The following is a 53104-nucleotide window of genomic DNA, read 5'->3' as shown; positions in this document are numbered from 1 at the left end:
GGCGTTGCGCCGGGCCTCGTCGCGGGCAAAGGCCGCCATCTCGCTGCTGGTGCGGCGGACGTGATCGACCATGGTGGCACTCACCCAGGCCATCAGCCCCCAGCCCTCGGCCTGGGCACGCAAGGCCGCCTCGAGCGCGGCGGCGGCAGAGGGCGTCACGGGGGTCTTGGGCATGGTGGATCTCCTCACACGCAAACCGATGGCTACTGATCCGAAAATAGGAAAGTCCGGGGGCCGGGTCAAAGCCTTGCAGCGCGCCGCGCCCCCGCAACCGGCAGCCTCAGGCGACACGCGCCCCCTGCACCCAGGCGCCGCGCACCACCGGCACGCCGTCGATCCGCGCCACCCGGATCAGATCGGCCCGCGCGCCGGGCGCGATCCGGCCGCGATCCCTCAGCCCCACCGCATCGGCGGGCGCCCGGGTCACCGTCGCGATGCCCCGCGCCATGTCGTCCCAGAGATCGCCCAGCATCACCCCGGCCATCAGCAGGGCCGAGGGCACGTAATCCGACGACAGGATGTCGAGAAGCCCCAGACCGGCCAGCTCGGCCGCCGCCACATTGCCCGAATGCGACCCGCCCCGGATCAGGTTCGGCGCGCCCATCATCACCGCGATGCCGCTGGCCCGGCAGGCCCGCGCCGCCTCGAGCGTGGTCGGAAACTCGGCCAGCCGGATGCCATGCCCGGCCGAGACCGCGACATGGGCCTCGGTGGTGTCGTCATGGCTGGCAAGGATCGCCCCGCAGCGCCGGGCCTCGGCCACGGCGACCTCTTCGTGGCGCTCGCCATGACGGTCGCGCAACGCCTTCAGCGTCGCGACATGGGCCTCGAAATCGGCTTCGGAAAAGTTGTTCTTGCCCATAACATAGGCCTTCAGCTTGTCCAGATCGCGGAACTGCCGCTGGCCGGGGGTGTGGTCCATCAGGCTGACGATGCCGACCCGGTCCTCGGGACCGAATTCGGCCATCTCCTCGGCCAGGGTCTCGGAACAGACCTCGGCGCGCAGATGCAGGAAATGGCTGATCCTCAGCGCGCCCCGCGCCCTCAGATCCAGCATCTCGCTCGCCAGTCCGCGCGCATAGGCCCGGTAGCGCGCCTTGCCGGACGGGATCGACCCCACCCGCATCGCATCGAAGACCGTGGTGATGCCGACCCCGGCCAGTTCGGCATCATGGGCGACGATGGCGCTGGCATGGGGCCAGTCGACCGAGGGGCGCGGCTGGATATGCCGCTCCAGATTGTCGGTATGCAGCTCGATCAGCCCCGGCATCACCAGATCGCCGCCGCAATCGATGGCCCCCGCGGGCACGGCCCCGCCGGGGTCGATCCCGGCGATGCGCCCGTCCGCGACCCGGACCGATCCGGTCAGCGTCTCATCGGGCAGAACCAGCGTGGCATTGGCAAGAACGGTCTCGGAAACCGGGGACATGGGCGCCTCCTTCTTGATGCGCGGGGAGGATTGGGGCAGGACAAGGGGGGAAACGGCGCGGCATCCCAGTGCGGAGGGGGCAATGGAAGGCTACCGGCGCTACGCGATCTACTATGCGCCCGACGAGGGCGCGCTTGGCGATTTCGGCAAGGCCTGGCTCGGCTGGGACGCCGAGGCCGGGGCACCACGGGCGCATCCCCGGCTGCGCGGGCTGCCGCGGCCGGTCGAGGACCTGACCGAGGTGCCGCGCAAATACGGGTTTCACGCCACCGTCAAGGCGCCGTTCCGGCTGGCCGAGGGCAGCGATATCGGGCTCTTGCATGCCTCGGCCGTGGCGCTGTCGGGCCAGCTGCGGCCGGTGCTGATCGAGGGGCTGCGGCTGTCGCTTCTGAGCGGTTTCCTGGCCCTGACCCCGCGCGGCGACACGCGGGCGCTGGCGGCGCTGGCGGGCAGCGTGGTCGAGGCGCTCGACGGGTTTCGCGCCCCACCCACCGCCGCAGAGCTCGCCCGCCGCAATCCCGACCGGCTGAGCGCCCGGCAAAGGAAGCTCCTTGAAAAATGGGGCTATCCCTACGTGATGGAGGAATACCGCTTTCACCTGACCCTGACCGGCCCGCTGAAGCCGCCCGAGGCCGACGCGACGCGGATGGTGCTGGGCCCGGTGCTCGACCCGCTGATCGACCGGCCGATCCGGATCAGAAGCCTGTGTCTTTTCGGCGAGGCCGAGGACGGGAAGTTTCACAACCTGCACCGCTATCGCCTGTCGGGCTGAAGCGCGGCCAGAAAGGCCTCGACGGCATCGTCAAGCGCGCCGTCATTGTCGATGCGGACCGCCGCGATCCCGTCGGGCAGCGCATAGCCCGCGCGGCCCAGCCGCGCCGCGATCTCGTCCGCGCTTTCGCGCCCGCGCCCGGCAAGCCGCGCCGCCAGCGTCTCGGGCCGGGCCGTCACGTGCAGCACGGTCAGATCGGGAAACCGTGCCCGCGCCTCGGCCAGCATCGCGCGCGACCCGTTGAAGATGACGTCCCCCCCCTCCCAAAGCGCCTCGTCGACGCTGCGCGGGATGCCATAGCTCAGCCCGTGCGCGCGCCACCACAGCGCAAAGGCACCCCCGGCGCGCATCCGCTCGAACGCGGCCGCGCTGACGCAATCGCAGTCCTCGCCCCCGGCCCCGGGCGCCCGGGTCACCACCCGGCGCACCAGATGCAGATCGGGCCGGCGCAGCCAGGCCGCCGCCATCAGCGTGTCCTTGCCCGCCCCCGACGGCCCCACCACCGCGAACAGCCGCCCCGGCCCGATCCCGCTCATGGCGCCACCGCAAAGGCCGAGACATCGACCTCGCGGTCGCAGACCCGCGCGCGCGCTTCCGCGTCGTGAAAGATCCCTAGGATCGCCGCGCCCCGCGCCTTGGCCGCCTCGATCAGCTCCAGCACCACCTCGCGGTTGCCGGGATCGAGGCTCGCCGTCGGCTCGTCCAGCAGAAGCGCCGGATAATCATGGGCAAAGCCCCGCGCGATATTGACCCGCTGCTGTTCGCCGCCCGAGAACGTGGTCGGGCTCAGATCCCACAGCGGGCGCGGGATGTTCAGCCGCGCCAGCAGGGCCGCCGCCCGGTCGCGCGCGGCCTCGACCGGCACGCCCACCGCCAGCAAGGGCTCGGCCACGACATCGAGCGTCGGCACCCGCGGCACCACCCGCAGGAACTGGCTGACATAGCCCAGCACATGGCGCCGCAGCGCCAGGATCTCGCGCGGCTCGGCCGCCGCCACATCGAGCCCGCCGACGACGATCCGCCCCGAGGCGGCCAGGTAATTGCCATGGATCATCCGCATCAGGGTCGACTTGCCCGCGCCCGAGGCCCCGGTCAGCGCCACGCACTCGCCGGGCGCCACCGACAGCGCCGCTCCCGCCATCACCGGGATCGCCGCGCCCCCCTGATTATACAGCGTGAAACTCTTGGCCACGCCCGAAAGCTCGATCATCGCTTCGTCCTTCTTCTTGGCCCAAATACCCATTGCCCCGCCGCCCGCCACGGGCGCGCCCTCAGACCTGAAGCCCCTCAAACCTGAAGCACAGAACTCACCAGAAGCTGGGTATAGCCATGCTGCGGATCGTCCAGCACCTGATCGGTCAGCCCGGTCTCGACCACCCGCCCGCCCTTCATCACCATCAGCCGATGCGCCAGCAGCCGCACGACGGCCAGATCATGGGTCACGATCACCGCCGACAGCCCCATGTCGCGCACAAGCCCGCGCAGCAGATCCAGAAGCCGCGCCTGCACGCTGACATCGAGCCCGCCCGTCGGTTCGTCCATGAACACCAGCCGCGGCCCCGTCACCAGATTGCGCGCGATCTGCAGCCGCTGCTGCATGCCGCCGGAAAAGGCCGCGGGCCGGTCGTCGATCCGGTCGGCCGCGATCTCGACCCGGCCAAGCCAGTCCAGCGCCGAGGCCCGGATCGCCCCGTAATTCCGCGCGCCGACCGCCATCAGCCGCTCGCCGACATTGCCGCCCGCCGAGACCGTCATCCTCAGCCCGTCGCGCGGGTTCTGATGCACGAAGGCCCAGTCGGTGCGCGCAAGCCGCCGCCGCTCGGGCTCGGACAGCGCCAGCGTATCGCGCAGGCCCTCTTCGCCCAGATCGAACAGCACCTCGCCCGCATCGGGCCGCAGATGGCCCGCGAGACAGTTCAAAAGCGTCGACTTGCCCGATCCGCTTTCGCCGACGATCCCCATCACCTCGCCGGGATAAAGATCGAAGCTCACATCCTCGCAGCCCACACGCCCGCCATAGCGTTTGGTCAGCCCTTTGACCGACAGAAGCGGGTCCACCGGCGCCTCGGCCCACACCGCGCCCGCCCTCATGCCCGGCCCTCCCCTGCGGCCCCGCCCTCGGCCCCCACATGCCCGGCCGCCCGCCGCCCGGCGCAGTAATCGGTGTCGGAACAGACGAACATCCGCCCGCCCCGGTCATCGACGATCACCTCGTCCAGATAGCTTGTCTCTGACCCGCACAGCGCGCAGGCCCCTTCGGCCTTGCCGGGCACGAAGGGATGATCCTCGAAATCGAGGCTCACCACCTCGGTATAGGGCGGCAGCGCATAGATCCGCTGCTCGCGCCCCGCGCCGAACAGCTGGATCGCCGCCATCCTCAGCTTGGGGTTGTCGAATTTCGGGATCGGCGAGGGGTCCATCACATAGCGCCCCTCGACCTTCACCGGATAGGCATAGGCGGTCGCGATCTCGCCATGGCGGGCGATGTCCTCGTAAAGCTTCACATGCATCAGCCCGTACTCTTCCAGCGCATGCATCCTGCGGGTCTCGGTCTCGCGCGGTTCCAGAAACCGCAAGGGTTCCGGGATCGGCACCTGATAGACAAGGATCTGCCCTTCGGTCAGCGGCGCTTCGGGGATGCGGTGACGGGTCTGGATCACCGTCGCCTCGCCGGTATGCCCGGTCACGGCAATGCCCGCCGTCTTCTGGAAGAACTTGCGGATCGAGACGGCGTTGGTGGTGTCGTCCGCGCCCTGGTCGATCACCTTCAGCGTATCCTCGGGCGTCAGCACCGCGGCAGACACCTGCACGCCCCCGGTGCCCCAGCCATAGGGCATCGGCATCTCGCGGCTGGCGAAGGGCACCTGATAGCCCGGCACCGCCAGCGCCTTCAAAAGCGCCCGCCGGATCATCCGCTTGGTCTGTTCGTCGAGATAGGCGAAATTGTAATCCGCCCCGGGGGTCTCGGCCCGGCTTTCCGCTTCGGTCATTCCGCCGCCTCCCGCTCGGCCGCGCTGGCTGCGGCTTCGGCCCGGATCCGCCGCACCAGCTCCAGCTCGGACTGGAAATCCACGTAATGCGGCAGCTTGATATGTTCGAGAAAGCCCGAGGCCTGGATGTTGTCGCCATGCGAAATGACGAATTCGGCATCCTGCGCCGGGGCGCCCGTGAAATCCTCGCCCAGGTCCTCCCAGCGCAGCGCCCGGTCGACCAGCGCCATGGAAATCGCCTTGCGCTCGGACTGGCCGAAGACCAGGCCATAGCCCCGGGTGAATTGCGGCGGCTCGGTCTTCGAGCCCGCGAACTGGTTCACGGTCTCGCATTCGGTCAGCTCGATCTCGGCGATCTCGACGGCAAAGCCCAGCTCGGGGATCTCGACCTCGACGCCCACCCGGCCCAGGCGCAGCTCGCCCACGAAGGGGTGGTTGCGCCCGTAACCGCGCTGGGTCGAATAGGCCATGCCCAGCGCAAAGCCCTCGTCGCTGCGGGTCAGCGCCTGCAGCCGCAGCGCGCGGCCCGCCGGAAAGCCCAGCGGTTCGCGGGTCAGATCGGGCGGGGTCTCGTCCGAGGCCGGTTCCGCCTCGATCAACCCGTCGCGGTCCAGAAGCCCGGTGATCCGGGGCTTGGGCGCCGCATCCGGGGCGGCGGTGGCAGCCTCCGGCACCTCGCCCTCGGCGGCCAGCGCGAAATCCAGCAGCCGGTGGGTATAGTCAAAGGTCGGCCCCAGCACCTGCCCGCCGGGGACGTCCTTGAAGGTGGCAGAGATCCGGCGGTCACAGCGCATCGCGCCGGTCTCGACCGGTTCGGACGCCCCCAGGCGCGGCAGGGTGGTGCGATAGGCCCGGATCAGGAAGATCGCCTCGATCAGATCGCCCCGCGCCTGCTTGATCGCCAGCGCGGCCAGATCGGGATCGTACAGCGAGCCCTCGGCCATCACCCGGTTGACCGCCAGCGTCATCTGTTCGCGGATCTGGGCGACGGCGAGTTCCGGGATCGCGGGATCGCCCCGGCGTTCCTCGGCCAGCCAGGCATGGGCCGCGTCGATCGCCCGCTCGCCCCCCTTGACGGCAACATACATCAGACGGCCTCCACATGCGTGCTGCGGGGCAGCGCGGCCAGCCGCTCGCCCGCAGTCAGGAAGAAATCGAGCCCCAGCGGAAACCGCGCCCGATTGGCCCGGAAGGCCGCGATCTCGGGCAGCGACAGCCCATGGCTGGTCTCGATGCCGGGGCCGGTCAGCCGCGCACCCGTCGCGTCAAGTGCGTCCATCTCGACGATCAGCGTGGCCGAGCGGTCGGGATAATCGGGCGTCCCGAGGCTGTAGGCATCGAGCGGCAACAGATCGGCCCAGCGCCCGACGGCGAAGACGGCGCCCGCGCGGTCCGAAAGCGGCGCCCCGGTGTGAAACCGCAGCCAGTCGCGGATTTCGGGCCGGTCGAGCGGCCCGGCCAGATGCACCGGGGTCGCGGGATCGGCCAGCACCAGCAAAAGCGTGCCGGCGGCAACCGACAGCGGCGCGGGCGGCCGCGCCCCCGCGACAGCCTCGATGCGCCCGGGCCGCGCCATCGCGGTCAGCGCGGCGCGAAACGCCAGCGCCGCCTCGCGCGGGGTGTCGGCAAAGCCGCCCGACAGAGCCTGATCGTCCATCACCTCAATCCTCTCCGCGCACCATGGTGAAGAACTCGACCCGGGTCGCGGCGGCCCGCGCCGCCCGCGCCGTTTCGGCCGCCGCCATCTCTTCGGCCAGCGGGTCCAGCAGCCGCGCGCGCAGCTCGTCCGCGCGCCCGGTCTGCATCAACGCATCGGCCAGCGCGGCCCGGCGCGCCTTGACCTTGTCGCGCCCCTGCACCCAGGCATGACCGACCGTTCCCCCCTCTTGCAGTCGCAACGCACAGCGGGTAACCGTCACCTCCCCGAGGTTGAAGGGCGCGCCCGTGCCCCCCATCCGGCCGCGCACCATCACCCCTCCGGTTTCGGGGGGCCGAAGCCATGCGTATTCGGGATCTGGTCCCAGACTTATCCACAGGCGCTCCAGCGTATCCGCAGGCGCGCGCGCCAACAGCCCCATCCATTCGCGACGTGTTTCCGGTTCGGTCATCCGACTGCTTGCCGAGTTATCCACAGGCTTGTCCGACCTCTACAGATTCCCTATACAACTAGACAAATCCCTACGCGCGCTTCCCGAGTCGTGCAAGCGCCACCTGGATGAAGTTTCGATGACATGACCCCGACCGCGCTCTGGACCTCGATCGCCGCGACGCTTCGCGACGAAATCGCCGCGGGCCGCTACCGGCCCGGCGACAAGCTGCCGACCGAGGCCGACCTGGCGCGCCGGTTCGGGGTCAACCGCCATACCGTCCGACGGGCGCTGGCCGATCTGGCCGAGGCGCGGCTGGTGCATGCCCGGCGCGGCTCGGGCGTCTATGTGGCGGCGCGGCCGACCGATTATCCGCTGGGCCGCCGGGTGCGGTTTCACCAGAACCTCGCCGCGGCCGGGCGCAGCGCCGACCGCAAGGTGCTGCTGCGCGCGACCGGCAAGGCCGACCGGCGCGAGGCCGAGGCGCTGGCCCTGCCCGAGGGCGCGGCCGTCCATGTCTACGAAGGCATCTCGCTGGCCGATGGCCAGCCGATCGCGCTTTTCCGCAGCGTGTTCCCGGCCGACCGCCTGCCCGGGCTGCTCGACGCATTGGCCGAAGACCCCTCGGTGACCCGGGCGCTGGCGCGCGCGGGCGTCGCGGACTACACCCGCGCCTCGACCCGGCTGACCGCCAAGCGCGCCACGCCGACCCAGGCCCTGCATCTGGAATTGCGCCCGGGCGACCCGATCCTGCGCAGCGTCTCGATCAACGTCGATGCCGAGGGCCGGCCGGTCGAATATGGCCGCACCTGGTTCGCGGGCGACCGCGTCAGCCTGATCGTCGCGCCCGAGTAGGCGCCGCGAATGATCGAATTGAAGGCAGAACCGCGAGGGCTGTCATACCCGCGATACAGTGCAGAGGTATCCCGGTCGCCACGTAACCTCAGGACCGCCCGAGCAGCGACATGCCCCAGTATCTTCAGCCCCTGCGCTTTACCGGCGCGACCATCCTGCGCGACGGCGAGCTGCAACGGCGCTCGCTTGCCATTGCCGATGGCCGGATCACCAAGGGTCCGCTGCCCGAGGTCGATCTGTCGGGCTATCTGATCCTGCCGGGCATCGTCGACCTGCATGGCGACGCCTTCGAACGGCATATCGCGCCCCGCCCCGCCGCGCCCTTCGCGCTCGAGGTCGGGCTGGCCGCGACCGACCGCGAGGCGGCCGCGAATGGCATCACCACCGGCTGGCTCGCCCAGGGCTGGTCCTGGGAGGGCGGACGCCGTGCCCCCGATCAGGCCGAGGCCTTGATGGCCGCGCTCGACGCCTACCGGCCGCGGATGCTGACCGACCTGCGCATCCAGCTGCGCTGCGAAACCCATACCGTGGGCACCGCCCAACGCCTGCTCGAGGCGGTCGAGCGGCACGGGATCGACTATGTCGTCTTCAACAACCACCTCGAAGAGGCCGAAGAGCTGGCGCGCGCGCGGCCCGAGCGGCTGCACCACTGGGCGACCGAGAACGGCCGCTCCGTGCAGGATCACATGGCCGCGGTCGCCGCCGCGCAGGCGATGGCGCCCGACGTGCCGCGCCATCTGTGCCGGCTGGCCGAGGCGTTCGACCTGATGGGCGTGATGTATGGATCCCATGATGATCCCGACGGCGAGACGCGCGAGCGGTTCTCGATGATCGGGGCCCGCATCGCCGAGTTCCCGACCACCCGCCGCGCCGCCGCCGCCGCCAAGGCGATGAACGACCCGGTCCTGCTGGGCGCGCCCAATGTGGCGCGGGGCGGCTCGCAGGCGGGCAATGCCTCCGCCACCGATCTGATCGCGCAGGGGCTGTGCGACGCGCTGGTGTCCGATTTCTACTATCCCGCCCTGACCCATGCGGTCTGGCGGCTGGTCGATCTGGGCCTCAGAACCCTGCCGCAGGCCTGGGCGATGATCTCGCAGCACCCGGCCGAGATCCTGCGCCTGCCCGACCGGGGGCGGCTCGATTTCGGACGCCGGGCGGATCTGTGCGTGATCAACGAAGAGACTCGCGCGGTCGAGATGACCATTGCGGGCGGGCGGCTGACCTATCTGGCCGGCGAGGCGGCGCATCGCTTCGCCCATCGCATCCATGCGCTGGATATGGCGGCGGAATAGCCGCAACGCAGCGAAAATTATAGCCGCGTCGCAGAAAATTTACCTTCCGGCAACCAATTCCATAGGCTTTCGCCATAAAGACGAACTATACTAAAAACCGTTAAGCGGTGTGAACGGGGTTTTCGGTAGAGGTTGTTCCGCCGTCAGGCGACCGGGGATTTCAGCTTCGATTTCAGCAGGCTCAGGGGGATGCGGCTTCGGCCCGTCCCCCTTTTGCTGTCCGGCGGCCCGCGCGGCAGGCTCAGCCGCCATGGGCCGCGAGGAAGGCCTCGACAGAGAGGCTGCGGAAGTCGTCCAGCGCATGCCGCAGCGCCGCATGATCCCAGTCCCACCAGGCCAGCGCCTGCAGCCGCCGGGCGATGGCGGGGGCGAAGCGGTCGCGGATCGGCACTGCGGGGACCCCGGCCACGACGGTATAGGGCGCCACGTCGCGGGTCACCACGGCGCCCGCCCCCACCACCGCGCCGTCACCCACCGTCACCTCGGGGCGGACGATGGCGCCATGGCCGATCCAGGTGTCATGCCCGATCCGGGCGCGACGGCTGGCGCGATGGGCGAAGAAGTCCGGGTCGTCCCCGGCATCCTCCCAGTAATCGGCCGAGCGATAGAGGAAATGGTGCAGGCTCGCGCGCTGCATCGGGTGGTCGGTGGGCCCGATCCGGGCGAAGGCGGCGATATTGGCGAACTTGCCCAGATCGGCATTGGCGATGTCGGCATAGCGGTCGCAATAGGAATAGTCGCCCATGGCGAAGTTCAGCAGCCGCGCGCCCTGCCCGATCTCGACATAGCGGCCAAGGGTACAGCCCGTGACCGAGCAATCGGGATGCAGAACGGGCGTCTCGGCGGACAGGCGGGGCATCGGCGGGCTCCTCGGAAAGCGGGACGCATCGTCCCCGCGGGGAAGGTGCGGGATCAGGCGCCGCGGATCAGGCGGCGGCGGAGAATCCCCGAGATCCAGTCCATCGCCGAGACCATCAGCACGATCAGCACGATGTAATAGCTGACCTCTTCCCAGTCCTTCTGGGTGATGATCGCCTGGGTCAGCAAAAGCCCGATCCCGCCGCCGGTGATGGCACCGATCACGGTGGCGCTGCGGGTATTCGATTCCAGATAGTACAGCGCCTGCGACAGCAGCACCGGCGTGATCTGCGGGATCACCCCGAAGCGGTAGCGCGCCAGCAGCGGCGCCCCGGTCGACTGCACGCCCTCGATCTGCCGCCGGTCGACATTTTCCAGCGCCTCCGAGAACATCTTGCCGAAGGTGCCGCTGTCAGTGAACAGGATCGCCAGCGCCCCGGTCATCGGCCCCGGCCCGAAGGCGCGCGCCAGAACGATGGTCCAGATCAGCCCGTCGACCCCGCGCACGAAGTCGAAGACCCGCCTTATGCCAAACCGGATCGCCATGACCGGCGTGAAGTTCCGCGCCGCCAGAAAGGCCAGCGGCAGGGCCACCAGCGCGGCCCCCATGGTGCCGAGAAAGGCCATCAGCACGGTTTCGAACAGCGCCCAGGCCACATCCGCGTGACGCCACATCGGGTTGCGCCAGAAATCGTGCCAGGCGCCCGCGAGATTGCTGCGATCAGGATCGATCTGGGGGCCGAACAGAAGGCTTGCGGCCGAGTGCCCGTGATAGGGGCTGTCGAGGGTGAAGAAGAACAGCTCCCATCCGACGAAATAGCGGAACACCTCGCTGCGGTTGCGGGTCACGGTCAGCCGCCCGGCCTCGGTCGTCACCGCAAGCCGGTTCCGCGACAGGCTGATCCAGTCGGGCAGCGGCCCGGTCAGGTTGGTCTCGACCCCGGCAGAAACGCTGGGCCGCGCCTCGATCAGCCCGTAGCCCGGGACGCTATAGCTCACCATCTCCGGCCCGAAACTCACCAGATGGCCGTCGCCCAGGTCGATCTCGGTGCGCGCGCCCTTGCGCTCGACCCAGTCGGGCGGCGCGTCGGGGGCATAGGTGCCCTTCCGTTCGCCTTCGATGGCGACGGCAACCTCGCCCGAGCGGTTGTCGCGCGTGACATGGGTCTTGTAGCTATAGCTGTCGGCCAGCAGCGTCCGGCCATTGTCAAGCCGCGCCCTCTCGGCCAGCCCGGCCACGTCGAAGGCGATGGCGACATAGGCCAGATAGGCCAGCACCAGCCCCGGAAATACGATGGCGATCAGACGCTTGCGCCCGATCAGACCGACTGCGCCCCGTTTCAGAACTGCGGTATCGCTCATGCCGCGGCTCCCTTTGTCAGGCGGTCGCGGACATGGCTCGACAGCTGGTCGAAGACGACGATGGCCGCGAACAGCAGCAGGAAGATCGCCGCCGCCTGATCGAACCGCCCCTGCCCCCAGGACATCGCGTTCTTCAGCTCGTAGCCGAGCCCGCCCGCGCCGACGAAGCCAAGGATCGCCGAGGCGCGGATATTGATCTCGAATCGCAACAGCGCATAGCTGAGGTAATTCGGCGCCACCTGCGGCACGACCCCCAGCCACATCCGCTGCGCCCAGCCCGCGCCGACCGAAGCGAGCCCCTCGACCGGCTTCAGATCGGCATTCTCGTTGACCTCGGAGAACAGCTTGCCCAGCGCGCCTGCGGTATGAAAGGCGATGGCGATCATCGCGGGCACCGGCCCGCCGCCCAGCACATAGATCAGGACCAGCGCGATGACGATCTCGGGCACCGCCCGCATCACATCCATCGCCCGGCGAAAGAGCGGGATTGCCAGCGCCCAGGGCGCCAGCCCCCGGGTCGACAAGAGCGCCAGCGCAAAGCCTGCCGTCCCGCCCACAAGGGTCGAGACCGCGGCGATGTTGACCGTCTCGACCAGCGCCGGGAAGAACCGCAACAGATTGGCGGGCATGTCGGCGATCTTGGCGGCGGCCTCTTCGATCACATTGGCCGGGAAGGCAAAGATGTTGCCGATCCCGTCCAGAAACCCGCCGGCATTGCGCTCATTCGCAAGCCCGAAGCCCGACGCCATCAGCACCGCGAAAATCGTCAGCGTCAGGCCCGAATAAAGCTGCCGGCGGCGCACCAGATCGAGATAGCGGCTGCGGATCGGATCGATCCGGGGGGCGGGGAAGCTGTGGGCCATGACGGGGCTGCTTTCACGTGAAGGCGGCGGACCCGGACAGGGGCCCGCCGCCGCCGGTGATCCGGCTCAGTTCGATTGCGCCTTGCGGGCCTCGATGATCGACAGATAGGCGTCATGGGTGATCGGCATCACACCCTTCGCCTCGCCCGCCAGCACGCCATAGGAACAGTCGGGGTCCATCGAGGCCAGCGACGCCACCAGCGCGGTCATCTTCACCTTGGCATCTTCCGGCAGCGCGGTGCGCAGCACGATCGGGCCTTCCGGGATCTGCTTGGACCGCCAGATCTCGACCATGTCATTCATGTCGACGATGCCCGCATCGACGGCCTTGCGCAGCGCGCCGGAATTATAGCCGTCTTCCCAGTTGCCCTGCCCGTCGGCCCAGGTCACGCCCGCATCGACATCGCCGTTGTTGACCGCGACGATGGTCTGTTCGTGGCCGCCGGTGAAGACGACCTCGCCGAAGAAGTCGCCCGACTGCATCGAATGGCCGGTCTCGGCCGGGATCTCGATCGAGGGGATCAGATAGCCGCTGGTCGAGTTCGGATCGCCGAAGCCGAATTTCTTGCCCTGCATGTCGTCGAGCGACGCGATGCCGCTGTCCTTGCGGGCAAAACCGATGGCGTAATAGCCGTAGGACCCGTCGGTGTTGACCTTGACCAGCACCGGCTCGACCGCGGTCGGGTCTTCCAGATAGACCTTGGCATAGCCCGAGGCGCCCAGCCAGGCCATGTCGATGGTGCCGCCCAGAAGGCCCTGGATCACGCCGTCATAATCGGCGGGGGCGAACAGCTTGGTCGGCACGCCCAGCAGGTCCTCGGACTTGACGCGCAGGCATTCGTAGGAGTTCAGGCGGTCCTGGGCGTTCTCGCCGCCAAGGATGCCGATGCGGAATTCGTCGATCTTGTCCTGCGCGAAGGCGGGCGCGGCCAGCGCGGAGGTCGCGACGAGAGCAGCAAGCAGTCGGGTCATGGTCTTACTCTTTCTTGCGGTTGGAATGCCCCGTCGGACCGACCCGGGGGGCGGGAAAGCTGTCAGATCAGTTCGGTTTCGGCCATCGCGACGCGCGTGGCGCGGTCCAGCACCTCGATCGAGGTCGAGGTGGCCTGTTCCGAGAACGAGGCATCGGCGCCGTAGATGTCGCGGGCGACGCCGGTGGTCAGTTGCTCGGGGCGGCCGTCGAACACCATGCGGCCCTCGCGCATGCCGATCACCCGGTCGCAATAGCGCCGCGCGGTGTCCAGCGTGTGCAGGTTGGCGATCACCATGCGGCCGTCCTCCTCGTGGATGCGGCGCAGCGCGTCCATCACCACCTGGGCGTTCATCGGGTCGAGGCTGGCGATGGGCTCGTCGGCGAGGATGATCCTCGGGTCCTGCATCAGGGCGCGGGCGATGGCCACGCGCTGCTGCTGGCCGCCCGACAGCGCCTCGGCGCGCTTGGCGGCCTGTTCGGCGATGCCCAGCCGGTCGAGAATGTCGATGGCGCGGTGAATGTCGGCGCGCGGATAGAGGTTGAAGACCGTGGCCAGCGCCGAGCGGCGGTTCAGCGTGCCGTGCAGCACGTTCGAGACCACGTCGAGCCGCGGCACCAGATTGAACTGCTGGAAGATCATCGCGCAGTCCGATTGCCAGGCGCGCTTGGCCGCGCCCTTCAGCGCCAGCACGTTGCGGCCCTCGAAGCGGATCTCGCCCGCGGTGGCGTCGGTCAGGCGGTTGAGCATGCGCAGCAAGGTCGACTTGCCCGCGCCGGACCGGCCGATAATGCCGATGAAGGCCGGGCGCTCGACCGAAAAGCTGACGCGGTCGACGGCGGCGATCCGGCCGAAATGCCGTGTCAGATTGTCAACGCTAAGCAGCATCTGCCCCCCGGGTGCTGGTCCTTGCCGGGGTGGGTAGAGGCGCGGGGAAACGGAAATGTTGCGACGGGGTGAAGCTTTGGTGACACGGCCCGAACCGGGAACGACCGGGGCCGACCGGGTCCAGTCGCCGGGCCGAGGTTGCCGCCGCCCGCCATCTGGCGCATTGTGCGGCCCGCAACAGACCGGAAAAGACGGCAGGACGCATGGAACGATTCATTCCCGGCCCGGACACCCAGCGGCTTTACCGTGACGCGCTGGGCAGCTTTGCGACCGGCGTGACGGTGGTCACGGCGCTTGGGTCAGACGGGCCGGTCGGCATGACTGCGAACAGCTTTTCCTCGGTCTCGCTCGACCCGCCGCTGGTGCTGTGGTCGCCCGCGCGCGCCTCGACCCGCTATCCGGCGATGTCGGGCGCCGAGCGTTTCGCGATCCATGTGCTGGGCGCGGGCGAAGAGGATCTGGCCGCGCGCTTTGCCCGGTCGGGCGCCGATTTCGGGGGGCTCGGCCCCGAGACCGGGGACGACCCGCCGCTGCTGGAGCAGGGCTGGATCGCGCGCTTTGTCTGCCGCCGGGTCGCGCTGCACGAGGCCGGGGACCACGCCATCGTGGTCGGTCATGTCGAGGACTGCGCCCGGCGCGAAGGCCCGCCGCTGGTTTTCGCGGGCGGGGCCTATGGCGATTTCAGCCCGCTGGGCTGAGCCGCCCTCCGGGCGCCCGGCCGGAGGGCCTCCCCCGAAGGCAAGGCCCGGACCGGGCCCGGTTGCGCTGGCGATGGCGATGGCGATGGCGATGGCTTGGCAGGTGCCCCTGACGGCGGGGCGGACGATCAGTCCGCCGCCGCGTCGCAGACCCCGAGGCTGCGCTTGAGCCGCCGCACCGAGGACGGCGTCACGCCGAAATAGCGGCCGATCTCGGCCTCGTTCAGGCCGTAGCCGACCATCGCGCGCAGCGAGGCTGCCGGCATCGGGCCGAGCTTGCCGAAGACGGGATGCACACGCGGGCGCATCGCCAGCCGGCGGGCGGTGTTTCTGGGTTCCTGAATCATGTTCACGGCCGACTCCTCCCAATTCGTCTCTGCCGTACGGGCCGTCCTCATCGCCTGGCAGAGCAATGGGCGACCCTACGGAAAGCTATACCACGTCCTGAGGGAATTTTCTCCTCTTGACGACAACCTTTCCGTGACCAGCCGGCGGGATTTCGCCACACCGCAACGCAGCATTACGCTGCGTCACAGCATCTTAGGCGCCGCTCCCGGCCCGCAAGGCGCCCCCGGGCGGCCCCTTCGGACCGTCCGGGGACGCCCGTCCGGATCTAGCCGAAGATGTCGGCGGTGATGCCCGCATACCAGCCGAGGCTTTCCTCGAAGGTCGCCTTCCTCAGCGCCGCATCCTCGCCGGTCTGGCTGACGAAGCCGTCGACCTTGGCGATCTTGTCCTCGGCGGCCTGATAAGAGGCGCCGACCTTGACGCCGTCCCCGGTGTCGATCAGCGACCAGCAGGTGTTCGAGTATTTCGCCGGGAAGGCCCGTGCCCCGGTCAGCGCCGCGCGCACCTGCATCGCCGCCACCTTGGCCTGGCTGTTGGCCGAGAAGGCCGATTTCGGCATGTCGCCCGCGATGGTCGCATCGCCGAGAACATGGATGGTCTCGTCGATCCGGCTTTGCATCGTCCCCGGCACGATGGGGCAGAAGCCGCTGTCATTGGCAAGCCCCGCCAGACCCGCGATGTGGCCCGCCTTCTGTGCCGGGATCACGTTGCAGACATCGACCGCCTCGGGCGTGCCGTCGATCACGACCTCCATGCTGTCCGGCCGCACCTCGACATTGGCGGCGCCGAAATCGGGGCCGACCCGCTCGATCATGCCGGGATAGTGCCGTCCCCAGCCCTCCTCGAACAGCGCCTGCTTCGAGAATTTCTCCTTGGGGTCCACGATCAGGATCTTGGCGGTCGGGTTCCGCTCCTTCAGGACATGGGCCACCATCGAGACCCGCTCATAGGGGCCGGGGGGGCAGCGGTAGGGGTCGGGCGGGGCCACCATGCAGAAGACGCCGCCCTCGCGCATCGCCTCGATCTGGGTCTTCAGCAGCTGGGTCTGGCTGCCCGCCTTCCAGGCATGGGGCATGCGGTTCTGCACCGTCAGGTCCCAGCCCGGTACCGCGCCGTCGACGAAGTCGATGCCCGGCGACACGATCAGCCGGTCATAGCCCAGCGCATGGCCCGAGGCGAGCGCGACCGACCGAGCCTCGCGGTCGATATCGACGGCGAGATCGTGGATCACGTTGATGCCGTAGCGGCTGGCAAGCCGCCCGTAGTCATGGGCGATCGAGGCGAGCTCGCGGAACCCGCCCAGATAGAGGTTCGAGAAGAAACAGGTGTAATAGGTCTTGCCGGGCTCGATCAGCACCACGTCGATGGCGCCGCCGCTGTCCTTGGCGATGTAGCGGGCGGCGGTGGCGCCCCCCGCGCCGCCGCCCACGATCACCACCCGCGGCCGGGCCTGGCCGATGACGGCGGGCGCCGACAGGGCCACACCCAGCGCCAGCCCGGTTCCCAGAAAGCTTCGTCTGTTCAGGCTCATGTCTCTGTCTCCTCCCTGGACATGATTTCGCGCGTCTCCAGTCGTTTCTGTGAATGACGGCGGGCCGTCAGAGGCCGAGCGCGCCGAAATAGGCCGCCAACGCCGCGATTTCCTCGTCCGACAGCCGCCCGGCCATCATCTGCATCACCGGATGCGGGCGCAGATGCTGCTTGTAGGCATGCATCGCCAGCACGAACTTGCGCTGGGGCCAGAGCGTGATCGAGGGAATGCCCTGATCGGACCCGTCGCGCTGATGGCAGGTCGTGCATTCGCTCGACAGGTATTCGCCGTAAGCCGGGTCGCCCACCAGCGCCAGCGTCGCCTCGCTCAGCACCGGATCGCCCGCGCGCGCGGTCGGCGCCGCCTCGGGGATGTTCGAAGGCTTGTCGGAATACTGGCGCAGGAAGGCCAGCAGATCGGCCCGCTCGCCCGCATCCTCGAGCCCCGGAAAGCTCATCCTGGTGCCCGAGACCAGCACCACCGGGTTTTCCAGATAGGCATCGAGCGTCTCGAGCGTCCAGGTCAGCCCGTCCTGGCCCGCCCGCTGCATCGATAGCGAATAGGGAAAGCCCGCGACCGTCGCCGCGCGCCGTCCGAAAAGCCCTGTCAGCGGCGGCCCGATGCTGGCCTGAGCCCCGGGACCGATTTCATGGCAGCCGCTGCAATAGACCCAGATTTCGGCACCGCGCACGGGGTCGCCGATGGCCTCGACATGCGTCTCGGCCCGCCCCGCGCCCGCCCCTCCCAAGGCGAGCGCGAGGATCAGACTTAGTTCCTCCCTCATATGCAAATAATGCAATTCCGCTATGCGTCGGGCAAGATGATTCGCCCCCTCGACTCGCCCAAAGGCAGGGACGGAATGACGCGGGCAGTTCCTTGAAACGGAAAGGGGCGGCCCTGAAGGCCGCCCCATATCCCCTGCCCGCAGATCGCGTCGCTATTGACCTTCGTCCGGGGTCACGTCCAGCACGGCGGCGCGCATGGTGATTTCGACCTCCGGCTTGCAGTCGGTCATGCAGGGCGGCTGCGAGAAACGCGGCAGTTCGGTCGTCTCGCGGTCGTCGACGATGAAGCCGTCGGCATTGGGCATCTCGACCTCCAGGAAGTTTTCGTTCGACAGCACGAAATCGTCGTCGACCAGATAGTTCGAATAAAGGATGTAGGCGGTGACGGCATAGACCTCGTCGACCGTCAGCACCTGCGCCGCGCCGAAGGGCATCGAGCGGTGGACATAGTCCCAGACGGTCGAAAGGTACGGCCAGTAGGACCCCACGGTCTTGAGCGGGTCGTCGCGGTCGAGCGTGCCCTCGCCGCCCGCAAGCTTGGGATAATTGCCGACACCCTCGGCGAATTCGCCATGGCAGACCGCGCAATTGGCCGAAAAGATCTCTTCGCCATCCTCGACCGAGCCAGAGCCCTCGGGCAGGCCCACCCCGTCGGGGGCCACATCGAGGTTCCAGGCCGCGACCTCTTCGGGCAGCGCCGGACGGCCGAGCCCGAAATGACCCGCCTGGGCCGGACCGGTCAGGGCCAGCAGCAGGGCGGCCGCGGACAGGTTACGAGACCTCGACATTTTCCGCCTCCCCGTTGGCCTTGACCCACCAGGTCTGGATGCCGTTGTTGTGGTAGATCGAGTTCAGCCCGCGGATTTCGCGCAGCGCGTTCTTGGTGGGCTGGACATAGCCGGTCTCGTCCATCGCGCGGGATTGCAGCAGCATCTCGGACCCGTCCCAGTCGATATCCAGATAGAACCGGCTGAGCGCCATGTTCTGCCCGGGCTGCGCCAGCCGCGCGGTCTGCCAGGACTTGCCGCCATCGCGCGAAACATCGACCCGCGAGATCGCCCCCCGGCCCGACCAGGCGAGCCCGGTGATGACCAGCGGCCCCGGCCCGTGGGTAATGGGCGATTGCGGACTGGGCGAGGTGATGACCGATTTCGCATCCATCACCCAGGTCCATTTGCGCGAGGTGCCGTCAGCCAGCGTATCGGTGTATTTCGAGGTCTCCTCGCGGCTTTCGACGGCTTCGGTCGTGACCTCGACCCGGCGCAGCCACTTGATCCACATGTTGCCCTCCCAGCCCGGCACGCACAGCCGGACCGGATAGCCATGTTCCTTGCGCAGCGCCTCGCCATTGGCCTTGAAGGCCACGAGGCAATCGTCGAGCGCCTTGTCCAGCGGGATCGAGCGGCCGTTCGAGGAGGCATCGGCCCCCTCGACATAGACCCATTTGCCCTCGGGCTTGACGCCTGCCTCTTCCAGCAGCATCCGAAGCGGCACGCCGGAATATTCCATGTTGTGGATCATGCCATGGGTGAATTGCGCGCCGTTGAGCTGCGCCCCCGCCCATTCCATGCCCGAATTGGCCGCGCATTCGAGGAAATAGGTGTGGTTCACCCGCGGGAAGCGTTCGAGATCGGCATAGGTGAACACCAGCGGCGTCTCGACCAGCCCGTTGATCATCAGCCGATAATCTTCCTTCGGCAGGTCGATGGCGCCGGAATGGTGGCGTTCGAAGGCGCAGCCCTGGGGCGTGATGGTGCCGTCGAGCGCATGGATCGGCGAGAAATTGACCGACGAGATCGTGTCGGCGGTCAGCCAGCCCACATTGCGGCGGATCACGTCGGATTCGTACTCGATGGGCATCCCGTAGGGGGTCGCATCGACGCCGTCGCCCCACATCTGCGCCCAGGGCTGTTTTTCGGTGATCAGCGGATCGGGCTCTTGCGCCGCGGCGCCGCCCGCGACCAGCGCGCCGCCGCCCGCAAGCCCCGCCTTCAGAAATCCGCGCCGCGTGGGGGCGCCCGGCCGGTCGGTCATCGTCGTCTCCTCCTTCGTCCCGCTCATGCGCCGCTGACCACGACCGACGTGTTCGGATCGACCCGGACCGTGCCCTGACGCTTGACGTAGCTTTCGACCACCTCCCAGATCGGCGGTCCCTCGGTGCCCTCGCCCACGCTGGCCCAGCCCGAGACCACGTAGGACCGGGCCGGATCGACCGGCTCGCCGGTCTTCAGCAGCGTCATGTCGGTGATGCGGCTGCCCTGGGGCTTGGTGACGTCGATCCGGTAGCCCATGCCGCCGACCCGGACCATGTCGCCGCCCTGCTGGTAATAGGGATCGGGGTTGAAGAGGTTGTCGGCCACGTCCTCCAGGATCGTGTGCAGCATTTCGCCCGTCATCTCGGAGCGGTAGGCGTTCGGATAGGTCATGGCGGTCGCGCTATACAGATCCTCGCGGGTGATCGGATCGCCCGGCAACAGGCTCGGCCCCCAGCGGAAGCCGGGGCTGAGCGCGATATCGGCCTCGCGCTCGTCGATCAGTGCGTTGCAGATCAGATCGTCCCAGGTGCCGTTGAAATTGCCCCGCCGGTAGAGAAGCCCGTCGGTCGTGCCCAGCACCTCGGCCATCTCGTCGCGGTAGGGCGCGCGTTCGCGTTCGATCAGCGCGGCCATCTCGGGATCGGGGGCGATCGCGTCCGAGAAGACCGGGATCAGCTTGTGCCGAAAGCCCATCATCCGCCCCTCGCGCACGTCCAGATCGAGCCGGGTGACGAACTTGCCGTTCGAGCCCGAGGCGATCAGAAGGGTTTGCCCCACCATCACCGGCTCGGGCAGCGCGTCATGGGTGTGGCCGGTCAGAATCACGTCGATGCCGGGCACGTTGCCGGCCATCTTGCGGTCGACATCGAAGCCGTTATGGCTGAGCACCACCACCAGATCGGCGCCCTTGCCGCGGACTTCCTGCACGACCTCGGCCATGCGCTCTTCGCGGACGCCGAAGCTGAGGCCGGGGAACATCCATTTCGGGTTGGCGATGGGCAGATAGGGGAAGGCCTGGCCGATCACCGCGATCTGCGCGCCGCCCCGTTCGAACATCCTGTAGGGCTCGTAGGCGGGCTCGTCCCATTCGGCATCGAAGATGTTGGCACCGAGGAAGGCGAAGTCGAGCCCGTCCACGATCTCGGTCACCCGGTCGACGCCGAGGGTGAATTCCCAGTGGCTGGTCATCGCGTCGGGTTTCAGCAGGTTCATGGCGTTGACCATGTCCTGCGCATCCGAGCGCAGGCAGGTATAGGACCCGTGCCAGGTGTCGCCGCCATCGAGCAGCAGCGCCTCGGGCCGGTCCGCGCGAATGGCGTTGATCACCGTCGCCACCCGGTCGAGGCCGCCCATCCGGCCATAGCCCTTCGCCAGCGAGACGAAATCGACATAGCTCAGCGCATGGGCCTCGGGCGTGCCGGCGGGGATGCCGTAAAGCTTGAGGAAATCGGCGCCCGTCACATGGGGCGGCTTGCCGGCCGCGGCGCCGACGCCGATATTGATCTCGGGTTCGCGGAACCACACGGGCACCAGCTGGCCGTGGATGTCGGTGACATGGATGAGCGTCACGTTGCCGAAGGTGTCGAACTCCAGCAACCGGTCCTGAGTCAGCGCCTGCTGAGCCGCAAGCCGCGCCCAGTTTCCCGCGCCGGACGCGCCCCAGACCGCCGAGGCGGCCAGCGCGGCCTGCAGGAAATCCCTTCGCGAAATCATCGTCTCGACATCCTTTCCGGGTCGCGGCCCGCGCATCACATGCACGAAACCGAATGTTTCAGATCGGACAAGGCCCGCGCCGGATCAGCGGCGCGGGCCCCGGGATCAGTTGCGGACGGACGGTCCTTCGACCGACAGCCCGTTGCCGCGCGAGGCGACGTAAAGCTCCAGCGCCACGAATTCGGGCGAGCCGACCGCGAAGGGCACGCCGCGGGTGTCGCGGATGCAGCCCTTGAACCGGTCCTGCACGGCATTGAGCTTGGTGTTCTTCAGCCGGTAGCTGGGAAAGCCGTTGATCTGGCCCTGACTCAGATGGTCGGCGCGGATGTAATGGTCGAAATACTGCTCGTGGCAATTCGCGCAGGACAGGTCGAGCTGGCCGTAGCGGGTGTAGTAGATGTCCTTGCCCTTTTCCCAGGTCGACTGGGCCGGGCCGTCGATGGCCACATCAACCGGCATCCCGCGCGAGACCGAGGCGATCAGCGCGACCATCTGGGTCATGTCGTCGCCGATGTATTTCCATTCGTCGGCACCCATGCGCGAGGTGCGGCAGGCATTGATCATCTGCTCGACCGTGCGGACCTCGCCCGCGCTTTCGACCCATTTCGGGTAATGCGCGCGGACCCCCAGCATGCCCTCGTCGACCGCGCCGTGGCAGTCGGCGCAGGCCTTGCCCTCGGTGCCCTCGGGCGTGTCCCAGACCTCGCGCGCGGCCTCGACGAAGATCATGCCCGGATTGTCGAAATCGTCCATCTCGAGCGCCTGGGTATCGTCGGTGCGAAAGGTCCAGCCGGACCGGATCTCGTCGAGATGGCCTTCGAGATGGGGCGGCGCGGCGGTGCGGGTGACGATCTCGAGATCGCCGTTGATGATCAGCGGATCGTCCGGCCCGGCCCAGGCGGCCCCGCCGCCCAGCAGGGCGCCGCAGGCCAGCGCCGCGGCCATGCCCGTCAGTCTGTTGGTCTTCATCTGCTCCCCTCCCTCGAAACAGCGCGCCTGAGGCGCGGGCGGCTCAGCCGATGGCGATCGACTTCACGTCCTCGTAGACCGACCCGTCATCGTCATACCAGGTGAACACCATGTCGCCCGCCTCCGGGATCACCGCGTCGAACTCGAAATAGGGATTGGTCGAGATCGCCGGGGCCAGCGCCACATCGACCACGTTCTGGCCGTTGAAGGCCACGGTGAAGCGGTTGATGATCGAGCGCGGAATGGGGGTGCCGTCGCTGTCCTTGCGCTGGCCGGATTCCATCTGGTGGCTGATCAGGGTCTTGATCACCACGGTTTCGCCCGCCGCGGCCGTCTTCGGGGCCTTGACGCGGGGCTTGACGCCTTCTGCCATGTGCTTTCCTCCTCTCGTCTCAGCCGCCGCAGCCGCCGATGGTGACCTTCACGGTGTTCGCCGCGCGCTGGAAGCTGCCATCGCCCATCTTCGCGATGGCGATCACGTCCTGGGTGCCGCCCAGCCGGATGCGGGTCGACAGGCGCTGCGCGCCCGCGAGCGGGCCGAAGCTGACCCGCGCCACGTCGGGCGTCGGGTTGGCCGAGGCCAGAACCAGGATCTCGACCGCGCCGGGGGCGCTGACCTCGATCGGGACGGTGTTGCCGTTTTCGGCGATCTCGGGCGTGGTCAGGGTGATGCCCCCCTCGCCCATCGCGGCGCCGCCGGTGAATTCGGCGATCTTGTCATCGGCGGCCGCGCGCAGCGCGCGTGCCGGAAGCATCAGCGCGGCGGCGAGCCCCGCGCCCAGCGCCATTGCGCCTCGTCTGGTGAACTCCATCTCTTCCTCCTTGCTCAGGCGCGCCCGGTGGCCGGGGCGGTCATTGCGTCAGCGTCATCAGATAGGCGACGACATCCTCGATCTGCGCGGCCGTCATCAGCGGCTGGATCTCGCCCTCGATGGGTTTCGAGGTGAACTCGATGCCCGGGCGGTTGAAGCCCTCGACCCGGTAATAGGCGGGCATCACGGTCTCGGGGAACACGTTCTTGGAATTGACCAGGATGCCCCGGATCATCGCCTCGGAATAGCGCGTGGCGACCCCGTCGAGCGACGGGCCGACCGTGCCGGGAAACGGCGCGTCGGACATTTCGGTGACCTGATGGCAGGCGATGCAATTGGCCACCGTGCGGTCGGTCATCAGGCTGCGCCCGGCCGCCGGATCGCCCGGCGCATCGGTCAGCGGCGCCGCCACATGACCCTGCCCGTCGATCGCGACGTCGCGCGGCGCCACCTCGGATGCCAGCCCCGCGCCCGTCCAGACGGCAAGGCAGACGGCGGTCAGACCCACCTTTCTCATCGCTGAGACTCCTCCCTTTTCTCTCCCTTGACCCAACTGTAGCGGAGCGGTCCGGCGCGACGCAACAACAAATATAGTTTTTTGCATACGACTTTCCGGCACCCCCTGCCCCGGTCAGTTGGACGGGTCGGCCATGGTGCGGGCCACGTATTTCTGGAAATGCTCGTCGCCCTCATAGCCGCGGTCGAGCACCCATTGCAGCAGCGCCCGGGTCGTGCCCTTGCCGAAGGCGCCGGGCATGGTCGCAACCGCCGCCTGGGCCGCGGTGCCGCCTTCGGGGGCGGTTTCGGGCATGAACATCAGCGTGGGCGTGAACATCACCCCCCAGCGCGTCGCCATCTCTTTCTCGGGCAGCACGGTGCCGTCGAAATCGGTCACCTCGACATCGCCGAACAGGTTCATCTGCACGACGAAATAATTCTGGCGGATCAGCGCCTCGATCTCGGGATCGGGGAACACCTCCTCGTGCATCCTGGTGCAGTAGATGCAGCCGCGCTGTTCCCAGATCACCAGCATCCGCCGGTTCTCGGCCGCGGCCTCGGCCAGGTCCTCGCGCATGTCGCGGAAAGTGTCGCGCAGCCAGTCGGGCTTGTGCAACCCGTCATCGCCCATCGGCGAGGCCAGCACCGGGGCTGCAAGGGCCGCAAAGCCCGCGGCCAGAAGCGTCGTCAGTTTCATGGTTGTCCTCCCTGAAGCATGCTCAGCCGAGCGTGGTGAACCACGGCACGGTGTCGATCAGCACCTGCGCGAGGTAGCCGACCGAATTGGTGGCGATGAGCACGGCGAAGACGACCAGCATCACCCCCATCGCCTTTTCCACATGGCCCAGATGCCGCCGGTTGCGCTGCATCCAGGCCAGGAACGGCCGGGCGAAGGCCGCGGCCAGCACGAAAGGCAGCGTCATCGCCAGCCCGTAGACCAGCAAGAGAAGCGCCCCCCGGGCAATGTCGCCCATGCCGCTGGCCACCATCAGGATCGCGGCCAGCGCCGGGCCCACGCAGGGCGTCCAGCCAAAGCCGAAGGCCAGCCCCATCAGATAGGCGCCCAGCACCGTCGTCGGCTCGGCCCGGCTTTCGATCCGCGCCTCGCGATACAGCAGCGGAATGCGCAGGATGCCGAGGAAATGCAGCCCGAACAGGAACAGCATCGCCGCCGCGACATAGCTGAGTTCGTCCTTCCATTCGCGGAAGCCCTGCCCCAGCGCCGTCGCCCCCATGCCCAGAAGCACGAAGATCGAGGTCACGCCCAGCGCAAAGGCGATGGCCGACACCACCAGGCGCCGCACCGCGCCGGGCGGGATTCGGTCGGACCCGCGCAGCTCGGTCATCGAGATGCCCGCCATGTAACACAGATAGAACGGAACGATCGGCAGGATGCAGGGCGACAGGAAGGACAGAAGCCCCGCCAGCGCCGCACCCCCGTAGGAAATCTCCAGCATCACAGCCCTCCCTTGCCGATGACGCGAAAACATATTACGATTTGTCTATGTGATAGGATAGCCCAAAATGAAACCTGACCTTGCGGCATGGATCTGCGCGGCGGGGCTGGCGCTGATCGCCGGGTCGGCCGTGCGCGCCGATCTGGCGCTGGGGATGGTCGAACGCACGGGCTGTGCCTATTGCGTGCTGTGGAACCGGGAAATCGCGCCGATCTGGCCGAAGACCCGCGAAGGCCGCACCGCCCCCTTGCGCCGGATCGATCTGGACGCCAAGCTGCCAGAGGACGTGCGACTTGTCTCCAGACCCCAATACACGCCGACCTTCGTGCTGTTGCGCGACGGGGTCGAGATCGGTCGTCTCGAAGGCTATCCGGGCGAGGATTTCTTCTGGGGCCTGATCGGAGCCATGGTGCAGGGACAGCCCGAATGGGCGCAGACGGACGAGGGTGAGTGAGGATGAGCAAGCGGCAGGCCGGACCCCGAGGCGCGGCGGGCGCGGCCGCAACCGGGGAGAAGACGGGGCTTTGCTGATGCCCCGCGATGCGATGGCGACAGAGGCTGCCCCGCCCGAGGACGATGGTCGCGACGACACCTTGCCGTCGATGGATGAGGTGCAGGCCGAGGATATGGTCCAGCATGCCGAAACCGCGTCGAGCTTTCTGAAAGCGCTGTCGCATGAGGGTCGGCTGATGATCCTGTGCCATCTGTCGACCGGCGAGAAATCGGTGACCGAGCTGGAAACGCTTCTGTCCTCGCGCCAGGCGGCGGTCAGCCAGCAACTGGCGCGGCTGCGGCTTGAGGGGCTGGTGTCCTACCGGCGCGAGGGCAAGGCGATCTACTATTCGCTGGCCGACGAACGGGCGCGTCGGCTGCTTGAGCTGATGCATGACATGTTCTGCACTGCCAAGGCGCCGCCCCGGGCGGCGACGGGGCGCGACTGACGAAGGAGGCGGGCGCCCGCAGAGGCGGCCCGGCCGAGGGGGGAAGACGCGATGGAGACGATACCGCCGGGCGCCCTGGCCGCGCTGATCGGCCTTGTCACCGGCTCGGTGCTGGGGCTTGCCGCCCGGCTGGGCGATTTCTGCACGCTCGGCGCGCTCGAGACCGCGGTCTGGGGCGGCGACCAGCGGCGGCTGCGGATGTGGGGCGTGATCCTCGGCACCGCCATCGCCGCGACCTCGCTGCTGGCCGCCGCGGGCCAGATCGACACCGGCGCCACCATCTATCACGCGATCCGCTGGAACCCCACGGCCAGCGTGCTGGGCGGGGTGACCTTCGGCTATGGCATGGCACTGGCAGGCAATTGCGGATTTGGCGCGCTGGCGCGGTTCGGCGGCGGCGATCTCAGGTCGCTGGTGATCGTGGTGGTGATCTCGATCTTCGGCTTCGTCACCCTGTCGGGCCCGCTGGCGCCCCTGCGCGATCTGGCCTTCCCGCAAGAGCCCTCGGACGGGCTGCAAAGCCTGACGGTCTCGGCCGCGCAGGTGACCGGTCTGCCCGCGCTGGCCGTAGCTCTGGCAATTGCCGCCGCAGCCTTCGGCTGGGGCATCCTGCACAGGCCGATGCGGTCCGAGCCGCATCGGATCGGCTGGGCGGTCGCGGTCGGGCTGGCGGTGACGGCGGCGCTGTGGGGGACCTCGGCGATCAGCCACGCGACGCTCGGCGCGGTCGCGGTCGAGGGCCATACCTTCACCGCCCCGCTGGGCCGCACGCTTTTGTGGATGATGACCTCCTCGGCGGGCGGGCTGTCGTTTTCCGTCGGCTCGGTTCTGGGGGTTCTGGCGGGCGCCTGGCTCGGGTCGCGCCGCAAACGCTCGTTCCGCTGGGAGGCCTGCGAGGACCCGCGCGAGCTGGGCCGTCAGGTCGGCGGCGCGGCGCTGATGGGGGTCGGCGGCGTGGTCGCACTGGGCTGTTCGGTCGGCCAGGGGATCACCGCCTTCGCGACGCTGGCCTGGTCGGCGCCGGTCACGCTGGCGGCGATTTCGGCGGGCGCGGTTTTCGGGCTGCGCCGGCTGATCGCGGGGTTCCAGCCCGATTGACCGGACCGGCCCGCCCCCTGCCCCGCATTGCCGCCATCGACCTCGCCCGCAGCGCGGCGCTTCTGGGCATGGCGGTCTTTCATTTCAGCTACGATCTCGAGATGTTCGGCCACCTGCCGCCGGGCACGGTCGTCTCGGGCGGCTTCCGGGTGCTGTCGGTCACGGTCGCGGCGGCCTTTCTGGCGCTGGCCGGGGTCAGCCTTCAGCTGGCCCATGGCGCGCGCGTCCGCCCCCGCGCCTTCCTGTACCGCCTGCTGCGGATCGCGGCCGCGGCCGGGGCGGTCAGCCTCGGCACCTGGGCGGTGTTTCCCGACGCCTTCGTCTATTTCGGCATCCTGCATGCGATCGCCGCCGCGAGCCTTCTGGGGCTTTTGCTGCTGCGCCTGCCGCCCCTCGTCCCGGCGCTGCTGGCGCTGGCGGTCCTGCTGCCCCCCCGCCCGGCCCCGATCCCGGATCTCGCATGGCTCGACTGGACCGGGCTGACCGCGACCCCGCGCCCGAGCGTCGATTTTGAGCCGGTCTTTCCCTGGGTGGCCGCCTTCCTCGCCGGGATGGCACTGGGCGGGCTCGCCCACCGCCACGGGCTGTGGGACCGGCTCTCGGGGTCGCCCGGCCGCCTGACCCGCTGCCTGGCCTGGCCCGGGCGGCACAGCCTTGCGATCTATCTGATCCATCAGCCGGTGCTGATCGCGCTCGTCTGGGGCCTGACCCGGATCGGCCTGTCCTAGCGGCTGCGGCCGGTCCCGGCCGCGCACCGACGATCCCGCGCATCCCCGATTGCCAGCCCGGGACCCATCGTCTAAACCTGCATGGGCATTGCCCTCGTAGCTCAGTTGGCCAGAGCAGCGCTCTTGTAAAGCGAAGGTCCGCGGTTCGAATCCGTGCGGGGGCACCAAACATAATTGATTACATTGAGAAATTTGGCGATACGCCCCGCCAGCATACCACCCAGGATACCAGCCGGTCCTCATTTGACCTGCGCCTCGGGCCAGCGATGGAAGGTCGCGCGGCTCAACCCATGCAAGGCCGCTGCCCCGGGCTGCTCGATATCCCCTGGATGCGGGACGCGCACTCCGGCGACGCCGCGCCTTGCGCGCAGACCCAGGTGCAGCTCGCCGCGGCCCTCGGCCCCAAGCGTTCGCCCCCCCCCGAGCGAGATCCTCGTGACGAGCTGGCTTTGCGAGCGCCTCAAGCGCCGCCCGGAACCTGCGAGGCGGTGGCCGCGGTCGCCGGAGGCGGGATCTTGGCCGGACCTCAATACGGGGGCATCCAGAGGTCCATTCGTCCTCGGCATGACCAAGGCGCTGATCGACAGGAGCACAGTCGATGGCCTTCGGCCTCACATGACTCCACGTGCCATTTTGACGCAGCATTAACCCATGCTAGCTTAACCTTTCCCAAACGGGGGCCATCGACGACCGGGAGACCGTCATGCTGGACGATTTTCGCGCCTATACCCGCGCCGAGCGTCTGTCCGACGCCGTGGTGCATGTGACCGGACTGGCCGCTGTGGCCATCGGGGTGCCCATTCTCGTGATCCTGGCCATCCTGATCCGCGGCGACACGCCCGCGGTGCTGGGCATTGCCGTCTATGGGGCGGCGCTTTTCGCCATGATCGGGTTTTCGGCGCTGTACCACATGGTGCGCCATCCGGACTGGACGCCGGTCTTTCGCCGGTTGGACCATTCCGCCATCTACTGGAAGATCGCGGGCACCTACACGCCCTTCACGCTGTTGTCGGGCCATGGGGTGACTTTGCTGGCCGGGCTCTGGGCGGCGGCCGTGGCGGGCACCGGGCTGCGCGTCTTCGCGCCCTACCGGTTCCGCGCGGTGAACCTCGCGCTTTACCCGGCCATGGGCTGGGCCGGGGCGGTCGCGGGCTGGAGCATGTTCGCTACCCTGTCGCCCCCGGTGCTGGGCCTCGTGATCGCGGGAGGCGTGCTTTATACGGTCGGCATGGTCTTCTACCTGTGGGAACGGCTGCCCTATCACAACACCATCTGGCATGTCTTCGTCCTGGTCGCGAGCATGCTGTTCTTCGCCGCCATCACGACACACGTGGTCCAGACCGCCTGATCCTGCGCCGCCCTGCCCGGTTGCGGCGGCCTCTCCGTCTGCGCTATTGTCGCGCAAAGAAACGCGTCCGGAGTCGTAAGAGCAGACCGCCACCGGACCAGGAGAGCGATGATGACAGTGAAGCCCCTTGCGATTGCGGCCGTTCTGGCCAGCATTTCCGCCTTTGCCGCCGAAGCCGGACAGATCGAGCGCGCCTGCCTTTCCTCGGGGCGCCCGGGCGTCACCCGAGGCCTCTGCGGCTGCATCCAGCATGCCGCCGACATCACCCTGACCCGTGGCGACCAGAGCCGCGCCGCCGGGTTCTTCCGCGATCCGCATCGGGCCCAGGTGGTCCGCCAGTCCGACCGCCGGAGCGACGAAGAATTCTGGCGCCGTTACCAGCTCTTCGGCGACACCGCAGCCGCCTATTGCAGCTAGGCCGATGGCAGGACGCGGCGACGGGCTTTATCCTCCGCTGTCGGTGCCAAAGCCGCTGGGGCGCGAGCTGTGGGTCGTCGACGGCCCGGCGATCAGCTTCTACGGCATGCCCTTTCCCACCCGGATGTGCGTGGTGCGTCTGCCCTCGGGCGGGCTCTGGCTGCATTCGCCGATCAGGCCCGACGAGGACCTGATCGCCCAGGTCGAAGCGCTGGGGCCGGTCGCGCATCTGGTGGCCCCGAACGCGCTGCACTACGCCTTTCTGCCCGCCTGGGCCGCCCGCTTTCCCGAGGCCGCGGTCCATGCCGCGCCCGGCGCGGCCGAACGCGCCGCCCGGCATGGGCTTGTCTTTCCGGACCACGCGCCGCTTGGCCCCCGCGCGCCCGAGGCCTGGCGAGGCATGATCCGTCAGCGTCTGGTGCCGGGGCATCCCTTCCTGAAAGAGGCGATCTTCTTTCACCGTCCGTCGCGCACGCTGATCCTGACCGACCTGATCGAGGCGTTCGAGCCCGCCCGGCTGGGTCCGTTGATGAAGATTGCCACCTGGATCGGCGGCATCCGCAGCCCCGGCGGCACCCCGCGCGACGCCCGGCTGACCTGGGCCGACAGGGCCGCAGCCGCGGCCGTCCTGCGCGAGGCCATGAGCTGGGAGCCGGACCGGGTGATCATGGCCCATGGCGCACCGATCGAGACCGATGTCGCGGCGCGGCTGCGCCAGGCCTTCGCCTGGGCGCTTGGCCCTGAGGCGGACGCCCGGGCCTGACCGGCGCGCGAGGCCCTCTGTGCCGCAACGGCGCATCTGGACAGAGACCGGTTTTCCCGCTAAAGGCGCAGCCCATGACCTGTTGCGTTCATATCCCTGCGCGCCGACGCCGCCGCCGTTTCTGAGACGGCCGCCTGCGCGTGCGCCCACGCGACACCACCTCCCCCCCCCCGCGCCCCGGCGCATTTCCGAAGACATTGACACCCCGTCCCGCCCGAGGCACCCATAGGGCCTCTTTTTCCGAAGGATTTCCCAGATGATCCCGTCCGTCCTGCCAACCTATAACCGCGCGCCGCTCAGCTTCGAGAGCGGCGAGGGCTCCTGGCTTGTCGCGACCGACGGCACCCGATACCTCGACCTCGGCGCCGGGATCGCGGTCAACGCGCTTGGCCATGCCAACCCGGCGCTGGTGGCGGCGCTGACCGCCCAGGCGAACCGGATCTGGCATCTGTCGAACCTCTACCACATCCCCGAGCAGGAGGCGCTGGCCGACGCGCTGGTCGAGAAGACCTTCGCCGACACGGTGTTCTTCACCAATTCGGGGACCGAGGCCTGTGAACTCGCCGTCAAGATGGCGCGGAAATACTGGTACGACAAAGGCCAGCCCGACCGGGTGAACATCGTCACCTTCTCGGGCGCCTTCCACGGCCGGTCCTCGGCCGCCATCGCGGCGGTGGGGTCCGAGAAGATGACCAAGGGGTTCGGGCCGCTTCTGCCGGGCTTCATCCACCTGCCCTTCGGCGCCCATGGCTCGGTGCTGCAGAACGCCATCGACGACACCGTCGCGGCCATTCTGGTCGAGCCCGTCCAGGGCGAGGGCGGCATCCGGCCCCTGCCCGATGCCTGCCTCAAGGGCCTGCGCGATCTCTGCGACGAGACCGGCGCGCTGCTGATCTATGACGAGGTGCAATGCGGGATGGGCCGGACCGGCAAGCTGTTCGCCCATGAATGGTCGGGCGCGGCACCCGATATCATGATGATCGCCAAGGGGATCGGCGGCGGCTTTCCTCTGGGGGCGGTGCTGGCCACCGAGGCCGCCGCGGCGGGCATGACGGTCGGCACCCATGGCTCGACCTATGGCGGCAACCCGCTGGCCTGTGCTGTCGGCAAGGCCGTGCTCGACATCGTCGCCGAGCCCGCCTTCCTCGACGAGGTGAACCGCAAGGCCGGGCTGTTCCGGCAGCGGCTCGAGGGGCTGGTCGCGAGCCATCCCGACATCTTCGAGGAGGTGCGCGGCGCGGGGCTGATGCTGGGGCTGAAATGCCGGGCCGCGAATACCGATCTGGTGCAGGCGGGCTATGCCCAGCACCTGCTGACGGTGCCCGCGGCTGACAATGTGGTGCGGCTGCTGCCGGCGCTGACCATCACCGATGACGAAATCGCCGAGGCGGTGACCCGGCTCGATGCGGCCGCCACGGCCGTCGCAGCCAAGGAGGCCCGGGCATGACCCATTTTCTCGATATTGCCACGACCGAGCCCGCCGATCTGAGGGGGATCCTCGACAAGGCCCTGGCGATGAAGCGGGCCCGCGCCGGGCGCAGCAAGGGCGCGCCCGATGACGACCGGCCGCTTGACGGGCGGATGGTGGCGCTGATCTTCGAAAAGCCCTCGACCCGGACCCGGATCAGCTTTGATGTTGGCGTGCGGCAGATGGGCGGAGAGACCATGGTGCTGTCCGGCAAGGACATGCAGCTGGGTCATGGCGAGACCATCGCCGACACCGCGCGGGTGCTGTCGCGCTATGTCGACCTGATCATGATCCGGACCTTCGAGGAGGCGACGCTGCAGGAGATGGCGGATTATGCCAGCGTGCCGGTGATCAACGGGCTCACGAACCGCACCCATCCCTGCCAGATCATGGCGGACCTGCTGACCTTCGAGGAACATCGCGGGCCGATTGCCGGGCGCAAGGTGGTCTGGTCGGGCGACGGCAACAATGTCTGCGCCTCGTTCATCCAGGCCGCCGGGCAGCTTGGCTTCGATCTGACCTTCACTGGCCCCGCGACGCTCGACCCCGAGGCCGTCTTCGTCGAAGCGGCGCGGGCGAAGGGGGCGACCGTCACCATCGAGCGCGATCCGCTGAAGGCTGTCGAAGGCGCCGATCTGGTGGTGACCGACACCTGGGTGTCGATGCACGATCCGCAATCGGCGCGCGAGCGGCGGCATAACCAGCTGCGCCCCTATCAGGTGAACGAGCGGCTGATGGAAGCGGCGAAGCCCGATGCCCTGTTCATGCATTGCCTGCCCGCGCATCGCAACGAGGAAGCCACCAATGCGGTGATGGACGGGCCGCATTCGGTGATCTTCGATGAGGCCGAAAACCGGCTGCATGCCCAGAAGGCGGTGATGCGCTACTGTCTCGGCGTTTAGGACCCGGCAAGCGGGGCGCTCCCGCCCCCGGATCCGCACGGGGCTGCGCCCCGCTTGTCCGGCGTTGGGCCGGGCCGCGCGCGTTCCGCGCGCGGCGCCTCCGGCGGGGGTATTTGGCCCAAGAAGACGGGACGGGGCGCATTCCGAGGCGACGGCCGACCGGCCGGAGCCGAGACAAGAGCCTTGCGCCGCACGGCGCTCCGTCTTGCAAGCGCTGTTTCGTCAGTTCCGGCGTTTGGTGCGGAGCGTCGGGTCGGCGGCGGTCGGGTCCTCGGGCCAGGGATGGCGGGGATAACGGCCGCGCATCTCCTTGCGCACATCGGCATAGCTGGTCGCCCAGAAGCCCGGCAGGTCCATGGTGACCTGGACCGGGCGACTGCCCGGCGACAACAGCGTGATCCGGAGCGGCAGGCGCCTGGGGCCGACCGTCGGGTGCCGGGTCACGCCGAAAAGCTCCTGCAGGCGCAACTCGATCCCCGGGGCCTCGGCGTCGTAGTCGATGGGGATCTTCCGCCCCAGCGGCGTTTCGAAACTGGCAGGCGCGAGGCGATCGACCATCTGCCGCGCCTCCCAGTCAAGGCGGCCGGTCAGTGCGGGCAGCGGGTCGAAGCGTTTGAGGTCCTCCGCCGTCCTGAGCCCGCCCAGATGGGGCAGCAGCCAGTCCTCGAGGTCCGCCATCAGACCCGCATCGGAGAAATCGGGCAGATCCGCGCCCTCGGCGCGCAAAAGCTCGACCCGTGCGCGGAAACGGCGCGTCGCATCGGTCCAGGGCAGGCCGAGGCTGCGGACGCCCTCCAGCATCGCGCGGGCCACGGCCTCGGACGGAGCGTCGGGCCAATTGCGGTTGTCAAGCACCAGCGCGCCGAAGCGTTCCTGCCGCCGCGCGGTTACCCGGGCCTCGCGCCGGGACCAGGCGCAGACGTCCTGCCAGGCGATGGCCGGGCCATGCACGGCGCGCAAATCCGCCTCGGACAGCGGGGCGGCCAGGCGCACGCGTGCCTCGCGGGTGTCGCCGTCGAGATCGAGCGCCACGATCAGCCGCTGGCCCGCCAGCGGATCGGCCGGATCGATCACCGCCCCCTTGCCGCCGGACAGCACATAGCGCGGGTCATCGCCCTTCCGCCGCAGCCCGATCCGGTCGGGATAGGCCAGCGCCGCCATCTCGCCCGGGCCCATCGCGCGGGGGGCGTCGGGCGCCTGTGCGGCGAGACGTTTGGCCTCGGTCCGGATCCGGGCCAGCGCGCCCCGGTCGGGCGGCACCGGGGTCGGCGCCGTCGGGTCGGCGATGCAGCGCAGGCGCAGCGCCAGATCGCTGCCCGCCCCGCGCAGCGGATCGCGGTCGGACAGGAGCGCGGCCAGAGGCGCCGCCTGACGGCCGGCCGCAAGCAGCATGTGTCCGAGCCGGGGATGCAGCGGCAGCGCCGCCAGCGCCTTGCCATGCCCGGTGATCCGCCCGGCGGCGTCGAGCGCGCCGAGCCCGGCAAGCAGCGCCCGCGCCTCGGCGAAGGCACCCGGATTGGGCGGCGTCAGGAAGGCCAGATCCTCGGGGCCGGACGCCCCCCAGGCCGCCAGTTCCAGTGCCAACCCGGTCAGGTCTCCCGCCTCGATCTCGGCCGGAGGATAGGCGGCCAGCGCCCCTTCTTCGCCCTTCGTCCAGAGCCGGTAACAGACGCCTTCGGCCACCCGCCCGGCCCGGCCGCGGCGCTGGTCGGCCTCGGCCCGGGTGACCCGTTCTGTCACCAGCCGCGACATGCCCGAGTTCGGATCGAACCGGGCACGCCGGGCGCGGCCCGCATCGACCACCACACGGACATCCTCGATGGTCAGCGAGGTTTCGGCAATGGCCGTCGCCAACACCAGCTTGCGGCCCTCACGCGCGGGCCGGATCGCGGCCTGCTGTTCGGCGAAGGGCAGCGCGCCATAAAGCGGGCGGATCGCGCAGTCGGCGGGCAACCGCCCCTGCAACGCTGCGGCACAGCGCCGGATCTCGGCCTCGCCGGGCAGAAAGACCAGAACGCCGCCTTTAGTCTCGGCCGCGGCCTGGGCCACAAGATCCGCCGCCGCCTCGGCCAGCCGCGCGCCCTTCGGCAGGGGCGCCGGCAGCCAGCGGGTCTCGACCGGGAAGGCCCGGCCCCCGGAGGTCACGACCGGTGCGTCCTCCATCAGCGCGGCGACCGGGGCCGCATCGAGCGTCGCCGACATCACCAGCAGGACCAGATCGTCGCGCAGCGCCTGGCGTGCCTCCCAGGCCAGCGCCAGTCCCAGATCGGCACTCAGCGAGCGTTCGTGAAACTCGTCGAAGATCACCGCACCGATGCCCTCGAGCCCCGGATCGGACTGGATCATCCGGGTCAGGATGCCTTCGGTCACGACCTCGATCCGGGTGGCGCGGCCGGTCTTCGCCTCGCCCCGGATACGGTAGCCCACGGTCTGGCCGACCGGCTCGCCCAGGGTCTCGGCCATCCGTTCGGCGGCGGCGCGCGCGGCCAGGCGCCGCGGCTCGAGCATCACGATCCGTCCCGCCGTCAGCCCGGCCTGCAGGATCGCCAGCGGCACCCGCGTGGTCTTGCCCGCCCCGGGCGGCGCCTGCAATACGGCGCGGCCCGCACGGGCGAGGGCCGCGGTCAGCTCGGGCAGGACGGCGTCGATGGGCAAGGGCGTCATGCCCGCCTTATGGGCCAAACCGCCGCGCCGGGCCAGAGGGCGCGGCAGCCCGACCGGGGGGCTGGACAGCCGGGCCCCGGCAGGGCAAGACAGGGGCCGCCCCTGACGACCCGGAGCCGCCGATGACCCCAGACGAGCTTGCCCCCCGCATCAAGTCCGGCGAACGCCGGGCGCTGGCCCGGGCGATCACCCTGATCGAAAGCGGCCGCGAGGATCACCGCGCCCAGGCGCAGGAGCTTCTGAACCTTCTGGCCGACGCGCCCGGCCAGGCGCTGCGGATCGGGCTGTCGGGCACGCCGGGCGTCGGCAAGTCGACCTTCATCGAAAGCTTCGGGATGATGCTGACGGCCGAGGGCCACAAGGTCGCGGTGCTGGCGGTCGATCCTTCCTCGGCGCGCTCGGGCGGGTCCATCCTCGGCGACAAGACCCGGATGGAACGGCTGAGCCGCGAGCCCAATGCCTTCATCCGCCCCTCGCCCAGCCAGTCGGCGCTGGGCGGCGTCGCGCGCCGCACCCGCGAGGCGGTGGCGCTGTGCGAGGCGGCGGGTTTCGGCATCGTGCTGATCGAGACGGTGGGGGTCGGCCAGTCCGAAACCATGGTGGCCGAGATGACCGATCTTTTCGTGCTGCTGATGGCGCCCGCGGGCGGCGACGAACTGCAGGGGGTCAAGCGCGGCATCATGGAAATGGCCGACCTGATCCTTGTGAACAAGGCCGATGGCGATCTGAAACCCGCCGCCGAACGCACCCGGGCCGATTACGCGGGCGCGCTGCACCTCTTGCGCCGCCGCCCCCAGGACCCCGAGGGCTTCCCCAAGGCGGTCGCGGTCTCGGCGGTCGAGGACCGCGGCCTGCGCGAGGCCTGGGACGACATGCAGACGCTTGCCGAGTGGCGCCGCGCCCATGGCCATTTCGACGCCCGCCGTGCCGCCCAGGCGCGCTACTGGTTCACCGAAGAGGTCCGCCGCGGCCTGCTGGCCCGGCTTGACCGCGACCCGGCGATGCGGGCGCGCATGACGGATCTGGGCGAGAAGGTCGCGGCCGGCGAGCTGACCGTCGCCCATGCCTCGGCCGAGATGCTGGCAGCCCTCGGCGTCACCGCCTGAGCCTGCGGAGGGCGCCCCATGAAGCCCTTCCTGATCCTTCAGCTGCGCCCCGAAACCGAAGCCGCCGACGACGAATACGCGGCCTTCCTGCAGAAAGGCAGGCTCGCCCCCGAAAACGCCTGCCGCCTGCGGCTCGATTGCGAGCCGCTGCCCCCGGGTCTCACGCTCGATGCCTTTTCGGGCGTGATCGTGGGCGGCGGCCCGGGCTGCATCTCGGACGGCGAGGCCGCGAAATCCGAAACCGACCGCCGGATCGAGGCCGCGATCCTCGGCCTTCTGCCCGAGATCACCGCCCGCGACCTGCCGTTCCTCGGCTGCTGCTACGGCATCGGCCTTCTGGCCCATCATCTTGGCGCGCCGGTGGCCAAGGGCCGCTTTGGCGAACCGGTCGGCGCCACCACCTGCCGCCTGACCGAGGCCGGGCGCGCCGACCCGCTGACCCGCAACCTGCCCGACACCTTCGCGGCCTTCGTCGGCCACAAGGAGGCGGTCGAGGCGCTGCCTGCCGGCTGTGCCCATCTGCTGGCCTCGGACCCCTGCCCGTTCCAGATGATCCGCCACGGCGCCAATGTCTACGCCACCCAGTTCCACCCCGAGGCCGACAGCGCAGGCTTCGAGCTGCGGATCCGGATCTATCGCGACCGGGGCTATTTCCCGCCCGAGGCGGCCGACGACCTGATCGCGCTTTGCCGGGCCCAGGCGGTCGACTGGCCGGAAACCATCCTCGCCCGGTTCGTCGCGCGCTTTGCCCACCCGTGATCCGGCGGAGCCAAGGCCGGGGATGAATCGCTTGACCTCGCCCCCTCTTCCCCCTATTAGGCCCGGACGGATTTCTCGGCGCTGCCTTTGCGGCGTCGGTCGCTTTATCGAAACGAGGATATGAACCATGTCGCGCGTCTGCGAACTGACCGGCAAAGGGCCGATGACCGGCAACAATGTCAGCCACGCCCATAACAAGACCAGGCGCCGGTTCCTGCCGAACCTCAACGAGGTCACGCTGATCTCCGACGTTCTGGGCCGGGCGTTCAAGTTCCGCGTGTCGGCCGCCGGCCTGCGCACCGTCGATCACCGTGGCGGTCTGGACAACTTCCTGGCCAAAGCCCGCGACGCCGAGCTGTCGGACAAGGCCCTGAAGGTCAAGAAAGAGATCGAAAAGGCCCAGGCCACCGCCTGATCCGGCGCGACCGGCCTGCCTTGCGACATTGCTTGACGGCCCCGCACCCGCGGGGCCTTTCGCGTTTCCCCTTTCTTCTTGGCGCAAATACCCCCGCCGGAGGCGCCGCGCGCTTGCGCGCGGCCGGGCCCAAGGCCGGGCAAGCGGGGCGAAGCCCCGTGCGGGCCGGAGGCGGGAGCCCCCCGCCCCGGCTCCCTTTGGCGAATCCGGATCGCGCCGGGCCTCGAGTCGTTCTAGGATCGCGCCATGACCCGGCTCCGCCCCGCCTTCGGCCTTGGCCTTGCCCTCCTGCTGGCGCTCACCTCGCTGAGCCTCGCGGCGGCGCGCGCCACGCCGCGCCCGGTGGACCGGATCGTGCTCTGCACCGGTTTCGGCCTGCAGACCGTCGAGATCGACGCAACCGGCCACCCGGTCGGCGCGCCCCATATCTGCCCCGACGGTCTGGCGGCGCTGGCGGCTCTTGCCCTCTCGCCTCCCGTGCTGCCGCTGCGGACGCTCCGCGCCCGGCCGCTTGGCCGCCGCAGCCACGCGCCCGCGCCCTGCGGACGCCGCCCGCCAAAACCCCGGTCGCGCGCGCCTCCCGCTTTCATCGCCTGACCCCGACGACCCTTGTTTCAGACCTTGAAGGACCAGGAGGCCAGCGATGTCCCTGAAAACCACCCTTGCCGCGAGCCTGATCGCGCTCGCTCCCGCCCTGCCCGCCGCCGCGGGCGATATCGCCGTCGAAGGCGCCTATGCCCGCGCCTCGTCGATGATGGCGCAATCCGGCGCCGCCTTCATGACCCTCGTCAATAGCGGCGCCACCGACGACCGGCTGATCGCGGCCGCCTCGGACGCCGCCGACCGGGTCGAGTTGCACACCCATGTCTCGGACGCCAATGGCGTGATGCAGATGATCGAGGTCAAGGAGGGCTTCCCGGTGCCCGCCCATGGAAGCCACGAACTGCGCCGGGGCGGCGATCACGTGATGCTGCTGGGACTGACCCGCTCGCTGACCGAAGGCGACAGCGTCCACCTGACGCTGACCTTCGAACAGGCCGGCACGGTCGAGGTCGACGCCCCGGTCGAGGTCGTCCGCCAGCCGATGGGCGGCCAGATGGGCTCGCGGCCGGCCATGGGGAACTGACAGGCCGGGACAGAACCCGGCGCTGGGGGCCGAACGGCCCCCGGCATGTCATCCCCTTGTCAGCTCGTTCAGACACTCCTCGACCCAGACCGGCACGATCCCCGAGGCCGGACCGTGCCGCACCCGGTCGAAATCGCTGACCGTCTCGGAGGGCTCCAGGTTCAGCTCCAGCGTCTCGGCCCCGGCGCGCGATGCATCCTGCACGAAGGCCGCCGCCGGATAGACATTGCCCGAGGTGCCGATCGCCACGAACAGATCGGCCGACCGCAGCGCCTCCCAGATCTCGTCCATGTAATAGGGCATCTCGCCGAACCAGACGATGTCGGGCCGGGTCGCGGGCGCGCCGCAGGCGGGGCACGGATCCTCGGCCCGCATCACCGGCGGGGCCGCCCAATCCGCGCCGCAGGCCGCACAGCGCGCCCGCGCCAGTTGCCCGTGCATGTGCCAGACCGCGCGGCTTCCGGCGCGCTCGTGCAGATCGTCGACATTCTGGGTCACGATCCGGACCGCCCCCGGCGGCAGCGCGGCCTCGAGCCGGGCCAGCGCCAGATGCACCGGGTTCGGCGCCGCCTCGGCCGCATTCCGGCGGCGCGCATTGTAGAACTCCATCACCAGCGCGGGGTTGCGGGCAAAGCCCTCGGGCGTCGCCACGTCGTTCAGGTCGTAGCGGGTCCAGAGCCCGTCCACGTCGCGAAACGTGCCAAGCCCGCTTTCGGCCGAAATCCCGGCCCCGGTGAGAATCACGATCTTGGTCATCGGGCGTACCTCCGCTATCCCTCAGAGCAAAAGGAGGCCGCCATGACCACCCGAATCCTGTTCGTCTGTCTGGGCAATATCTGCCGCTCGCCGACCGCGCACGGGGTCTTTCAAACCCTGGCCGAGGCCGAAGGGCTGGCGGTCGAGGTCGAAAGCGCGGGCACCGGCGGCTGGCATGTGGGCGATCCGCCCGATCCGCGCGCGATCCGTGCCGCGGCCGGGCGCGGCTATGACCTTACCGCCTTGCGCGCCCGGCAGGTCAAGGCGGCCGATTTCGCGGCCTACGATCTGATCCTCGCCATGGACCGCTCGAACCTCACGGCCCTGGAACGGATGCGCCCCATCGACAGCGAAACCCCCGTCAGGCTGTTTCTCGACTTTGCCGACGCTGCCCGCGACGAGGTGCCCGACCCCTATTACGACGGCAGCTTCGATCTGGTGCTGGATCTGGTCGAGGATGCCTCGCGCGGGCTCATCCGCCATCTGGCGGGCTGAGCCCCGACCGCTCAGCCGACCGGATTGGGCAGCGGCCGGCCGTCCAGATGGGCGCGGATATTCTCGACCGCCATCATCCCCATCGCGGTCCTGACCTCCAGCGTCGCCGTGCCCAGATGCGGCAGCAGCGTCACGTTCTCGCGGCGCCTTAGCGCCTCGGGCACCTCGGGTTCGAATTCGTAGACATCGAGCCCCGCCCCCGCGATCTTGCCCGCCTCGAGCGCCGCGATCAGCGCCGCCTCGTCGACCACCTCGCCGCGTGAGATGTTCACGAGATGCGCGGTGGGCTTCATCGCCGCCAGCACGCCGGCCCCGATCAGATGCCGGGTCGCCGCCCCGCCCGGCACCGCCGAGACGAGGATATCGGCCTCGGCCGCCAGCGCCTCGGGACTGCCCAGTGCCCGGGCCGGGAAATCCAGATCCTTCGGGCTGCGGGTATGGTAGAGAACCTCCATGCCGAAGCCGAAATGACAGCGCCGGGCGATGGCCTGCCCGATATTGCCCATGCCGAGAATGCCGACAGTCCGGCCGGTGACATGCAGGCCCAGCATCTGGGTCGGATGCCAGCCCTGCCAGTCGCCCGCGCGCACCAGCCGTTCGCCTTCGCCCGCGCGGCGGCAGGTCATCAGGATCAGCATCATGCCGATATCGGCGGTCGCATCGGTCACGGCGCCGGGCGTGTTGGTGACGGCCACCCCGGCCGCCTTTGCCGCCGCCACGTCGATATGGTTGAAGCCGACGCCGAAATTGGCCAGCAGGCGCGCGCGGGGCGCAGGCACATCGGCAAAGACCCCGGCCGAGAACGCGTCGCCCAGCGTCGGCAGCACGATGTCGTAATCCGTCAATGCCGCGCGCAGCTCGTCGGGTGACAGCGGCAGCGTCGACGTGCGGAACTCGGGTTCGCCCAAGGCCCGGACCGCCTCGGCGACCGTCCCGGGCATCGGGCGGGTGACAAGGATCTTCACCATCAGAACATCCGCCCGCCAATCGGCACGTCCTTGTCGGGCACGATCAGCACGACCTCGCCGTTTTCGTCGGGCAGGCCCAACACCAAGACCTCGGACCGGACCTTGCCGATCTGCCGCGGCGGGAAGTTGACCACCCCCAGCACGCGGCGGCCCGGCAGATCCTCGGGCGTGTAATGGGCCGTGATCTGGGCCGAGCTTTTCTTCTCGCCGATCTCGGGGCCGAAATCGACCCAGAGCTTGATCGCGGGCTTGCGCGCCTCGGGATAGGGCTCGGCCCGGGTGATCTGGCCCACGCGGATATCGACCTTGAGGAAATCGTCGAAGGAAATCTCGCTCATGCGCCCAGTTCCTTGCCGCGCCGGGTCGCGGCCGCGACCGCCTTTTCCAGAAGCGGCGGAAAGCCGGTCTCGGGGTCCATCAGCACCGCCAGCGCCGCCGCCGTCGTGCCGCCCGGCGAGGTCACGTTGATGCGCAGCTGGGCGGGATCCTCGGCAGCCTCCTCGGCCAGCTGCCCCGCCCCCGCGACCGTGACCCTGGCCAGTTTCATCGCCATTTCCGGCGGCAGGCCAGCGGCTTCGCCCGCTTTGGCGAGCGTCTCTATCAGGTGGAACACATAGGCGGGCCCCGAGCCGGAAACGGCCGTCACCGCATCCATCTGGCTTTCGTCGTCCAGCCGCACCGTTTGTCCCACGGCCGACAGAAGCGTCTCGGCCAGCGCCAGCCCGGCCTCGTCGACCTTGGCGTTGCCGATCAGCGCGGTGATGCCGCGCCCGACGGCGGCGGGGGTGTTCGGGATGGTCCGCACCACCGGCGCCCCGGCCCCCAGCCGGTCCGCGAAATAGCCCAGCGTCTTGCCCGCCGCGATCGAGACGAAAAGCGTCTGCCCATCGGCAAAACCCGCAACCTGCGGCAGCGCCTCGTCCATCAGCTGCGGCTTGACCGCGATCAGCACCAGCGCGGGCGCCTCGGGCAGGTCCTCGTTGAGGTGAAGCCCCTCGGCCGCGCGGGCGCGCAGCCAGTCGGACGGGTGCGGGTCGATGGCCCAGACCGCGCCCGCGGGCAGGCCGCGTTTCAGCCAGCCCTCGAGCAGCGCAGAGCCCATCTTGCCGCAGCCCAGAAGCACCAGCCCCCGGGCGGAAAGGTCGTCGAATTGCATGGTCGCCCCCTTTACGCCTGTCGGGGCGCGAGGTTAGGCGCGCCCGAAGGCATCCGCAATGGCCACCTGCAAGGCATTGGCGGGCGTGCGGTCGGCCCAGACCACCAGCTGGAAGGCCGGGTAGAACCGTTCGCAGGACGAGACCGCCGCCTGGATCAGCTGATCGACCTGTTCGGGGCTGGCGGTCTGCCCGCCCGACAGCATCAGCCCGTGGCGCCAGACCATCAGCCGCTGGTCGCGCCAGAAGGTGAAGGCCCCGGCCCAGCACATGTCGTTGGTGGCGTTGAGCGCCTCGTAAAGCGCGGGCAGCCGTTCGGGCGGCGGCTCCATCTCGAAGGTGCAGATCAGTCGCAGGGTCTCGTCGAAGCCCGACCAGGCGAGCGTGATCGAATAGGTCCGCCACTGGCCCACCACCGCCATCGCGATCTGGTCGTCGGCGACCCGGTCGAATTCCCAGTCGTGATGCGATGCGAGGGTCTCGACGAGGTCGATGGGGTGGATCTCGTCGCTCAGCAGGAAGTCTTCGGAAGTTCGCATGCCCGGCCTCTTTGTTTTCTAGCCCAAGCCGACCCGAGGCCCACTAGGCTTTGGTTCCTGCTCTAGGTCCGGGGTGATATCCCCGTCTCCTCACAAAATATGGTGAGGGGAAAGCCGGAGGCTGTAAAGCGAATTTTTGTTAAGATTGAACGACGCACCGCAATATCTTGTGGACAACCGGGGCGGCGCGAAACGGGGCTTCGGATCGGGACGAGCCGGCGTTGAGGCCCGGGGCATCGGCCCGGCAGAACGCCTCCCCCTGCCCGGCGAGCCCTGGAACGGACCTGATCGTCGGGCGGTCGGTCCGCCCCTGAAAACCGCTGGCGCGAAGCGTTCAGGCCCGTCGCGGGACCGTCGCGAAGGCCATCGAGGGGAAAGGCGGCCGCGCTCTGCGGCGCTGACGGGTCGACGCCCCCGGCCGGATCAGGATGATTCCGAAAGCCAGCCTTCAAGCCTGCCCGCATCCGGCAGGCCTCCGGAATGAACCAGCTTGCCATTGACGGAAACGCCCGGCGTGGACATCACGCCCGCCATGGCGATGGATCTGGGATCGGTGACCTTTTCGACATCCACCTCGATCCCGAGTTTCGCTGCGGCCTCCCGGACCATCGCGGCTGTTGTTTCGCAGCGTTTGCATCCGGGGCCGTAGACCTTGACGGTTTTCATGATGGCGTCCTTTCAGAAGAGCACGTTGAACAGAAAACCGACCGCCAGAATGCCGCTGGCCACGACACCGATGAAGACGGCGATCAGGCGCAGCGTCAGCACCTGCCGAAGAATGATCATCTCGGGCAGGGAGAGCGCGATCACGCTCATCATGAAGGCCAGGACAGTGCCCAGAGCGGCGCCCTTGCCCAAGAGCGCCTCGACGATGGGAATCACACCGGCGGCGTTCGTGTACATGGGAATGCCCAGGATCACGGCGGCGGGCACCGACCACCAGGCGTCCGCACCCATGATCCGCACCATCAGGTCCTCGGGCACATAGCCGTGGATCACCGCGCCGAGGCCGATGCCGAGGACGATCCAGAGCCAGACCTTGCCGAAGATCTCGCGCACCGCCTCGATGCCGTGCCTGTAGCGGTCGGCCATGGACAGCCGCTCGCCCGCGACGCCTCCCGGGGCGGCGGCGCCCGAATGGATCTCGCGCACCCAGTCCTGCAACCAGCCTTCCAGCCGCAGCTTGCCGATGACGACGCCCGCCAGGATGGCGATGCCCAGCCCGAAGGCCAGATAGGCCAGCGCCACCTGCCAGCCGACCAGGCCGAAGAGCAGGACCAGCGCGACCTCGTTCACCATCGGCGCGGCGATCAGGAAGGAGAAGGTGACGCCCAGAGGCACGCCCGCCGAAACAAACCCGATGAAGAGCGGCACGGCCGAGCAGGAACAGAACGGCGTGAAGATCCCCAGCCCCGCCGACAGGACATTGCCGGCGCCCTCGCGTTTTCCCGACAGCAACGCGCGGGTCTTTTCGGGCGAGAAATAGCTGCGCACCACGCCCATGGCGAAGACGATCAGCGTCAGCAGCAGCATCACCTTCGGCACATCGTAGAAAAAGAAGGCCAGAGCCTCGCCGGCGTGACTATGCCGGTCCACCGGAACCTGTCCGGAGAGGCGTTCCGCAAGCGGGCCGAGCAGGTGATAGAGAAGCCCCCACACCAGGACCGCCCCGGCAACGCCGAGGTGCCACGGCCATTCATGTCGGGGCCGACGGATCGGTGGAGCGGCCCCAACGTTCATGCCGCGCTCCGTTCCCCGTCCGCGGAGGCGGCAAGCGCGGCCGCGACGATGGCGCGAATCCCCGCGGGCATGTCGGGGTTCAGGCGATAGCGGACCCATTGCGCGTCGCGGCGGTCGGTGACCAGCCCGGCCTGCTTGAGCACCTTCATGTGCCGCGACATCCTGCTTTGGGTGGCATCGAGCCTGGCCATCAATTCGCAGACGCAATGCTCCGACCCGTCCTCGAGCAGGCGCATCGCCTCCAGCCGGGTGGGCTCGGCAAGGGCTGCGAGACTGGACAGCACCATGGGTCACCTCCGTTCATGCGCATTTGCGCATGAACGGCAGCATACGTCCTTGACATGGCTCAATCCGTGCGGCATGGGCCGGGCCGACAGCGCAGGGGTCAGGCGGGTCGGCGGCGCCGGGTTTTCCGCCGCGTCCTTCCGTTCTCCGGACATGAGAAACCCGCGCCGGGGCGCGGGTCGGGCAGGTCGGAGCTGTCGAGGTCCGGAGGCGGATCAGGTCTTAAGGCCAGCCTGGAGGGCGTCGTTCTTGCGGAAGAGCGTATCGTGGCGTTCATGGGTCAAGGCGGTGGCGGCGGGGGTCATGCCGGCCTTCTCGACCCGGACCTCGGTGAGTTCGTCCGGAGTCAGCCCCCTGCGCCGCGGAGGACGGCGAGCACCGTGGCATCGACGGTCAGCATGATCAGACTGTTCAGATCGGCGATCTCGGGGAGGACGAAGGGGCCCGGAACTCGCTGTCCCCAAGGCGGGCGACGGAAGTGGATCCGGCGCATGGCGCACCTGGTGACGGCGCGCAAGCGAAGGACGCAGCGACGGGAGTATACGATGCGGTGGCCAGGTGCGATCCCGCTGCGGTTCCTGACGCGGCCCGGCGTGGCGGTCGGCCCGGAGCTCGGCACGGACCGGACCGCGACCCGGCGCAGCCTCTCGGCCTGTTTCTCAAGCGGCCCATGGTCCGGTTGCACGACGGTGCACGGCTGTCGGGGAAGACTCCGGACTCGCGCGCGCCGTGCGCCTCCGACCTACAGGACGGGTTATGCGGACGGGGCACCCCGGCGCCCGATGCCGCGCTCTGCCGGACATTGCCCGGCGGTGTCGCGCCGGGAGATCCCGGTTGGCGATCGTTGCGTCCGGCATCGGGATTCAACTGCGTGACGGTTCGCCTGACGGCACGACGCTCGAAGCCCCACTGGCCGTCAAAGACGCCATTGCGGCCCGGTCCCGGAACCACCGGCCCGACCCCACCGCGCGCGGGCGACAGATGTCTCACAGGCACCAAAGCCCCGGGCTGAGGCCATACCCGTTCCCCCAGGCCCCGAATTTTCGCAGAAAATTCGCCCCTTCGCCCGACCGAACGCCTCCAGGGTCCCTCAGGGCGGCCCTGCCCGCGCCCCGCTCCGGGCCGATCCTCTGCGCTATTTCGCTTCCAGGGCCGCGATCCGGGCCTTCAGCGCCTCGTTTTCCTCGCGCGCTTTCTGCGCCATCGCGCGCACCGCGTCGAATTCCTCGCGGGTCACGAAGTTGCGGTCGGCGAGCCAGCGATCGAGCATGCTCTTCATCGCCGTCTCGGCCTCGTCCTTGGCACCCTGGGCCACGCCCATGGCATTCGTCATCAGCTTCGACATGTCGTCGAGAAATTTGTTGCGGGTCTGCATGGCGGCCTCTGGCATTTACATTCGCGCCCTATATGGCCCGCAGGCGGCGCAAGCTCAAGGTTGACTTCGCCGCGCAGCCCAGAGAACAGAAGGCCCAAGATGCACGCGGTTCTCCCCTTTCCCGACCTCACCCCCGAGATCTTCTCGATCTCGGTCTTCGGTTTCGACTTCGCGCTCCGCTGGTATGCGCTGGCCTATATCGCCGGGATCGTGATCGGCTGGCGGCTGGTCGTCGCACTGATGCGGCGCGAGCGGCTCTGGCCCGCCTCCCGCCCGCCGATGCGTCCAGAGCAGGTCGAGGAACTGCTGACCTGGATCGTGCTGGGCGTGATCCTCGGCGGACGGCTCGGCTTCGTGCTGTTCTACAAGCCGCTCTATTATCTGAGCGCTCCCTGGGAGATCCCGATCCTCTGGCACGGGGGCATGGCCTTCCATGGCGGCTTGCTGGGGGTCATGGCGGCGGTGCTTCTGTTCACCCGAAAGCACGGCATCCCGCTGCTGCCCGCCGCCGACGCGCTGGCGCTGGCGACGCCACCGGGGCTTTTCTTCGGGCGGATCGCGAATTTCATCAATGCCGAGCTCTGGGGTCGCCCGTCCGATCTGCCCTGGGCTGTCGTCTTCCCCGGAGAGGCCGCGCAATACTGCCCCGGCTGGGACAGCTTTCCCTGCGCCCGCCACCCCTCGCAGCTCTACGAAGCCGGGCTTGAAGGGCTTTTGCTTGGCGCGGTCCTGCTTTGGCTTGCGCTGGCCCGCGGCGCGCTGGAGACGCCCGGACGCGTCGCCGGGACCTTCTTTGCGGGCTACGGGCTCGCGCGGTTTGCCGTCGAATTCGTCCGTCAGCCCGATGCGCAATTCGCAGGCCCGGGCAATCCGCTGGGCCTTGCGCTGCACTGGCAGGGCTACGGGCTGACCATGGGCCAGCTTCTGTCGCTGCCGATGATGGCGCTGGGGCTCGGGCTCATCCTTGTCTCGGCGCGGCGCCGGGCATGACCCCGCTTGCACGGCTTCTCGCCCGGCGGATCGCGGCGACCGGCCCGATCGGCATCGCGGACTTCATGGCCGACTGCCTGATGCATCCCGAGCACGGCTATTACAGCACCCGCGATCCGTTCGGAGAGGCGGGAGATTTCACCACCGCCCCCGAGATCAGCCAGATGTTCGGAGAGCTTCTGGGGCTTTGGCTCGCTCAGGTCTGGCTCGACCAAGGCGCGCCCGCACCCTTTGTTCTGGCCGAGCTCGGCCCCGGGCGCGGCACGCTGATGGCCGATCTCTGGCGCGCCACGAAACGCGTGCCGGGCTTTCACGCGGCCGCGCGGGTGCATCTGGTCGAGACCTCACCCCACCTTCGCGCCCGCCAGCGCCAGGCGTTGCCGGGGCTCGACATCGCCTGGATCGACAGCGCCGCCCCCCTGCCCGACGCGCCTCTCTTCGTGATCGCCAACGAATTTTTCGACGCCCTGCCGATCCGCCAGTTCCAGCGCGATCCGGCGGGCTGGCGCGAACGGCTGGTCGGGCTCGAGGATGACAGGCTGACCCTCGGGCTTTCGGCGCCGCTGCCGCTTGCCGCACTGGACCACCGGCTGGCCGATACCGAACCGGGCGACATCGTCGAGACCTGCGCCCCTGCCTGCGCCATCGTCGAGACCCTGGCGGCGCGGATCGCCGCCCGGGGCGGGGCCGCGCTGATCGTCGATTACGGCGGCTGGCACAGCCTCGGCGACACGCTGCAAGCCCTGCGCGCGCACCGCCCCGAGCCGCCGCTCGCCCATCCCGGCGAGGCCGATCTGACCGCCCATGTCGATTTCGAGGCGCTGGCCCGCGCCGCCCGAACCGTCGAGGGCGTCCGGGTCAGCGGTCCGACCCCGCAGGGCGTGCTGCTCGAACGGCTCGGGATTGCGGCCCGCGCCCAGGCTCTGGCGCAAAACCTCGCCGGTGCGGCGCTCCGAAGCCATATTGCCGCACATCGCCGCTTGACCCACCCCGAGGAAATGGGAACGCTCTTCCAGACACTCGCGCTGACCCCCGCACGGGCCCCCGATCCCCCAGGACTTCGTTCATGACTTTGGAAATTCTCACTTCGAACGCACTCGCGCCGCTGCGTCACGGGTTCTTCACCCGGCAGGGCGGCGCGTCGTCCGGGATCTTCTGGGGGCTCAACTGCGGCGGGGGCTCGTCGGACCTGTCCGAGGCGGTGGCGATCAACCGCAACCGGGTCGCGGGCGCGATGGGCGTGGAACCCGACCGCCTGGTCACCGTGCATCAGGTCCATTCCGCCGCTGTCGCGGTGATCGAAACCCTGCCCGAATCTCCGCTGCGCGCCGATGCCATGGTCACCCGGACCCCGGGGCTGGCGCTGGGCGTGCTGACCGCCGATTGCCAGCCGGTGCTGTTTGCCGACCGCACTGCGGGTGTGGTGGGGGCGGCCCATGCGGGCTGGAAGGGCGCGCTTGGGGGCATTCTCGAGGCCACGCTCGAGGCGATGGAGAGGCTCGGCGCCCGGCGCGACGACACGGTCGCCGTGATCGGCCCGACCATCAGCCAGCGCGCCTATGAGGTCGGGCCGGAATTCCTCGACACGTTCCTGAGCGAGGACCCCGACTCGACGCGGTTCTTCGCCGCCGGCAAGGGCGACCGCGTCCAGTTCGACCTGCCGGGCTTCAGCCTGGCCCGGTTGCGCGGCGCGGGCATCGGGCAGGCGCTCTGGACCCGCCATTGCACCTATTCAGACCCCGACCGGTTCTTTTCCTACCGCCGCAGCGTCCATACCGGCGAGGCCGATTACGGGCGGCTGATCTCGGCGATCAGGCTCTGAGCCCGCGATGAGCGCCAAGGACCCGTTCCGCCCGGCCGACGATGACGCCCGCGCGCTGGCCCGCAAGCTGATCGCCGAGGCGCGGTACGGCGCGCTGGCGGTCCTGCGCGAGGGCGCCCCCTTCGTCACCCGGATCGCGCTGGCGCCGGGGCCGGACGGTTTGCCGGTGACGCTGATCTCGGATCTCGCACCGCATACGGCGGCGCTGCGCGCCCTGCCCGACTGTTCGCTTCTGGTGGGCGAGCCCGGCCCCAAGGGCGACCCGCTGACCCATCCCCGGCTGACCCTGCAGGCCCGCGCGGTCTTCGCGACCCGGCCCGCCGACCGCATCGCGCTGCGCGACCATTACCTCGACCATCAGCCCAAGGCCCAGCTTTACGCGGATTTCGCCGATTTCCATTTCGTCCGGCTGGTGCCCCATTCGGGCCATCTGAATGGCGGATTCGGCCAGGCCTTCCGCCTGACGGCCGAAGATCTGGGCGCCTGACGCTCATTTTCGCGGCTCCGCGACGCCTGACCGCAGCCGCGCGTCGGGCGCAGGGACGCTGCGCCGCGGGCGCATCTTCCTCTCCTGTCACAAAGGACTAACATCCCGGTTCTAGGCATCGGATCGGATTCCGGAATCATACGAGTTCAAGGACGCGACTTTCCCAGCATGACCTATCGCCTGAAACGCTCGGACAAGAGCACCGAAGCGGCCCTGCGCCGGATCGCGATCGAGGAAATCGACGCCGCCCTCACCGAACTCGACGACCCGGGGATCGAGCTGCACGAAAAGGTCCACGGCCTGCGCAAGCGCGCCAAGAAGCTGCGCGGGCTGATCCGTCTCGTGCGCCCCGCCTTCCCGGCCTATGCCCGCGAGAACGGCGCGATCCGAGACGCGGCGCGGCGCCTGTCGGGGTTGCGCGACCGCGAGGGCATGGTCGAGACCTTCGACAAGCTGGCCGCCGGGGGCCGGCTGAGCGGATTCGAGCCGGTGCGCGCGCATCTGGTCGCGACCCGCGACCGCGCCGCCGCCAAGGCCCATGTCGAGGAGGATCTGGCGGCGTTCCGGCTGGACATGCTGGCGCTGCGCGAACGGGCGCGCAGCTGGGCGCTTTACGGCGACGGCTTCCGGCCGATGCGGCGCGGGTTGCAGCGCACCTTCGACCGCGCGCGCAAGGGCCGCGCCGCCGCCGCCGAGGCGCCCGAGGTCGCGGTGATCCACGACTGGCGCAAGCGGGTGAAATATCACTGGTATCACACCCGGCTTCTGCGGCCGATCGAACGCGCGCCGCTGGGGCGCCGGGCGAAGAAGGTCGCGGAACTGTCCGAACTTCTGGGCGATCATCACGATCTGGCCGTGCTGGACACCCATCTTGCGGCGACCCCCGACCTGCCGGGCGGGACCGAGACCCGCGACGCCCTGCGCGCGCGGATCGCGGCACGGCAGGCGGACCTGGCCGATGCGGCGCAGACCCTCGGCGCGCGGCTTTTCGCCAGCCCGGCCAAGGATCTGGGACGAAGCTGGAAACGCTGGTGGAAGTCCTGGCACCGGGACTAGGCGTCCCGGCAGCCGGGCGGCCCGGGCGGCTCAGCCCCGGGCCAGCGCGTCCTCGATCAGCCGCACGGTTTCATCGACGCCGTAAAGCGCGATGAACCCGCCAAAGCGCGGCCCCTGGCTCGCGCCCAGCAGCACCTCGTAAAGCGCCTTGAACCAGTCGCGCAGCGGCTCGAACCCGTGATCCTTGCCGACCGCGAAGACGAGGCTTTGCAGCTCTTCGGCGTCGAGCCCCCCCTCCCAGACCTTGAGCCGGGCGACCAGATCCTCCATCGCCGCGCGTTCGGTCGCGTCGGGCGCGCGGAACTGGCGCTGCGGGGCCACGAAATCGTGGAAATAGCGCACCGCGAAGGCCGCCGCCTGATCGAGATCGGGATGGGTTTCGGGCGAGGCCTCGGGCGCATAGCGCTTGATGAAGCCCCACAGCCCGTCCTTGTCGGTCGCCCCTGCCACCGAGGCGAGGTTCAGGAGCATCGCGAAGGGCACCACCATCCGGCTTTCGGGCGGGGTGCCGCCATGGATGTGCCAGACCGGGTTGTCGATCTGGGCCTTCAGCTCCTGCCCCGGGAAGGCGCGCAGCTGCTGATGATATTCGTCCACCGCCTTCGGGATCACGTCCCACCAGAGCCGCTTGGCGGTCTTGGGCTTCTGGTACATGAAATAGGACAGGCTCTCGGTCGCGGCATAGGTCAGCCATTCGTCGATGGTCAGCCCGTTGCCCTTCGATTTCGAGATCTTCTCACCGCTTTCGTCGAGGAACAGTTCGTAGGTGAAATGCTCGGGCTTCCTGCCGCCGAGGATTTCGCAGATCCGGTCATAGATCGGCGTGTTGGTCGAATGGTCCTTGCCATACATCTCGAAATCGACGCCCAGCGCGGCCCAGCGCGCGCCGAAATCGGGCTTCCACTGCAGCTTGACCTTGCCGCCCGTCACCGGCAGCGTCCATTCGCGGCCGTCCTCGTCGTCGAAGGTGATGGTGTGGTTGACCGCATCGACCTGCTTCATCGGCACGTACAGCACGCGCCCGGTCTCGGGGTGGATCGGCAGGAAGATCGAATAGGTCTGCTGACGTTCCTCGCGCAGCGATTTCAGCATCACCGCCATCAGGTCGTCATAGCGTTCGGTCGCCAGCTTCAGCGTGTCGTCGAACCGGCCCGAGCGGTAGAATTCGGTCGCCGAGTAGAATTCGTATTCGAAGCCGAAGGTGTCGAGGAACCGCCGCAGCATCGCGTTGTTGTGATGGCCGAAGCTTTCGTATTCTTCGAACGGATCGGGCACCGAGGTCAGCGGCCGCTGCAGATGTTCGCGCAGCATCTCTTGGTTCGGCACGTTGCCCGGCACCTTGCGCATGCCGTCCATGTCGTCCGAGAAACAGATCAGCCGGGTCGGGATGTCCGAGATCGCCTCGAAGGCGCGGCGGATCATCGTCGTGCGCAGAACCTCGCCGAAGGTGCCGATATGGGGCAGGCCCGAGGGACCGTAGCCGGTCTCGAACAGGATATAGCCCTTGTCCGCGGCCCCCTTTTCGGCGCGCTTGAGCAGCTTCCGGGCCTCTTCGAAGGGCCAGGCCTTGGAACTCATCGCGGCGTCGCGGAGGTTGGACATCGTTTCGCACTCTCTTCGCTGGACGGGCCCCGGGCCCGGCGCTTCGCTGGCCGGACCCCATGCCCGACAAGGCCCCGACTCCTATTGCCCCCCTTGCGCCTCGTCAATATTCTGCGCCGCAACACGACCCGACGGAGACCCCCATGAGCGAACCCGAAACGCCCCTTTCCGCCCAGGACGCGCTGGTCGCGATCATGGTGGCGGTTTCCGCCTCGGACGAGACCATCCGCACCGCCGAGCTGGTGACCATCGAGCGGATGGTGAATCACCTGCCGATCTTTGCCGATTACGACCAGGATCGCATCCGCATCGTCGCCCAGACGGTGTTCGACCTGTTCAGCGAATATGACGGGCTCGACGCGCTGTTCGGGCTGGTCAACGAGGCGCTGCCCGAGAAGCTGCACGAAACCGCCTATGTGCTGGCCTGCGACGTGGCCGCGGCCGACGGGCGGCTGGGCGAGACCGAATTGCGGCTTCTGGAAGAGATCCGCTACGAGCTGAACATCGACCGGCTGGCGGGCGCGGCCATCGAGCGGGCGGCGCGGGCGCGCCATATGGTGCTTTAGCCGGTGATCCCCGTCAGCGTTCCCGTCGATCTGCCCGCGCGGTTCTGGCCCTTCGCCGACCGCTTCGTCGCCGCCGCGGAAATCGTGGTGGACCGGCCCAAGGGCTCGGCCCATCCGCGCTTTCCCGAACTCGTCTATCCGCTGGACTATGGCTATCTCGACGGGACCCGCGCCATCGACGGCGATGGGGTGGACCTGTGGCGCGGCAGCCTGCCCGAGCCCCGGGTGACCGGCGTTCTGGCCTCGATGGATCTCAGCAAGCGCGATGCCGAACTGAAGCTGCTCTTGGGCTGCACCGAGGCCGAAATGGCCGAGATCGA

General features: G+C 68.9%; 62 protein-coding genes, 1 tRNA gene and 1 pseudogene (2 of these 64 only partly in view). 27 read left to right on the top strand and 37 right to left on the bottom strand.

All coding sequences use genetic code 11. The features are described from left to right. Together BYZ73_RS06840 and BYZ73_RS06835 are read right to left on the bottom strand one after the other, a co-directional pair. On the bottom strand, nt 1–174 hold the 5' end (the start) of the coding sequence (locus BYZ73_RS06840; RefSeq protein WP_108024797.1) for a phasin family protein. It extends 174 nt beyond the left edge of the window; only the first 174 of its 348 coding nucleotides appear in the window; it begins with the start codon at nt 172–174; the stop codon falls past the left edge of the window. 106 nt (nt 175–280) lie between these two features. Further along, nucleotides 281–1429 (bottom strand): alpha-D-ribose 1-methylphosphonate 5-triphosphate diphosphatase, encoded by a 1149-nt coding sequence (locus tag BYZ73_RS06835; protein ID WP_112315380.1) that lies wholly within the window; start codon nt 1427–1429, stop codon nt 281–283. Between the two features lie 82 nt (nt 1430–1511). Here BYZ73_RS06835 and BYZ73_RS06830 point away from each other — a divergent pair, with 82 nt between their 5' ends. Beyond that, entirely contained in the window at nt 1512–2201 is a 690-nt protein-coding gene (locus tag BYZ73_RS06830; protein WP_112315379.1) for a DUF1045 domain-containing protein, read from the top strand. Here the strand turns inward: BYZ73_RS06830 and phnN are convergent. The 7 genes from phnN to phnG form a co-directional block, all read right to left on the bottom strand. Further along, complete coding sequence (gene phnN, locus BYZ73_RS06825; RefSeq protein WP_112315378.1) at nt 2183–2737, bottom strand: phosphonate metabolism protein/1,5-bisphosphokinase (PRPP-forming) PhnN; 555 nt, start codon at nt 2735–2737, stop codon at nt 2183–2185. The genes BYZ73_RS06830 and phnN overlap by 19 nt on opposite strands. Then, nucleotides 2734–3411: a phosphonate C-P lyase system protein PhnL gene (gene phnL / locus BYZ73_RS06820; RefSeq protein WP_112315377.1), complete on the bottom strand. Its 678-nt coding sequence runs from the start codon at nt 3409–3411 to the stop codon at nt 2734–2736. Before phnL ends, phnN begins: the two co-directional genes overlap by 4 nt. 77 nt (nt 3412–3488) lie before the next feature. Next, a complete protein-coding gene (gene phnK / locus BYZ73_RS06815) occupies nt 3489–4259 on the bottom strand; it encodes a phosphonate C-P lyase system protein PhnK (protein ID WP_112315459.1) in 771 nt (256 codons plus the stop codon). A gap of 29 nt (nt 4260–4288) precedes the next feature. After that, entirely contained in the window at nt 4289–5191 is a 903-nt protein-coding gene (locus tag BYZ73_RS06810; protein ID WP_112315376.1) for an alpha-D-ribose 1-methylphosphonate 5-phosphate C-P-lyase PhnJ, read from the bottom strand. Beyond that, nucleotides 5188–6279 carry a carbon-phosphorus lyase complex subunit gene (locus BYZ73_RS06805; RefSeq protein ID WP_112315375.1) on the bottom strand — a complete coding sequence of 364 codons (1092 nt, stop codon included), beginning with the start codon at nt 6277–6279 and terminating at the stop codon, nt 5188–5190. The genes BYZ73_RS06810 and BYZ73_RS06805 overlap by 4 nt, the downstream gene beginning before the upstream one ends. Continuing rightward, nucleotides 6279–6848 carry a phosphonate C-P lyase system protein PhnH gene (gene phnH / locus BYZ73_RS06800; RefSeq protein WP_112315374.1) on the bottom strand — a complete coding sequence of 190 codons (570 nt, stop codon included), beginning with the start codon at nt 6846–6848 and terminating at the stop codon, nt 6279–6281. Before phnH ends, BYZ73_RS06805 begins: the two co-directional genes overlap by 1 nt. A gap of 4 nt (nt 6849–6852) precedes the next feature. Further along, nucleotides 6853–7299 carry a phosphonate C-P lyase system protein PhnG gene (phnG, locus tag BYZ73_RS06795; RefSeq protein WP_112315373.1) on the bottom strand — a complete coding sequence of 149 codons (447 nt, stop codon included), beginning with the start codon at nt 7297–7299 and terminating at the stop codon, nt 6853–6855. A gap of 123 nt (nt 7300–7422) precedes the next feature. Here phnG and phnF point away from each other — a divergent pair, with 123 nt between their 5' ends. Both phnF and BYZ73_RS06785 read left to right on the top strand, forming a co-directional pair. After that, nucleotides 7423–8133 (top strand): phosphonate metabolism transcriptional regulator PhnF, encoded by a 711-nt coding sequence (phnF, locus tag BYZ73_RS06790; protein WP_108024779.1) that lies wholly within the window; start codon nt 7423–7425, stop codon nt 8131–8133. A gap of 110 nt (nt 8134–8243) precedes the next feature. Further along, nucleotides 8244–9425 carry an alpha-D-ribose 1-methylphosphonate 5-triphosphate diphosphatase gene (locus BYZ73_RS06785; RefSeq protein ID WP_108024777.1) on the top strand — a complete coding sequence of 394 codons (1182 nt, stop codon included), beginning with the start codon at nt 8244–8246 and terminating at the stop codon, nt 9423–9425. A 241-nt stretch (nt 9426–9666) separates the two neighbouring features. Here the strand turns inward: BYZ73_RS06785 and BYZ73_RS06780 are convergent, their stop codons facing one another. The 5 genes from BYZ73_RS06780 to phnC all read right to left on the bottom strand — a co-directional run bounded on the left by BYZ73_RS06780 (nt 9667) and on the right by phnC (nt 14364). Next, entirely contained in the window at nt 9667–10284 is a 618-nt protein-coding gene (locus tag BYZ73_RS06780; protein WP_112315372.1) for a DapH/DapD/GlmU-related protein, read from the bottom strand. A gap of 53 nt (nt 10285–10337) precedes the next feature. Next, nucleotides 10338–11645: a phosphonate ABC transporter, permease protein PhnE gene (gene phnE, locus BYZ73_RS06775; protein ID WP_112315371.1), complete on the bottom strand. Its 1308-nt coding sequence runs from the start codon at nt 11643–11645 to the stop codon at nt 10338–10340. Further along, the gene (phnE, locus tag BYZ73_RS06770; RefSeq protein ID WP_112315370.1) at nt 11642–12508 is read right to left on the bottom strand and encodes a phosphonate ABC transporter, permease protein PhnE; all 867 of its coding nucleotides are present in this window, start codon (nt 12506–12508) and stop codon (nt 11642–11644) included. Before phnE (BYZ73_RS06770) ends, phnE (BYZ73_RS06775) begins: the two co-directional genes overlap by 4 nt. A gap of 66 nt (nt 12509–12574) precedes the next feature. Beyond that, nucleotides 12575–13480: a phosphonate ABC transporter substrate-binding protein gene (phnD, locus tag BYZ73_RS06765; protein ID WP_112315369.1), complete on the bottom strand. Its 906-nt coding sequence runs from the start codon at nt 13478–13480 to the stop codon at nt 12575–12577. Nucleotides 13481–13542: 62 nt separating this feature from the next. Beyond that, nucleotides 13543–14364: a phosphonate ABC transporter ATP-binding protein gene (gene phnC / locus BYZ73_RS06760; protein ID WP_112315458.1), complete on the bottom strand. Its 822-nt coding sequence runs from the start codon at nt 14362–14364 to the stop codon at nt 13543–13545. Between the two features lie 206 nt (nt 14365–14570). On the opposite strand from phnC, the gene BYZ73_RS06755 reads away from it, so the two are divergent. Next, the gene (locus BYZ73_RS06755; RefSeq protein WP_112315368.1) at nt 14571–15065 is read left to right on the top strand and encodes a flavin reductase family protein; all 495 of its coding nucleotides are present in this window, start codon (nt 14571–14573) and stop codon (nt 15063–15065) included. A gap of 128 nt (nt 15066–15193) precedes the next feature. Here BYZ73_RS06755 and BYZ73_RS06750 read toward each other — a convergent pair whose 3' ends face one another. The 12 genes and pseudogenes from BYZ73_RS06750 to BYZ73_RS06695 form a co-directional block, all read right to left on the bottom strand. Next, on the bottom strand, nt 15194–15418 hold the full coding sequence (locus tag BYZ73_RS06750) for a hypothetical protein (protein ID WP_075785487.1): 225 nt from the start codon (nt 15416–15418) through the stop codon (nt 15194–15196). 260 nt (nt 15419–15678) lie between these two features. Next, on the bottom strand, nt 15679–16944 hold the full coding sequence (locus BYZ73_RS06745) for an NAD(P)/FAD-dependent oxidoreductase (protein WP_112315367.1): 1266 nt from the start codon (nt 16942–16944) through the stop codon (nt 15679–15681). A gap of 67 nt (nt 16945–17011) precedes the next feature. Further along, nucleotides 17012–17728, bottom strand: a complete 717-nt coding sequence (locus BYZ73_RS06740) for a c-type cytochrome (protein WP_108024762.1) — start codon at nt 17726–17728, stop codon at nt 17012–17014. 162 nt (nt 17729–17890) lie between these two features. Next, nucleotides 17891–18517: pseudogene (locus BYZ73_RS06735) on the bottom strand (c-type cytochrome); the annotation flags it as partial. Continuing rightward, nucleotides 18501–19763: a sulfite dehydrogenase gene (soxC, locus tag BYZ73_RS06730; RefSeq protein WP_108024759.1), complete on the bottom strand. Its 1263-nt coding sequence runs from the start codon at nt 19761–19763 to the stop codon at nt 18501–18503. The pseudogene BYZ73_RS06735 and the gene soxC, both read right to left, overlap by 17 nt. A 23-nt stretch (nt 19764–19786) precedes the next feature. Continuing rightward, nucleotides 19787–21478, bottom strand: coding sequence for a thiosulfohydrolase SoxB (soxB, locus tag BYZ73_RS06725; protein ID WP_112315365.1), 1692 nt, complete (start codon nt 21476–21478; stop codon nt 19787–19789). Nucleotides 21479–21583: 105 nt separating this feature from the next. Beyond that, nucleotides 21584–22447, bottom strand: coding sequence for a sulfur oxidation c-type cytochrome SoxA (gene soxA / locus BYZ73_RS06720; protein ID WP_112315364.1), 864 nt, complete (start codon nt 22445–22447; stop codon nt 21584–21586). A 43-nt stretch (nt 22448–22490) separates the two neighbouring features. Next, nucleotides 22491–22820, bottom strand: a complete 330-nt coding sequence (gene soxZ / locus BYZ73_RS06715) for a thiosulfate oxidation carrier complex protein SoxZ (protein WP_112315363.1) — start codon at nt 22818–22820, stop codon at nt 22491–22493. A gap of 19 nt (nt 22821–22839) precedes the next feature. Then, nucleotides 22840–23259, bottom strand: a complete 420-nt coding sequence (gene soxY / locus BYZ73_RS06710; protein ID WP_108024745.1) for a thiosulfate oxidation carrier protein SoxY — start codon at nt 23257–23259, stop codon at nt 22840–22842. 40 nt (nt 23260–23299) lie between these two features. Next, nucleotides 23300–23776 (bottom strand): sulfur oxidation c-type cytochrome SoxX, encoded by a 477-nt coding sequence (gene soxX / locus BYZ73_RS06705; protein WP_112315362.1) that lies wholly within the window; start codon nt 23774–23776, stop codon nt 23300–23302. 114 nt (nt 23777–23890) lie between these two features. Next, nucleotides 23891–24454, bottom strand: a complete 564-nt coding sequence (locus BYZ73_RS06700; RefSeq protein WP_112315361.1) for a thioredoxin family protein — start codon at nt 24452–24454, stop codon at nt 23891–23893. A gap of 22 nt (nt 24455–24476) precedes the next feature. Beyond that, entirely contained in the window at nt 24477–25214 is a 738-nt protein-coding gene (locus BYZ73_RS06695) for a cytochrome c biogenesis CcdA family protein (RefSeq protein ID WP_075785476.1), read from the bottom strand. Between the two features lie 67 nt (nt 25215–25281). On the opposite strand from BYZ73_RS06695, the gene BYZ73_RS06690 reads away from it, so the two are divergent. The 10 genes from BYZ73_RS06690 to argF all read left to right on the top strand — a co-directional run bounded on the left by BYZ73_RS06690 (nt 25282) and on the right by argF (nt 32879). Beyond that, the gene (locus BYZ73_RS06690) at nt 25282–25668 is read left to right on the top strand and encodes a thioredoxin domain-containing protein (RefSeq protein ID WP_181497982.1); all 387 of its coding nucleotides are present in this window, start codon (nt 25282–25284) and stop codon (nt 25666–25668) included. A gap of 148 nt (nt 25669–25816) precedes the next feature. Beyond that, entirely contained in the window at nt 25817–26155 is a 339-nt protein-coding gene (locus BYZ73_RS06685; protein ID WP_108025080.1) for an ArsR/SmtB family transcription factor, read from the top strand. Between the two features lie 51 nt (nt 26156–26206). After that, nucleotides 26207–27253 (top strand): YeeE/YedE family protein, encoded by a 1047-nt coding sequence (locus BYZ73_RS06680; RefSeq protein ID WP_112315360.1) that lies wholly within the window; start codon nt 26207–26209, stop codon nt 27251–27253. Next, a complete protein-coding gene (locus BYZ73_RS06675; protein WP_245943068.1) occupies nt 27250–27981 on the top strand; it encodes a heparan-alpha-glucosaminide N-acetyltransferase in 732 nt (243 codons plus the stop codon). Before BYZ73_RS06680 ends, BYZ73_RS06675 begins: the two co-directional genes overlap by 4 nt. A 90-nt stretch (nt 27982–28071) precedes the next feature. Further along, a tRNA-Thr gene (locus tag BYZ73_RS06670) sits at nt 28072–28148 on the top strand. Between the two features lie 536 nt (nt 28149–28684). Beyond that, the gene (gene trhA / locus BYZ73_RS06660) at nt 28685–29329 is read left to right on the top strand and encodes a PAQR family membrane homeostasis protein TrhA (RefSeq protein ID WP_108024736.1); all 645 of its coding nucleotides are present in this window, start codon (nt 28685–28687) and stop codon (nt 29327–29329) included. Nucleotides 29330–29440: 111 nt separating this feature from the next. Beyond that, on the top strand, nt 29441–29746 hold the full coding sequence (locus BYZ73_RS06655) for a hypothetical protein (protein ID WP_112315455.1): 306 nt from the start codon (nt 29441–29443) through the stop codon (nt 29744–29746). Between the two features lie 4 nt (nt 29747–29750). Beyond that, nucleotides 29751–30509: a DUF4336 domain-containing protein gene (locus BYZ73_RS06650; RefSeq protein ID WP_108024734.1), complete on the top strand. Its 759-nt coding sequence runs from the start codon at nt 29751–29753 to the stop codon at nt 30507–30509. Nucleotides 30510–30765: 256 nt separating this feature from the next. After that, nucleotides 30766–31956 (top strand): aspartate aminotransferase family protein, encoded by a 1191-nt coding sequence (locus tag BYZ73_RS06645; protein WP_112315358.1) that lies wholly within the window; start codon nt 30766–30768, stop codon nt 31954–31956. Beyond that, nucleotides 31953–32879, top strand: coding sequence for an ornithine carbamoyltransferase (argF, locus tag BYZ73_RS06640; RefSeq protein WP_108024730.1), 927 nt, complete (start codon nt 31953–31955; stop codon nt 32877–32879). The genes BYZ73_RS06645 and argF overlap by 4 nt, the downstream gene beginning before the upstream one ends. Before the next feature lie 222 nt (nt 32880–33101). Here the strand turns inward: argF and hrpB are convergent, their stop codons facing one another. Beyond that, nucleotides 33102–35543, bottom strand: coding sequence for an ATP-dependent helicase HrpB (gene hrpB, locus BYZ73_RS06635; protein ID WP_112315357.1), 2442 nt, complete (start codon nt 35541–35543; stop codon nt 33102–33104). Between the two features lie 122 nt (nt 35544–35665). On the opposite strand from hrpB, the gene meaB reads away from it, so the two are divergent. The 5 genes from meaB (at nt 35666) to BYZ73_RS06610 (ending at nt 38949) form a co-directional block, all read left to right on the top strand. Further along, nucleotides 35666–36649 carry a methylmalonyl Co-A mutase-associated GTPase MeaB gene (gene meaB, locus BYZ73_RS06630; RefSeq protein WP_112315356.1) on the top strand — a complete coding sequence of 328 codons (984 nt, stop codon included), beginning with the start codon at nt 35666–35668 and terminating at the stop codon, nt 36647–36649. An 18-nt stretch (nt 36650–36667) separates the two neighbouring features. Beyond that, nucleotides 36668–37408 carry a glutamine amidotransferase gene (locus BYZ73_RS06625; RefSeq protein ID WP_112315355.1) on the top strand — a complete coding sequence of 247 codons (741 nt, stop codon included), beginning with the start codon at nt 36668–36670 and terminating at the stop codon, nt 37406–37408. Between the two features lie 127 nt (nt 37409–37535). Next, nucleotides 37536–37823 carry a 50S ribosomal protein L28 gene (gene rpmB, locus BYZ73_RS06620; RefSeq protein WP_075785056.1) on the top strand — a complete coding sequence of 96 codons (288 nt, stop codon included), beginning with the start codon at nt 37536–37538 and terminating at the stop codon, nt 37821–37823. A 246-nt stretch (nt 37824–38069) separates the two neighbouring features. Next, complete coding sequence (locus tag BYZ73_RS06615) at nt 38070–38420, top strand: hypothetical protein (RefSeq protein WP_112315354.1); 351 nt, start codon at nt 38070–38072, stop codon at nt 38418–38420. Nucleotides 38421–38466: 46 nt separating this feature from the next. Next, entirely contained in the window at nt 38467–38949 is a 483-nt protein-coding gene (locus BYZ73_RS06610) for a copper chaperone PCu(A)C (RefSeq protein WP_112315353.1), read from the top strand. A 48-nt stretch (nt 38950–38997) separates the two neighbouring features. On the opposite strand, the gene BYZ73_RS06605 is transcribed toward BYZ73_RS06610, so the two are convergent. After that, nucleotides 38998–39705 carry an NAD-dependent deacylase gene (locus BYZ73_RS06605; RefSeq protein WP_112315352.1) on the bottom strand — a complete coding sequence of 236 codons (708 nt, stop codon included), beginning with the start codon at nt 39703–39705 and terminating at the stop codon, nt 38998–39000. A gap of 42 nt (nt 39706–39747) precedes the next feature. On the opposite strand from BYZ73_RS06605, the gene BYZ73_RS06600 reads away from it, so the two are divergent. After that, entirely contained in the window at nt 39748–40200 is a 453-nt protein-coding gene (locus BYZ73_RS06600) for a low molecular weight protein-tyrosine-phosphatase (protein ID WP_112315351.1), read from the top strand. Between the two features lie 11 nt (nt 40201–40211). Here the strand turns inward: BYZ73_RS06600 and BYZ73_RS06595 are convergent, their stop codons facing one another. From BYZ73_RS06595 to BYZ73_RS06555, 8 genes are all read right to left on the bottom strand, one after another. Then, complete coding sequence (locus BYZ73_RS06595) at nt 40212–41168, bottom strand: 2-hydroxyacid dehydrogenase (protein ID WP_112315350.1); 957 nt, start codon at nt 41166–41168, stop codon at nt 40212–40214. After that, nucleotides 41168–41506 carry a tRNA-binding protein gene (locus BYZ73_RS06590; RefSeq protein WP_112315349.1) on the bottom strand — a complete coding sequence of 113 codons (339 nt, stop codon included), beginning with the start codon at nt 41504–41506 and terminating at the stop codon, nt 41168–41170. Before BYZ73_RS06590 ends, BYZ73_RS06595 begins: the two co-directional genes overlap by 1 nt. Next, a complete protein-coding gene (proC, locus tag BYZ73_RS06585; protein ID WP_112315348.1) occupies nt 41503–42324 on the bottom strand; it encodes a pyrroline-5-carboxylate reductase in 822 nt (273 codons plus the stop codon). The genes BYZ73_RS06590 and proC overlap by 4 nt, the downstream gene beginning before the upstream one ends. A gap of 33 nt (nt 42325–42357) precedes the next feature. Continuing rightward, nucleotides 42358–42861, bottom strand: coding sequence for a type III secretion system chaperone family protein (locus BYZ73_RS06580; RefSeq protein WP_108024708.1), 504 nt, complete (start codon nt 42859–42861; stop codon nt 42358–42360). A 423-nt stretch (nt 42862–43284) separates the two neighbouring features. Further along, nucleotides 43285–43527, bottom strand: coding sequence for a thioredoxin family protein (locus BYZ73_RS06575; RefSeq protein WP_108024705.1), 243 nt, complete (start codon nt 43525–43527; stop codon nt 43285–43287). Nucleotides 43528–43539: 12 nt separating this feature from the next. After that, nucleotides 43540–44601: a permease gene (locus BYZ73_RS06570; RefSeq protein WP_112315347.1), complete on the bottom strand. Its 1062-nt coding sequence runs from the start codon at nt 44599–44601 to the stop codon at nt 43540–43542. Then, entirely contained in the window at nt 44598–44888 is a 291-nt protein-coding gene (locus tag BYZ73_RS06565; RefSeq protein WP_108024701.1) for an ArsR/SmtB family transcription factor, read from the bottom strand. Before BYZ73_RS06565 ends, BYZ73_RS06570 begins: the two co-directional genes overlap by 4 nt. 1133 nt (nt 44889–46021) lie before the next feature. Further along, the gene (locus BYZ73_RS06555; RefSeq protein WP_075785043.1) at nt 46022–46261 is read right to left on the bottom strand and encodes an accessory factor UbiK family protein; all 240 of its coding nucleotides are present in this window, start codon (nt 46259–46261) and stop codon (nt 46022–46024) included. Nucleotides 46262–46360: 99 nt separating this feature from the next. Here BYZ73_RS06555 and lgt point away from each other — a divergent pair, with 99 nt between their 5' ends. The 5 genes from lgt (at nt 46361) to BYZ73_RS06530 (ending at nt 50616) form a co-directional block, all read left to right on the top strand. Then, nucleotides 46361–47251 (top strand): prolipoprotein diacylglyceryl transferase, encoded by an 891-nt coding sequence (gene lgt / locus BYZ73_RS06550; protein WP_112315345.1) that lies wholly within the window; start codon nt 46361–46363, stop codon nt 47249–47251. Next, entirely contained in the window at nt 47248–48321 is a 1074-nt protein-coding gene (locus BYZ73_RS06545) for a class I SAM-dependent methyltransferase (RefSeq protein ID WP_112315344.1), read from the top strand. The genes lgt and BYZ73_RS06545 overlap by 4 nt, the downstream gene beginning before the upstream one ends. Next, a complete protein-coding gene (gene pgeF, locus BYZ73_RS06540; protein ID WP_108024693.1) occupies nt 48318–49073 on the top strand; it encodes a peptidoglycan editing factor PgeF in 756 nt (251 codons plus the stop codon). Before BYZ73_RS06545 ends, pgeF begins: the two co-directional genes overlap by 4 nt. Before the next feature lie 7 nt (nt 49074–49080). Then, the gene (locus tag BYZ73_RS06535; protein WP_108024691.1) at nt 49081–49560 is read left to right on the top strand and encodes a HugZ family pyridoxamine 5'-phosphate oxidase; all 480 of its coding nucleotides are present in this window, start codon (nt 49081–49083) and stop codon (nt 49558–49560) included. A gap of 168 nt (nt 49561–49728) precedes the next feature. Next, entirely contained in the window at nt 49729–50616 is an 888-nt protein-coding gene (locus BYZ73_RS06530) for a CHAD domain-containing protein (RefSeq protein ID WP_112315343.1), read from the top strand. Nucleotides 50617–50646: 30 nt separating this feature from the next. On the opposite strand, the gene BYZ73_RS06525 is transcribed toward BYZ73_RS06530, so the two are convergent. Next, complete coding sequence (locus tag BYZ73_RS06525; RefSeq protein ID WP_112315342.1) at nt 50647–52218, bottom strand: lysine--tRNA ligase; 1572 nt, start codon at nt 52216–52218, stop codon at nt 50647–50649. A 143-nt stretch (nt 52219–52361) separates the two neighbouring features. On the opposite strand from BYZ73_RS06525, the gene BYZ73_RS06520 reads away from it, so the two are divergent. Together BYZ73_RS06520 and BYZ73_RS06515 are read left to right on the top strand one after the other, a co-directional pair. Further along, complete coding sequence (locus tag BYZ73_RS06520; protein WP_108024686.1) at nt 52362–52784, top strand: tellurite resistance TerB family protein; 423 nt, start codon at nt 52362–52364, stop codon at nt 52782–52784. 3 nt (nt 52785–52787) lie between these two features. Next, nucleotides 52788–53104 carry the 5' portion of a hypothetical protein gene (locus tag BYZ73_RS06515; RefSeq protein WP_220086799.1) on the top strand. 64 nt of this gene lie beyond the right edge of the window, so the window shows 317 of its 381 coding nt (coding positions 1–317); its start codon is at nt 52788–52790; the stop codon falls past the right edge of the window.

This window comes from Rhodovulum viride (genome assembly GCF_003265965.1).
Classification (GTDB): Bacteria; Pseudomonadota; Alphaproteobacteria; order Rhodobacterales; family Rhodobacteraceae; genus Rhodovulum; species Rhodovulum kholense.
The sequence above is the reverse complement of the archived record's forward strand: the minus strand, read 5'-3'. Positions and strand labels throughout refer to the sequence as shown.

Excerpts from the sequence above, each read along its gene's own strand:
- BYZ73_RS06835 (WP_112315380.1), bottom strand. The coding sequence starts at position 1,429 with ATGTCCCCGGTTTCCGAGACCGTTCTTGCCAATGCCACGCTGGTTCTG.
- BYZ73_RS06830 (WP_112315379.1), top strand. The coding sequence starts at position 1,512 with ATGGAAGGCTACCGGCGCTACGCGATCTACTATGCGCCCGACGAGGGC.
- phnN (WP_112315378.1), bottom strand. The coding sequence starts at position 2,737 with ATGAGCGGGATCGGGCCGGGGCGGCTGTTCGCGGTGGTGGGGCCGTCG.
- phnL (WP_112315377.1), bottom strand. The coding sequence starts at position 3,411 with ATGATCGAGCTTTCGGGCGTGGCCAAGAGTTTCACGCTGTATAATCAG.
- BYZ73_RS06810 (WP_112315376.1), bottom strand. The coding sequence starts at position 5,191 with ATGACCGAAGCGGAAAGCCGGGCCGAGACCCCCGGGGCGGATTACAAT.
- BYZ73_RS06805 (WP_112315375.1), bottom strand. The coding sequence starts at position 6,279 with ATGTATGTTGCCGTCAAGGGGGGCGAGCGGGCGATCGACGCGGCCCAT.
- phnH (WP_112315374.1), bottom strand. The coding sequence starts at position 6,848 with ATGGACGATCAGGCTCTGTCGGGCGGCTTTGCCGACACCCCGCGCGAG.
- phnG (WP_112315373.1), bottom strand. The coding sequence starts at position 7,299 with ATGACCGAACCGGAAACACGTCGCGAATGGATGGGGCTGTTGGCGCGC.
- phnF (WP_108024779.1), top strand. The coding sequence starts at position 7,423 with ATGACCCCGACCGCGCTCTGGACCTCGATCGCCGCGACGCTTCGCGAC.
- BYZ73_RS06785 (WP_108024777.1), top strand. The coding sequence starts at position 8,244 with ATGCCCCAGTATCTTCAGCCCCTGCGCTTTACCGGCGCGACCATCCTG.
- BYZ73_RS06780 (WP_112315372.1), bottom strand. The coding sequence starts at position 10,284 with ATGCCCCGCCTGTCCGCCGAGACGCCCGTTCTGCATCCCGATTGCTCG.
- phnE (WP_112315371.1), bottom strand. The coding sequence starts at position 11,645 with ATGAGCGATACCGCAGTTCTGAAACGGGGCGCAGTCGGTCTGATCGGG.
- phnE (WP_112315370.1), bottom strand. The coding sequence starts at position 12,508 with ATGGCCCACAGCTTCCCCGCCCCCCGGATCGATCCGATCCGCAGCCGC.
- phnD (WP_112315369.1), bottom strand. The coding sequence starts at position 13,480 with ATGACCCGACTGCTTGCTGCTCTCGTCGCGACCTCCGCGCTGGCCGCG.
- BYZ73_RS06755 (WP_112315368.1), top strand. The coding sequence starts at position 14,571 with ATGGAACGATTCATTCCCGGCCCGGACACCCAGCGGCTTTACCGTGAC.
- BYZ73_RS06745 (WP_112315367.1), bottom strand. The coding sequence starts at position 16,944 with ATGAGCCTGAACAGACGAAGCTTTCTGGGAACCGGGCTGGCGCTGGGT.
- BYZ73_RS06740 (WP_108024762.1), bottom strand. The coding sequence starts at position 17,728 with ATGAGGGAGGAACTAAGTCTGATCCTCGCGCTCGCCTTGGGAGGGGCG.
- soxC (WP_108024759.1), bottom strand. The coding sequence starts at position 19,763 with ATGACCGACCGGCCGGGCGCCCCCACGCGGCGCGGATTTCTGAAGGCG.
- soxB (WP_112315365.1), bottom strand. The coding sequence starts at position 21,478 with ATGATTTCGCGAAGGGATTTCCTGCAGGCCGCGCTGGCCGCCTCGGCG.
- soxA (WP_112315364.1), bottom strand. The coding sequence starts at position 22,447 with ATGAAGACCAACAGACTGACGGGCATGGCCGCGGCGCTGGCCTGCGGC.
- soxZ (WP_112315363.1), bottom strand. The coding sequence starts at position 22,820 with ATGGCAGAAGGCGTCAAGCCCCGCGTCAAGGCCCCGAAGACGGCCGCG.
- soxY (WP_108024745.1), bottom strand. The coding sequence starts at position 23,259 with ATGGAGTTCACCAGACGAGGCGCAATGGCGCTGGGCGCGGGGCTCGCC.
- soxX (WP_112315362.1), bottom strand. The coding sequence starts at position 23,776 with ATGAGAAAGGTGGGTCTGACCGCCGTCTGCCTTGCCGTCTGGACGGGC.
- BYZ73_RS06700 (WP_112315361.1), bottom strand. The coding sequence starts at position 24,454 with ATGAAACTGACGACGCTTCTGGCCGCGGGCTTTGCGGCCCTTGCAGCC.
- BYZ73_RS06695 (WP_075785476.1), bottom strand. The coding sequence starts at position 25,214 with ATGCTGGAGATTTCCTACGGGGGTGCGGCGCTGGCGGGGCTTCTGTCC.
- BYZ73_RS06690 (WP_181497982.1), top strand. The coding sequence starts at position 25,282 with ATGAAACCTGACCTTGCGGCATGGATCTGCGCGGCGGGGCTGGCGCTG.
- BYZ73_RS06685 (WP_108025080.1), top strand. The coding sequence starts at position 25,817 with ATGGATGAGGTGCAGGCCGAGGATATGGTCCAGCATGCCGAAACCGCG.
- BYZ73_RS06680 (WP_112315360.1), top strand. The coding sequence starts at position 26,207 with ATGGAGACGATACCGCCGGGCGCCCTGGCCGCGCTGATCGGCCTTGTC.
- trhA (WP_108024736.1), top strand. The coding sequence starts at position 28,685 with ATGCTGGACGATTTTCGCGCCTATACCCGCGCCGAGCGTCTGTCCGAC.
- BYZ73_RS06655 (WP_112315455.1), top strand. The coding sequence starts at position 29,441 with ATGACAGTGAAGCCCCTTGCGATTGCGGCCGTTCTGGCCAGCATTTCC.
- BYZ73_RS06650 (WP_108024734.1), top strand. The coding sequence starts at position 29,751 with ATGGCAGGACGCGGCGACGGGCTTTATCCTCCGCTGTCGGTGCCAAAG.
- BYZ73_RS06645 (WP_112315358.1), top strand. The coding sequence starts at position 30,766 with ATGATCCCGTCCGTCCTGCCAACCTATAACCGCGCGCCGCTCAGCTTC.
- argF (WP_108024730.1), top strand. The coding sequence starts at position 31,953 with ATGACCCATTTTCTCGATATTGCCACGACCGAGCCCGCCGATCTGAGG.
- hrpB (WP_112315357.1), bottom strand. The coding sequence starts at position 35,543 with ATGACGCCCTTGCCCATCGACGCCGTCCTGCCCGAGCTGACCGCGGCC.
- meaB (WP_112315356.1), top strand. The coding sequence starts at position 35,666 with ATGACCCCAGACGAGCTTGCCCCCCGCATCAAGTCCGGCGAACGCCGG.
- BYZ73_RS06625 (WP_112315355.1), top strand. The coding sequence starts at position 36,668 with ATGAAGCCCTTCCTGATCCTTCAGCTGCGCCCCGAAACCGAAGCCGCC.
- rpmB (WP_075785056.1), top strand. The coding sequence starts at position 37,536 with ATGTCGCGCGTCTGCGAACTGACCGGCAAAGGGCCGATGACCGGCAAC.
- BYZ73_RS06615 (WP_112315354.1), top strand. The coding sequence starts at position 38,070 with ATGACCCGGCTCCGCCCCGCCTTCGGCCTTGGCCTTGCCCTCCTGCTG.
- BYZ73_RS06610 (WP_112315353.1), top strand. The coding sequence starts at position 38,467 with ATGTCCCTGAAAACCACCCTTGCCGCGAGCCTGATCGCGCTCGCTCCC.
- BYZ73_RS06605 (WP_112315352.1), bottom strand. The coding sequence starts at position 39,705 with ATGACCAAGATCGTGATTCTCACCGGGGCCGGGATTTCGGCCGAAAGC.
- BYZ73_RS06600 (WP_112315351.1), top strand. The coding sequence starts at position 39,748 with ATGACCACCCGAATCCTGTTCGTCTGTCTGGGCAATATCTGCCGCTCG.
- BYZ73_RS06595 (WP_112315350.1), bottom strand. The coding sequence starts at position 41,168 with ATGGTGAAGATCCTTGTCACCCGCCCGATGCCCGGGACGGTCGCCGAG.
- BYZ73_RS06590 (WP_112315349.1), bottom strand. The coding sequence starts at position 41,506 with ATGAGCGAGATTTCCTTCGACGATTTCCTCAAGGTCGATATCCGCGTG.
- proC (WP_112315348.1), bottom strand. The coding sequence starts at position 42,324 with ATGCAATTCGACGACCTTTCCGCCCGGGGGCTGGTGCTTCTGGGCTGC.
- BYZ73_RS06580 (WP_108024708.1), bottom strand. The coding sequence starts at position 42,861 with ATGCGAACTTCCGAAGACTTCCTGCTGAGCGACGAGATCCACCCCATC.
- BYZ73_RS06575 (WP_108024705.1), bottom strand. The coding sequence starts at position 43,527 with ATGAAAACCGTCAAGGTCTACGGCCCCGGATGCAAACGCTGCGAAACA.
- BYZ73_RS06570 (WP_112315347.1), bottom strand. The coding sequence starts at position 44,601 with ATGAACGTTGGGGCCGCTCCACCGATCCGTCGGCCCCGACATGAATGG.
- BYZ73_RS06565 (WP_108024701.1), bottom strand. The coding sequence starts at position 44,888 with ATGGTGCTGTCCAGTCTCGCAGCCCTTGCCGAGCCCACCCGGCTGGAG.
- BYZ73_RS06555 (WP_075785043.1), bottom strand. The coding sequence starts at position 46,261 with ATGCAGACCCGCAACAAATTTCTCGACGACATGTCGAAGCTGATGACG.
- lgt (WP_112315345.1), top strand. The coding sequence starts at position 46,361 with ATGCACGCGGTTCTCCCCTTTCCCGACCTCACCCCCGAGATCTTCTCG.
- BYZ73_RS06545 (WP_112315344.1), top strand. The coding sequence starts at position 47,248 with ATGACCCCGCTTGCACGGCTTCTCGCCCGGCGGATCGCGGCGACCGGC.
- pgeF (WP_108024693.1), top strand. The coding sequence starts at position 48,318 with ATGACTTTGGAAATTCTCACTTCGAACGCACTCGCGCCGCTGCGTCAC.
- BYZ73_RS06535 (WP_108024691.1), top strand. The coding sequence starts at position 49,081 with ATGAGCGCCAAGGACCCGTTCCGCCCGGCCGACGATGACGCCCGCGCG.
- BYZ73_RS06530 (WP_112315343.1), top strand. The coding sequence starts at position 49,729 with ATGACCTATCGCCTGAAACGCTCGGACAAGAGCACCGAAGCGGCCCTG.
- BYZ73_RS06525 (WP_112315342.1), bottom strand. The coding sequence starts at position 52,218 with ATGTCCAACCTCCGCGACGCCGCGATGAGTTCCAAGGCCTGGCCCTTC.
- BYZ73_RS06520 (WP_108024686.1), top strand. The coding sequence starts at position 52,362 with ATGAGCGAACCCGAAACGCCCCTTTCCGCCCAGGACGCGCTGGTCGCG.